The organism is Nocardiopsis sp. iso_237 (assembly GCF_056173345.1).
Genome location: NZ_CM149669.1, coordinates 5,773,674 through 5,831,344, shown reverse-complemented (window position 1 = coordinate 5,831,344; position 57,671 = coordinate 5,773,674). Strand labels below are relative to the sequence as shown.

The window sequence follows — 57,671 nt, the reverse complement described above, 5'->3', positions numbered from 1 at the left end:
CAGGGCCCGGCGCGGGTAGCCGAGCCGGTTCCACATGCGGACCGCCTCGCCGGACGGCTCCTTGGCCAGGTGGGCGGGGGTGGGCCAGCGCTCCATCCAGGCCTCCCAGGCGGGGAGCACCCGCACGACGGGGGTCTGCTGGAGCATGATCTCGCTGACCAGGATGGACCAGGCCGTGGCCTCGGGGCGGCGCCAGGGCAGGTCCCTCGCGTTGGTCTCGTACCACGCCAGAACGGCGGTGCTGTAAGGGTTATCGCTCATCTTTAACGGGAAATCGGCGGGTTGAGTAGGTGGGTGGCACGCAAAACCGCAATACTACGGCCCATGGCGTCAAGTACCGGACAACCAGCACCCGTCAGCCGTGAGACCTACTGGAAGCGACGCGCCTTCGTACTGGCCGGCGCGATGCTGGTGTTCGCCCTGGTCGCGCTCGCGTTCCGGAACACCTCCGACGAAGGCGAGCCAGCGGGCTCCCAGGCGGCGATCGAGGAGCCCGAGGCCTCCTCCAGTGTCCCAGCCGAGGAGCCCTCCGACGCCGAAACCGAGGAAGAGGACGCGGATCCGTCCGCCTCACCCTCCCCGTCGGCGTCCCCGTCCGCCTCGCCCTCCGAGGGCGAAGGGGGCAAGGAGGACTCCGAGGGCGGATCCGGTGACGGTTCGGCCGAGGCCGCGGCCCCGGAGCGCCCCGAGGACCACTGCCGCCCGCAGGACGTCGTGGTCACCTTCGACTTCGCGGAGAAGGAGCGGGAGGTGTTCGGCGGCGGCGCCAAGCCCGAGTTCAAGGTGACCGTGGTCAACGTGGCCGAGCAGACCTGCACCGTGGACGTGGGGCCGGAGGCGATCGAGCTCAGGCTGGACTCCGGCGAGGACCGGATCTACTCCTCCGCCGACTGCGTCGAGGGCAACGGCAAGGAGGAGCGCCAGCTCACCCAGGGCCGCCCGCACGAGTACACCCTCAGCTGGGACCTGGAGCGCTCCTTCACCGACTGCCGCGACGGCGGTGCCAAGGCGCAGCCGGGCTGGTACAAGGCCAACCTGCGCGGGGACCTCGTCGGCAGCGTCGACCAGCTCGTGTTCCAGCTCAAAGCCTGATTCAGCTCCCGGGTCGGGACGGGTTCACACAAAACACACAACTCATCGTCACCGTGTGGCTACTATTCGTGTCGAACCTTGTTGTCGTCCCGGGAGTTCCCAGTGAATCGCATCGCCACCGCCCTGACCTGTGCCGCCGCCGCTGTCGCCTTCGCCGTGACGGCGACCGCGCCCGCCGCCGCCGACGAAGAGCGCAGGAGCGTCTACACGCTCGAGGTCTTCGGCGCCGTCGAGAAGAGCGGTGACACCGCCACGAGCTGGGCCCGGCAGGCCAGCCTGGAGTGCGACCCGGCGGGCGGCGAGCACCCCCGGGCCGACGAGGCCTGCGACCTCATCTCCCGGCACGGCGACATCGCCAGTGTGCGGGCCACGCCCGAGGGCGCCTGCACCATGGAGTACCGTCCGGTCACCGTCCGGGTCAGCGGCGCCGAGGACTACGAGGAGACCTTCGGCAACGCGTGCGCGCTGGCCAACGCCAAGGGCGTGATCTTCGACTTCTAGGCCGTCACTCCTCGGAGGAGCCACGGGCGGCGCCCCGCCGCCGCCCCCGTCGCTCCACCCAGGAGAGGGCCTCGCTCAGCTCCTCCACCTCGTGCACGCGGATTCCCTGGACCGGGTCACCGAAGTGCTTGGGCACCACCGCCTGCGTGAAGCCCAGGCGCTGGGCCTCCGCGACCCGGCGGCGCACGCCGTTCACGCTGCGCACGTCACCGGCCAGCCCCACCTCACCGATCGCGATGAAGCCGCTCGGCAGGGCGACGTCGTTGTTGGAGCTGGCGGCGGCCAGGGCCAGGGCCAGGTCCACGGAGGGCTCGCCCAGCTTCACCCCGCCCACGGTCGAGGCGTACACGTCCATGTTGGCCAGCTTCATGCCGGTGCGCTTCTCCAGCACCGCGAGGATCATGTTCACCCGCGAGGTGTCCAGGCCCGAGGTCGCGCGGCGGGGAGCCGGGAGGGGGGTCGGCGCGACCAGCGCCTGCACCTCCGTGATCAGGGGTCGCCGTCCCTCCAGGGTGACGGTGACGCAGGTGCCCGGCACCGGGTCGGTCCGTTCGGTGAGGAAGAGCCCGCTGGGGTCGGGCAGACCGTAGATGCCCTTCTCGGTGAGCTCGAAGACGCCGATCTCGTCAGTGGGCCCGTAGCGGTTCTTGACCGCGCGGAGCAGGCGCAGCTGGGAGTGGCGCTCGCCCTCGAAGTGGAGGACGACGTCCACCAGGTGCTCCAGGAGGCGGGGACCGGCGATCGAGCCGTCCTTGGTGACGTGGCCGACCAGCACGGTGGCGATGCCGCGCTCCTTGGCGATCTGGATGAGCGCGCCGGTGACCTGCCGGATCTGGGTGACGCCGCCGGGGACGCCGGTGGCCTCGGGGGAGACCATGGTCTGCACCGAGTCGACGATCAGCAGCTGCGGCGCCACCGCGTCGACGTGGCTGGCCAGGGTGGCCACGGAGGTCTCGGCGGCGAGGAAGAGCTGGTCGGACAGGGCTCCGAGGCGTTCGGCGCGCAGCCGGACCTGCCCGGCCGACTCCTCACCGGTCACGTAGAGGACGGGGGCCTTGGCGGCGCGCATGGCCGCGACCTCCAGGAGGAGGGTCGACTTGCCCACCCCGGGCTCTCCCGCGAGGAGGGCGACGCCGCCGGGCACCGCGCCGCCGCCCAGGACGCGGTCGAGCTCGTCCACCCCGGTCGGCACCGCCTCGGCGCTCTCCACGCTGATCTCGGTGATGGGGCGGGCGCGGGAGGTCACCGGGGCGGCCGCGACCGCCATGGGAGCGGGGGCTCCGGCCTCCTCGACGGTGCCCCAGGCCTGGCACTCGCCGCAGCGTCCCACCCACTTGAGGGTGGTCCATCCGCACTCGGCGCACCGGAACGTCGTCTTCGCTGCTTTTGCCATGGTCGCCACGCTAACGGCTGTGGGGGACAGGCCCGGGGGGAACCGGGGCCCTCAGGGAACACAAGAAAGTTACCTACCGGTTAGGTCAAGGGTTTGGTAGGTCATGTTAGAGAATGTGTGGGGAGAGTCACCCTCGCCCCACGGCAGAACACTCCTGTGCCCCCGCTCCTTGGAGAGAGGAAACCCCTCGTGTTCCGTACGAACCGAACCCCCGCAATCCCCCGTTCCCCCGGAGGCGGTGGCCGCCCCGGCGGGCTGCGCCGCCTCGCGCGCCTCGCGGCCCCGCTGGCCATCGCGGCCATGGGGATCTCGCTGGCGACCGCGCCCGTCGCCGCGGAGGAGGCCGAGTCGGCCGCCTTCGAGCACTACGTGGCCATCGGTGACTCCTTCGTCGCCGGTCCGCTCGTCCAGGCCCAGGCCAACATGCCGCTCCTCGGCTGCATGCAGTCCTCGGTCAACTACCCCAAGCGCCTCGCTGAGGAGCTGGGGATCACCGACCTCACCGACGTCAGCTGTTCGGGCGCGGTCATGAGCCACCTCTACGAGGCCCAGTTCGACGACACCCCGCCCCAGCTGGACGCGCTGCGGCCCGAGACCGACCTGGTCACGGTGGGGATCGCGGGCAACGACTTCGGCTTCTCCCAGGTCCTCATGGAGTGCGCCAAGCGCAGTCTGACCAACCCGCTGGGCAGCCCCTGCGCCGACCACTACGGCGATGAGCTCGACCAGCGGATCGAGGGCCTGCGGGGCGAGGTCTCGGGGGTGTACGCGGACATCGCGGAGCGCAGCCCGAACGCCACGGTCCTCAGCGTCGGCTACCTCCAGATCCTCCCGGAGAGCGGGGGCTGCTGGCCGAGCACGCCCATCTCCCGGGGTGACGTCCCGTTCCTCGACGCCGCGCAGACCAAGCTCAACGCGATGCTCCAGGAGGAGGCCACGGCCCAGGGGGCGGTCTTCGTGGACACCTTCGAGCGCGGCCACGACGTCTGCCAGGGTTCGAGTACCCGCTGGGTGGAGGGGTTGATCCCGGAGGACGGTGCGCCGATCCACCCGAACAACCTCGGCATGGCGGCGACGACCGACTTCGTGCGGTCCGCCCTGAACGTCCCGCAGCCCTAAGGCCGTGGTCGGCGGACGGTAGCTGACCTCGGCGGGCAGGCGGTCGTTTGATGGTTCGATGACCGGTATGCCTGCCGAGGTCATGTGGTCTTTACCGTCTTTGGGGACGGATTGGACTACGGAGAGGGATTTTTCTTGGTGTCTGTGTGACGAATGGTGGTGTGTTGGCGGCAGAGAGACCCGCGTCACAGTGGTGCGGGCTGCCCCGACGGACCAGGAGCACCACGTCATGCGAAAACCTCGGCACCACGAGCCAGCGCGGGCCTGCCGTTCCACCACGAACACGGGGCGGCAGGCCGCATCCGCCCGGACGCGCCGCCGATCGCGGCGCGCACTCCTCGCCACCGCCCTCGCGGCCGCGACCCTCGCCGCCGGGGGAGCCCCCGCGCAGGCCGAGACCGACCGGCCGGGAGACGACGCCACGGCCGCCCCGTCACGGGGCCCCGCGCACTCCCAGGACCGCGAGCGCGTCCACCAGTCCCTGGCCTCCACCGACGTGGAGAAGGCCGTCACCGCCGCCGAGTCCCAGAAGGGCAAGCCCTACGCCTGGGGCGGGACCGGACCCCACTCCTTCGACTGCTCCGGACTGGTGCAGCACTCCTTCGAGCAGGCCGGTGTGAGCCTGCCCCGCGTGGCCCAGGACCAGGTCGGTTCCGGGACCCGGGTGAGCTACTCCAACGCGCGCCGCGGCGACGTCCTGTACTGGACCGACAGCGGGGGATACGCCTACCACGTCGCGATCTACCTCGGCGGGGACCGCATGATCGACGCCCCGAGCTCCGGCGGGAAGATCGCCGAGCGGGACGTGACCCGCCACGACCTCGCCGGTGCCGTGCGGCTCTGACCCGCCGCCCCCGGCGCCGCGTCGCGAGGCGCGCCGGTGTCGCTCCGACGGCCGTTCCCCGAGTGCCGGGGAACGGCCGTCCCTCCGGTCCCGCGCGTCCCGCCGGTTCCGTCCGGAGGGGCCCCGCCACGCCGTGTTCACACGCCCGCCCGCCCCGGATCGCCGTGGAGCGCATAGTCTGGGAGGCGTGAGCCCTATCCAGGTCCCAGACGCGCCCGTGGTCCTCTCGTCGGCGTCGGTCTACCCGGAGAAGACCCCGGCCGCGTTCGAGATCGCCGCGAAGCTGGGGTACGACGGCGTTGAGGTCCTCGTCTCCTCCGACCCGGCCAGCCAGGACATCGAACTCCTGCGGCGCCTCTCGGACTACCACCAGATGCCCGTGACCGCGGTCCACTCCCCGTGTCTCGTCCTCACCCAGCGCGTGTGGGGCCGTGAGCCCTGGGGCAAGCTCGTCCGGTCCAAGGAGATGGCCGAGGCACTGGGCGCCTCGACGATCGTGGTGCACCCGGCCTTCCGCTGGCAGCGCGAGTACGCCCGTGACTTCGAGAACGGCGTGGCCCGCATGCAGGAGGAGACCGACGTGGTCTTCGCCGTCGAGAACATGTACCCGGTCCGGGTGCGCGAGCGCGAGGTCGTCCCCTACGCGCCGAGCTGGAACCCGCTCGACCGGGACTACCCGGACGTCACCCTCGACCTCTCCCACACCGCCATGTCCGGGTCCGACGCGATGGACATGGCCAGGCGGCTGGGCGACCGGCTCTCCCACGTGCACGTGGCCGACGGCTTCGGCGGCCAGAACCTGGACGAGCACCTGATCCCCGGACGCGGCAGCCAGCCCGTGGCGGAGCTGCTCGAACACCTCGCGGGGACCGGCTACGAGGGGCAGCTGGTGCTGGAGGTGAGCACCCGCAAGGCGGTGGACCGGGAGGCGCGCCTGCGTGAGCTGGCCGAGGCGCTGGCCTTCACCCGGCTGCACTTCGCGCAGGGTCCGCCCGAGCCGGAGCCCACGCTGGGCCGACGCGAACGCATCGCGCTGCTGCGCGGGCGCCCCCAGTCCCCGCCCCGGCGCTTCTCGGTCGACCCCGGAGGAGCGGTGGACGACGAGGGCACGCCCGACCAGGGCTGACCGGCCGGGGCCGGGCCCCTCCCCGGGGTGTCCACTCCGTGGGACGCGAGGCGGCGCGGGAGCCTCCGGGCCGCTAGCGTGGAGGGAACGCGCAGAGAGGACCCCTAATGATCGCGATCATCGGCGCAGGAAAGATGGGCGAGGCGCTGCTCGCCGGGCTGCTGGCCCAGGGCCACGCCCCGGAGGACGTGCTCGTCACGGAGCCGCGCGAGGAGCACGCGGCGGAGCTGCGCGCCCGCCACGGGGTCGAGACGGTTCCGGCGGAGGACGCCGCCAAGCGGGCGGGCACCCTGCTGCTCGCCCTCAAACCCCAGGACATGCTGGCCCTGCTGGACGACCTCGCTCCGCACCTGTCCGGCGAGCACCTGGTCATCTCGGTGGCCGCCGGGCTGACCACCGCCGTGATGGAGAACCACCTGCCCTCGGGCGTGCCGGTGGTGCGCGCGATGCCGAACACCCCGGCGCTCATGGGCCGGGGCATGACGGCCGTCGCCGGAGGGGCCTACGCCGGGGGCGAGCACCTGGACCGCGCCGAGGAGCTGCTGGGCGCCGTCGGTGAGGTACTGCGCGTCGGTGAGCAGCACATGGACACGGTCACCGCCATCTCCGGCAGCGGACCGGCCTACTTCTACTTCATCGCGGAGACCATGATCGAGGCCGGTGTGGCCATGGGTATGCCCCGGGTCACAGCGGAGCGCCTCGTGGGGCAGACGATCACCGGCGCCGCGGCCATGCTCGACGGTTCGGGGGAGCACCCGGTGGTCCTGAGGGAGGCCGTCACGTCACCCGGAGGGACCACGGCGGCCGCTCTCCGTGAGCTGGAACGACACGGGGTGCGCACGGCCTTCACGGACGCGATCGAGGCGGCGCGGGACCGCAGCAGGGCGCTGTCGGAGAGCTAGACGCCTTGTTTGTGACGTAAATCACAGATGGATTTCCTGGCGGCTCTGGTCGCGGGGCGTCGGACATTGCGTCCTACCTGACGAATAAAGTCGGGATAAGAGGGCTCGTCCCCTCTTCCCTCCTCGACTCCGTACGTCTTCCCCTCACTGATTCCGGGGCCCCATGACAACTCCTCAACCCCCATCTGACCCGTCCAACTTCCCGGGCCAGCCCGGGTCCGCGACACCTCCCCCCGCTCCGAGCGGCCCGCAGAACCCGGTCGGCGGTCCCGCACCGGGAAGCGGTCCCGCCGCCCCGACCCCGTCCGGCGGCCAGCCGCCGCCCGTGGGCCGGCCTCCCGGAGGCCCGCCGCCCGGTGGGCCGCCCCCGATGGGGCAGGCCCCGAGCGGACCGCCCCCCGGCGGTCCCCACGGTCCCGGTGCTCCCGGCGGCCCCAATGGCCCCGGTGCTCCCGGTGCTCCCGGTGCTCCCGGCGGACCGAACGGTCCCGCCGGTCCGGGTGGGCCCCCTCCCGGACAGTTCGGCGGCCCGCCCCCGGTCGGCACCCCCTCCGGCGGCAACCCGCCCTTCGGCCCGCCCCCGGGAGGCCCGCCGCCCGGCGGCATGCCCCCCGGTGGGATGCCGCCCGGCGGTATGCCCCCCGGCCCGCCCGCCGGTCAGTTCGGCGGACCGCCGCCGCCCCTGCCCCCGCTCGGCCTCCTCAAGTCCAAGGCGGGGCTGCGCGCCGCGCTGCTCAACCTGTCCGGTGTCGGTGCGGGCTACTTCTACCTGCGCAGCTGGGTGTTCTTCGGGATCAACCTGGCCGTCACCGTCGGCCTGCTGGTCACGGCCGCCCTCATGGGCGCGGCCGACAACCTGCTCACCTGGGTTCCGGTCCTCCTGGGCTGGGTCCTGGTCACCGTCGTGCACGGCCTCCTCGCGGGCCGCAAGCACGACCGCCGCCTCATGGCGCGCGGAGAGGAGCCCCGGGCCACGGGCAAGCCGGTCGTCCTGGCCGCCTGCCTCGTCGTGGTCATGGCGCTCTCGCTGGTCGGCGTCTGGCAGACCGGCGAGTGGCGGCTCCGCGTCGCGGACGCCGCCCACGCCCAGGGCGACTGCGACAGCGCGATCGACACCTACGGACAGGTGGAGGGCGGCTTCCAGCTCTCCATGTCGCCGTCCCTGATGAGCCGGGCCCGCGCGGGCAGCGAGGCCTGCGAGATCCTCAGCCGGGCCCAGTCCGACGTCGCCAACGAGGCCTACGACCACGCGCTGGAGTCCTACACCGACTACTTCGCGCACGCCGGCGCCCGCTGGGAGGACACCGACGGCAGCATCGCGGAGATCCACTTCGACTACGCCGCCCAGCTCGCCGCCGACGCGGACGAGTCCTACAGCGGAACCGTGACCGACGAGGTCAGCGAGGCCTTCCGGAAGGCGCAGGAGACCTACGCCTTCGTCGCGGAGGACTTCTCCGACACCCCGTCCGCCGCCCAGGTGCCCGACGCCCTCGTCGAGCTGTACGACCTGGCCACCGGCGACTACCAGGCGGAGAACTGGTGTTCGGCCTTCGACCAGATCGGGATGTTCGACGACCTCACCTGGGACGCCGCGCCCGACATCGCGGAACGCATCGAGGAGGAGCGCCCCGACGCGGCCCTCAACTGCGGCTGGGCCCAGGTGGACTCCGGTGACCTCGACGACGCGGACGAGACCGTCGAGTTCCTGGAGGCCAACTACCCCGACCACGAGGCCGACGACGTCGAGAAGCTCACCAAGCACATCGGCGCCGGCCGCATCGAGCAGGAGATGGACCGCAGGACCATCTTCGGTGATTCCTCCATCGAGGACATGAGCCCGTACAGCACCGGCAACGGCGACAAGGTCGTCATCGAGTTCACCAACAACTCGCCGGAGGAGATGCACTTCATGTTCGTGGGCCCGGACGCGGTCCACGGCGAGGAGTTCACCGAGGCCTGTGAGGGCTGCGAGGTCTACTCCTCGCCGCCCACCGGCAACTCCTGCTTCGACGAGGGCGAGGTCATGAAGGTCGAGCTCGACCCGGGCGAGTACCGGCTGATGATCACCTCCACCGAGACCGGCCTCGGCAAGCCCCTCCACGGCACCAAGAAGCTCAAGGCGGGCGAGACCTACAAGTCCTGCTACTACAAGATGGAGAACAGCTAGGCACGCGCGGCGGCGGGACCGCCGCCATGGGCCCCGCGGCCCCGGAGGGACCCCCTCCGGGGCCGTTCCCGTCTCCTCGGGTGCGCGTCCCCGCCGGGAGCGCCCGGGAAACGAACCGGACCCGGGGTTCTGCCCGGGCCCGGCCTTGCGTACTGTGTGCTTCGGAGCACGCACACCTGAAACGGGGGTCACCACATGGGAGGGCGCACGTCCTGCTCGCTTCGGGTGGCATGGGACGACGGACTCACCGCCTACGACTTCGGGCCGCAGCACCCGATGGCGCCGATCCGGGTCGAGCTGACCATGGCGCTCAGCCGCGAGTTCGGCGTCTTCGACGGTGCCGGGGTCGACTTCCTGGACGTCGAACCGGCCTCCGACGAACTCCTCTCCCTGGTGCACGACCCCGCCTACGTCGAGGCGGTCAAGCGGGCCGGTCGGACCCTGGAGCCCGACGACACCCACATGCTCGGCACCACCGACAACCCCGTGTTCCCGCACATGCACGAGGCCTCCGCGCTGATCGCGGGCGCCTCGGTGGCCGCCGCGAGAGCCGTGTGGACCGGCGAGAGCGCGCACGCCGCCAACATCGCGGGCGGCCTCCACCACGCCATGCACGGCAACGCGTGGGGGTTCTGCGTCTACAACGACCCCGCGCTGGCCATCGCCTGGCTCCTGGAGCAGGGCGCCAAGCGCGTCGCCTACGTCGACGTGGACGTCCACCACGGGGACGGCGTCCAGAACGCCTTCTACGACGACCCCCGGGTCCTCACCATCAGCCTCCACGAGTCACCGGCGACCCTGTTCCCGGGCACCGGACACGCCTCGGAGGTCGGCGGCCCCAACGCCGAGGGCTACGCCGTCAACGTCCCCCTGCCCGCCGGGACCGGGGACACCGGCTGGCACCGCGCCTTCGACGCCGTGGTCCCGCCCCTGCTGCACGAGTTCCAGCCCGAGATCCTGGTGACCCAGCAGGGTTGCGACACCCACGCCCTCGACCCCCTCGCCAACCTCACGCTCAGCGTGGACGGCCAGCGCCGGGCCTACGAGGAGCTCCACAAGCTGGCGCGCAAGACGGCGGGCGGCCGCTGGCTGCTGTTCGGGGGCGGCGGCTACGGTCTCGTCCACGTCGTGCCCCGTGCCTGGACCCACCTCCTCGCGGAGGCGGCGGGATCGCCGATCGACCCGGACCGCGAGACCCCGCAGGGGTGGCGCGACTTCGTGCGCCAGCGCACCGGCGAGCTGGCCCCGCTCTACATGACCGACGGCCGGGGGGTCTCCTTCACCCCCTTCGAGCAGGGTTACGACCCGGGGGACCCCGTCGACCGGGCCATCCACGCGACCCGCACCGCCGTCTTCCCGAGTCACGGGATCGACCCCACCCTCTGACCGGTTTCCTCCGCCCCGCCTCCGGCGCCGCCGACGGGTCACGCCACGGTGAAATCTCCGGGATGGCGGCGTGGCGCGCGTTCAGCGGGTAGGAAGGTGATGAATACCGGGCGAACAGGAGCCGAAGCCGTGGTGGTCGCGCGGCGTGTCACCGGCTCGCCGCGCAGACGAGGAAGGGGAACGCAGGTGACGCCGCCGACACGCGCCGAACTCATCACCTATCTGGTTCGCACGGGGATCGCGGGGCACGTCGACACCCCACGGCAGAACAACCTGCGCCACTACCGGCGGCTCGTGCAGAAGGACCCGTACCACCAGTTCGGGCTGACCTTCTCGCACGACTGGACGTACGCCGAGGTCCTCGCCCTGATGAACAAGCGCTGCGGTGTGGTGGGGGACGCGGAGTACGTGTGGGGGATCGACACGATCGACCCCGACCTCACCATCGACGCGCTGGAGGCCCTCGCGGACCGGCTGGCGCTGGCGGCCACGCGTCAGGAGAGCGTCATGTTCGCCACCGGGCACCCGCGCAACCTGCGGGAGACCTACCAGGCGTGGAAGGACGCGCTCACCGCACACGGGTGCAAGGTCCTCACGGCGGCGGGCGGCTACTCCTACGAGGTGACCACCGAACGGCCTCCGAACCGGCGGATCGTGGTCTGGAGGGAGGACGTGGCCCTCGTGACGGACGGGAACCTGCCGCGGCACAGCCACCACCCCTTCGCGATGCGGGCGATCCTGGCCGAGCTGACGGACCGGGGCGAGCCATGGCCGCAGTTGGTCATCGCGGATCACGGTTTCGCGGGTGCGGCGGGGGAGGCGGGGGTGCCCACGATGGGCTTCGCGGACTGCAACGACCCCGCCCTGTTCCTCGCTGAGCACGAGGGAAAACTCCTGGTCACCGTGCCTCTGGACGACGGATACCTGCCCGAGGACTACGCTCCGCTGCGCGACTACGTGCTCGCCAGAGCGGGCCTTCTTTGAGCGTGGTCGGCCATTTATACCCACCGTTAAACCTCATCTGACCCGTGGTCACCGCACAACCACGAAGACCGCACGAACGACCTTCCGTAGAGGGGAACTCGGCTCTACTCTGAAAACGGACGTGTCAGTAGTGACAGCATGACACGCTGGCGTGTCGGTGGGGCGGGGACTGTTTCGCCGGAGTCCCCCGAGCACCGTGAGGCACGCCAGGGCTGAACGGTAGACAAATGCTCACGTCCGGGAATGAGGGCGTCGGAAGATGAACGGGAGCAAACCGCCTCTCGAAGAGGTCAGGTTCCTGACCGTGGCGGAGGTCGCCACGATCATGCGTGTGTCCAAGATGACCGTTTACCGAATGGTGCACTCGGGAGTTCTCCCCGCGATTCGTGTGGGGCGTTCCTACCGGGTCCCCGAACGAGCCGTGCACGACTACCTCCGCGAGGCTTTCGTCGAGGCTGGCTGACGAACCAGGCCGGACCCGGGGGCGGGGCCCTCTGACCCAGCACCCGATCCGCCGACCACTCAGGGGCGATGTTCCCCAGCATCGCCCCTGACGTGTGCCGTCCCCCGTCTCCGGCGCCGTCCCCACGGCGCCGGTACCGCTCCTCCCACCGGGCGCCGAACCCGCCGAAACCGGGCCGTACCTGGAGGAGGCTCCCTTGTGTCGGGTCGGCCGAGCGGGCCCCAGGGCATCTACTACACTTTGTCGTTGTTGTAGTCCGCCCTGATCACACCCGGTTCGCGAGGTCCCCTCGATGCCCAGTACCAGCACAGGTACGCGACGCCGTCGTGCCGTGCCGTTCCTTTCGGCCGCCGCGATGACGGCCGTCCTCGTCCTGTCCGGCTGCGCCGGTGGCACCGAGATCGAGACGGGGGGTGAGGAGGACCGGTTCATCTCGGGAGACGGCAGCGCGACGGAGTTCGAGGCCGGTGAGCGTGCCGCGGCCCCGGAGGTGACGGGGACGACGTTCGAGGGCGACGAGCTGTCGCTGTCGGAGTACGAGGGCCGGATCCTCGTCGTCAACGTGTGGGCGAGCTGGTGCGGGCCCTGCCGTGCCGAGCAGCCGGTCCTGGACGAGGTGCACGCCGAGTACGGGGATCTGGGTGTGGACTTCCTGGGTGTGAACATCAAGGACGACGAGACGGCGGCGGCGGCCTACACCGAGAACAAGGGCGTGGAGTACCCGAGCCTGTACGACCAGCCGGGGGAGATCCCGCAGGCCTTCCGGGAGACCGTGCCGCCCCGGGCGATCCCGAGCACGCTGGTGATCGACCCCGACGGGAACATCGCCGCGCGGGTGATCGGTCCGACCACGTACGGGCAGCTGACGGGTCTGCTGGATCCGTTGGTCGTGGAGTTCGACCTGGGTGACCCCGAGGAGCGGACCCGGATCTCCGAGCTGGAGGGCTACGGCGAGGGCGCCGACGACTCCGAATCCACAGACGAGGCGGAGCCCACAGGCGACGCCGAGGCCTCCGAGGAAGCGACCGACGAGGCCGCTCCGGCCGGGGACGGCGACTGATGGACGCGATCGGCACCACCGTCATGACCGGCTCCCTCCTCCTGGCCGCACCGCTGGCCCTGGCCGCCGGACTGGTCTCCTTCCTCTCCCCGTGCGTGCTGCCCCTGGTCCCCGGCTACCTGTCGTACGTGTCCGGGATGAGCGGCTCCCACGTGCGGGAACGCCAGGCGGGCGCCCCGGACGCCGCTGGCGGCGACGGCGGGACCGCCACCAGCACGATCGCCGACGTGGACGCCGAGCTGGCCCAGCGCCGTTGGACGATGGTCACCGGCAGCGTCCTGTTCATCGCCGGGTTCAGTCTCGTGTTCATCGCCGTGGGCGGGTTCATCGGCTGGCTCGGTGACCTCCTCATGGACTACACCGATCCGATCACCCGCGTGCTCGGCGCGCTCACGATCCTCCTCGGCCTGGCCTTCATGGGCGTGCTGCCCGGTCTGGGCCGCGAGTTCCGCTTCCACCGCCTGCCCCGCGCCGGACTCGCGGGGGCGCCGCTGCTCGGTGTCCTGTTCGGCCTGGGCTGGACCCCGTGCATCGGCCCGACCCTGGCGGCCGTCCAGACGCTGGCCTTCATCGAGGGCGGCGCCGGTCGCGGCATGCTCCTCTCCCTGGTCTACTGCGTCGGGCTGGGCCTGCCGTTCATCGTGGCGTCGCTGCTCTACCGCCGGGCGCTGAACGCGTTCGGCTGGCTGAAGCGCCACACCCGCACCGTCACCGTGGTCGGCGGTGTCATGCTCGTCCTGGTCGGCCTGGCCATGGTGACGGGTCTGTGGACCCAGATGACCATCGCCATGCAGGGCTGGGCCGCCAACTACCAGACGGTGATCTGACTTGAGTACGCGTACGTCCGAGAACTCCGGGAACGCCGACGCGGGCGCGTCCACGGCGGCCGAGCCGACCGGGACCGGCCCGAAGGGGCTCGGCCTGGCCGGGTGGGGCCGGTGGGTGTGGCGCACGCTCACCTCGATGCGCACGGCGCTGATCCTGCTGTTCATGCTGGCACTGGGCGCGATCCCGGGGTCGATCCTGCCGCAGAACGTGGTGAGCGTGGACGAGGTCGCCACCTACATGCGGGAGAACCCCGAGCTGTCGGTGTGGTTGGACCGCTTCTACCTGTTCGACGTGTTCTCCTCGCCCTGGTACGCGGCGATCTACCTGCTGCTGTTCGTCTCCCTGGCCGGGTGTGTGATCCCGCGCGCCCTGGTCCACGCCAAGGCGGTGCGGGCGCGGCCGGTGGCCACCCCGCGCAACCTGGGGCGGATGCCCTACGTGGCGCGGTTCGGCACCGGGGCCTCGCCCGAGACGGTGCTGGAACAGTCCCGCACTGTCCTGAAGGGGTACCGGGTCGAGCGGTACGGCGACTCGGTCTCCGCCGAGACGGGGTACCTGCGTGAGGCGGGCAACGTCCTGTTCCACTTCTCCCTGCTGGCGCTGCTGCTGGCTCTGGCGGCGGGGTCGTTCTTCGGTTACCGGGGCAACATGCTGCTGGTGGAGGGGGACGGGTTCGCGAACACGCTGCCCTCCTACGACGCCATCTACCCCGGGCACTGGACCGACACCGACGCCTTCGAGCCGTTCACGATCCACCTGGACAGCTTCGAGGCGTCCTTCATCGACGACGGGGACCTGCGGGGTCAGGCCGAGTCCTACGTGGCGGAGCTGAGCTACAAGGAGTCGCCCGAGTCGGAGGAGCAGCAGCACACCCTGGAGGTCAACCACCCGTTGAGCGTGGACGGGGTGCAGGTGTACCTGCTGGGCCACGGGTACGCGCCGCAGTTCGAGGTGCGCAACGCCGACGGCGACCTGGTCTTCGACCAGGCGGTGCCGTTCCTGCACCGCGAGACCATGACCTACACCTCGGACGGTGTCGTGAAGGTGCCCGACACCGGTGGAGAGGAGCTGGGTTTCGTCGGGGTGTTCCTGCCCACGGCGGCCGAGGACCCCGAAGGCGAGCTGGTCTCCACCTTCCCCGGGGCGGAGAACCCGATGGTGACCCTGGAGGCCTACCAGGGCGACATGGGGATGGTGGATCCGCAGTCGGTCTACCAGCTCCGGACCGAGGGGATGGAGTCCCTGGGCGAGTCACCCGTCATGGCGGTGGGCGACACCTGGGAGCTGCCCGACGAGGCCGGTTCGATCACCTTCACCGGATACAAGGAGTACGCCACGCTCCAGAGCAACCGGGACGGCGCCCGCCTTCCCGCTCTGGGTGCGGCCACGGCGGCCGTGGCGGGTCTGCTGCTGACCCTGTTCGTTCGCCCCCGCCGGGTGTGGGTGCGCGCGACCAGGGGCGAGGACGGCACCACCCGCGTGGAGCTGGCCGGGCTCGGCAAGACCGAGGTCGCCGGTGACAACGCCGAGTTCCACGAGATCACCAAACGACTTGCCGGACGGCTCAGGAGCGAGTCCGACGACAACCCCCACACGACATCCGACCCGCGAGAGTCGACGACAAGAGGGAGTGACCGGTGACGTACACACTCGCCGGACCGGTGGACGAGACGATGGCGTCGGCCAGTGACACGTTGATCATCGCGATGATCGTGACGTACGCTGCCGCGCTGTTCCTCTTCGCCATCGAGGCCGCCTACGGACGACGCACCAGGCTCAGGGCGGGACGCCTCATGCCCGTGGGCGCGGGCTCCGTCGAGGGCGCCGACGACGACATCGAGGTCAGCGTCCGCACGGACGAGGGTGAGGCCCAGGCCTCCCAGAGCGTGCTCGGCCGGATCGCGCTGGGCGTGACGGCGCTGGGCTTCGTGCTCGGCGCCGTCCAGATCGTGACCCGGGGGCTGGCGGCGGGACGCTGGCCCTGGGGCAACATGTTCGAGTTCGTGGTGGCGATGTGCCTGGTGGCCGTGGGCGCGCTGCTCTACGCCTCCTGGCGGTACCAGGCCCGCTTCCTCGGCGCGTTCGTGCTGGTCCCCGTCCTGCTCCTGCTGGGCATCGGGGTGCGGTGGCTGTACGTGGATCCGGGCCCGCTCATCCCGGCCCTCCAGTCCTACTGGGTGCCGATCCACGTCTCCGCGGTCATCATCGCGGGTGGGGCGTTCATGGTGTCCGGCGCGGCGGGCATCACCTACCTGGTGGCCCACCGGGCCGAGGCCAGGCGGGCACTCGGGGAGAAGGTGGTCGGGATCGCCGGGCGCCTGCCCAGTCCGGAGCTGCTCGACCGCATCTCGCACCGGTTCATCCTCTTCGCGTTCCCGCTGTGGACCTTCGGCGTCATCGCCGGTTCCGTGTGGGCCGACGAGGCCTGGGGCCGGTTCTGGGGGTGGGACCCCAAGGAGGTGTGGTCCTTCATCTCCTGGGTGATCTACGCGGCCTACCTGCACGCCCGTGCGACCGGCGGCTGGCGCGGACCCAAGGCGACCTGGATCAACGTGATCGGCTTCCTGACCGTCATGTTCAACTTCTTCGCCGTGAACTACATGTTCAGCGGGCTCCACTCCTACGCCTGACCCGGTCCGGGCGCGCCCCGGACGAAAGACGAAGGTGGGGCCGTACCCGTCCGGGTACGGCCCCACCTTCTCGTGTTCCGGGTGCCGCGGCTGCCGCGTGCGGTGGAGCGTGTGCCAGCGCCTGCGGAGACTCAGTCCTCCGGGTCGATTCGACGGTTGAGGTCCCTGAGGAACTCCGGATCGTCGTCCGGGCCGAGTGGGTGCGGGCTGTCCGAGGGCTTGGCGAAGTCTGACGGGTCAAGGTCGTCCACGGACCTGGCGGCCTCCTTGGGGGAGGACGCGTCGCCCAGGACGGTGACGGGCTTGGGCGGACGACCGAGGAAGAGCCACAGGATGGATCCCACGGGCATGAACAGCGCGATGACGACCAACCACAGGACCTTCGGGAGGTTGCGGACCTCCTGGGCAGGGGTGGTCAACGCGTCGAAGAACGCGTACACCCATAGAACGATCGACACGAGCGTGATCAGGCCACCGAGCCACACCATGGTTCCAGCCTACTCATGCTGTCGACCCCTCCCGGCCGGGGACACCGGCCCGGGTTGGGGGAAGACCGCTCGGGTCGTCGGGTCCGGGACCGTCGGGGGTGTGCCGGACGTCTTCAGGTGGTGCTCTCGCTCGGTTCCCCGAGCAGGAGGGCGCGTACCTCGGACTCCCGGAAACGGCGGTGGCCGCCGGGGGTCCGAATGCTGCTGATGCGCCCGGAGGCGGCCCAGCGAGTCACGGTCTTGGGATCAACCCGGAAGAGTGAGGCCACTTCCCCGGGGGTCAACAGGCGTTCGCTTGCTCGTTCCACCTTCACATTCCCCCAATCGTGCCCGCCTGGACTGAGGGGGCGGCGGGCGTTTGATCCCCTAGTGTGCACGAGTTGGTCCGTTTCCTCCCTAGTTTTCGGAGAAATTGCGGTGTTCGGGGGAGAAGCGGGGGATATGTGATCGGAACGTGATGTTCTGACCCGGCTGTCGGGATTGGAAACATCCCATGACTATCTGAATCCAGTGCTGACCGCCGTTCGGCCTGCGACGGGACACACCCCGCCCTGGTGCGCACCGGCGAAGGCACCCCCTTAACCTGGAGGTAAGGCTGCCTGATCCGGGACACCTCCCCTTCGACCGCGGTCGCCTGACCCGGCCGTCCGCGCACGTGATGCGCGTGGATGGGTGCGCTGCCCAATCTAGTGCAGGTAAACGTCTGTTGTGAGGCTTTTTGATGCGTAGCTGGCTGACCTATACCGCCGCCCGTCTGGCGCTGTTCGCGGGCGCCTTCGGCGTCGTCTACCTGTTCGGTGCGCGCTCCTGGATCGCGTTGGTTCTCGCGTGGGTGATCAGCGGTCTCGCCTCCTACGTTCTCCTTTCCAAGTGGCGCGACCAGATGTCGGCGTCGGTCGACGAGTGGTCGCGGAAGCGCCAGGAACAGGACAAGGCCGTGGGGGACCGCCTTCAGGGCGGCGCCGCCCGCGAGGACGAGATCCAGGACGAGCTCCTGCGCGCCCAGGAGGCGGAGGACACCCGGAAGTGACCGACGGGGCGGTGCTCCGAACGTTCGGACACCACCCCGCCGGGTGCTTCTCGTCAGGCGCTCACCCGCCGCCGGGCCTCACGCGGTCGGGAACATCCCCAACCGCGCGTGGTACTCGCCCGCCAGGCGGTCGGTGTCGCTGCCGACGTAGAGGCCGTCGGAGGTCGCGTGCAGCGCCTCCACGCCGTAACCGCGGGAACGGCCCGGGTTCCAGGACAGGGCCCGGCCCGTGGTGGGGTCCACCGCGGCGATGCCCTCGCGGGCGACCGCACCCGGCCCCGGGTTCTGGGAGCCCTTCTCGTTGTCCATCCAGCGCTGATGGCCGCCCACGTAGACGGCGGACGAGGTGACCTCGACCGAGTACAGGGTGTCCCCGCCGGTCATGTTGGACCAGGTGGCTTCGGAGCCCGCCGTGTCGGTGTTCTCGAACCGGGCCACGGCCTTGCACAGACCGGGCTTCACCTCGGGCCCGCCCCCCGTCGCCACGGCGAAGTAGGAGCCGTCCGGCGCGAAGTCCATCTGCCGCATGTAGGTGTGGATGCTCTCGTAGTCGCACTCCGCCTCGTAGGCCGAGGTCGACCAGTTGGTGGGCGCGCCCGTCGACGTGTCGATCATGGCGATCTGGTACCGGTCCAGGCCGTCGACCTTGGTGAACGTCCCGTTGATGGCGAGCCTGCGGCCGTCCGGGCTCAGGGCCAGCTCCTGCACGCGCAGGACGCCCCGGCGCTGCTCGGAGATGGTCGGGGTGAAGTCCGTGTCCACCGCGCCGGTCGCGGCGTCGAGCCGGGCCAGCCCGGTGCGCTTCTCCCCGCCCACACCGGTGAAGTTCCCGCCGACGTAGAGCCGGCCCCCGTGACCGGCGAGCCGGTACACGCTCCCGTCGTCCAGCGCCGTGCCGAACGCGGAGACGGCCCGGCCGGTCCTGGCGTCGACGCGGGCGAGCCCCCGGCTGGGCGAGCCGTCGACGCTCTGGAACTGGCCGCCGATGATCAGTGACCCGTTCGGGCCCTCGGCCACGGAGTTGACGGTGCCGTCCACCCGAGGGGTGAAGCCGGTCAGGAGCTCACCGCTGCCGTGCCGGAAGGCGAACAGGTTGCGCCGGTTGTGCGTCTTGCCCCCGTCGGCGTCGGACACGCGCTCGAACTGCCCGGCCACCACGACGGTGTCACCGATCCGGAGGATGTCCTTGACGGTTCCGTCCAGGACGTGCGGGGTCCACTGGACGGGCTGTTCGCTGACCACGCCCTCGTGGGGTGCCGCGAGGGCGGGCGCGGCGGTCGCGACCCCCAGGGGGAGCAGGAGCAGGGAGCTCATCGTCAGGGCGACGAACGATCGGGCCGGTTTCACGGGACTCCTCGGGCGCGCGAAGGGTGGTTTCGGTCCCCTCATCATTGCACGGAGTGGGGGTTTGATTACGTCAAGTAATCGCCCGCTCGCCTGGTCAGTACCGTCGCGGGCTCCCTTCCCACCCGGTCCGCTCCGCTGTCCGGCCACCCTTAGGCTGGTGCCATGACCCGCGCGAAGCTCGACAAGAAGCCCCAGGACGTCGCCGCGATGTTCGACGGCATCGCAGAGAACTACGACCTCGTCAACGACGTCATCTCGCTCGGCCAGGACCGCGTCTGGCGACGCGCCGTGGTCGACGCGGTCGACGCCCACAGCGGCGAACTGGTGCTGGACCTCGCCGCGGGTACCGGGACCTCCTCGGAGTCCTTCATCAAGAAGGGCGCCCGCGTGATCGCCTGCGACTTCTCGCTGGGCATGCTCCAGAACGGCGCCCGGCGCCGGGGCGGCGCCTCGCGCGGCGGGGTGACCTTCGTGGCCGGGGACGCGCTCTCGCTGCCCTTCGCCGACGAGACCTTCGACGCGGTGACGATCTCCTTCGGACTCCGCAACGTCGCGGACGTGGACCAGGCGCTGCGGGAGCTGCGCCGGGTGACCAGGGTCGGCGGGCGGCTGGTCATCTGCGAGTTCAGCCACATCCCGGTCGAGTTCGTGGACAGGCTGTACTCCACCTACCTGATGGCGGCGCTGCCGAAGATCGCCGGAGCCTTCTCCGGACGCAGCGAGGCCTACGACTACCTGTCGGAGTCGATCATGGCCTGGCCCGACCAGGCCGAGCTGTCGACGTACCTCCAGGGCGCCGGGTGGTCGCGGGTCGCGTGGCGCAACCTGACGCTGGGCACGGTGGCCCTGCACCGTGGTTTCCGAGAGAAGTAAAAACAGACATAGCGCCCATACGGCGAAAGTCTTCTCTTCTAACTAAAAAGCACGCAAACCCCAAGGAAAGATCTGTTCCTTGGGGTTTTTTCTGTTACCCATGGGTCACTTGTTGTGGATCAGGTATCGCTAGCTGCGTATTTGACTGTTTGTGGCTGCTTTGGTGGGTGTGTGGAGGCTTGTGGGTCCTATATCCGATTTTCCGAAGAATGCCCCCCGGGGGTCGCCTCCTGGCTCGCGAGGGTCTAGACTGCGGAAAAGTGGCTTGTGAAGTGCTTCACAAGGCCACGAGGCTTATGACACAAGACCCATGTCGGACATGTCGGAAGTCCCCCAACGTCCCATAGCACCCCCCGTGAGCGGGTCGAACCCGCACTGACCCGCCACGGTGTACCGCGCGAGTAGTCGAGGACACATCCGTGAGCGAGACAGCCACCTCCTCTCCCAGAGGCCGGGAACGGATCGAGTACGACGCCGACGTCATCGTCGTCGGCGCTGGCCCTTCTGGCTCCACCACCGCCTACTACCTGGCCCAGGCCGGGCTTGACGTCCTGCTCCTGGAGAAGACCGCCTTCCCCAGGGAGAAGGTCTGCGGCGACGGACTCACCCCGAGGGCGGTGAAACAGCTCACCGCCATGGGGATCACCTTCGAGGACGAGGGGTGGATCAGGAACCACGGCCTGCGCATCGTCGGCGCGGGCGTGCGCCTCGAACTGCCCTGGCCCGACCTCGCCGCGTACCCGGGTTTCGGCCTTGTGCGCACGCGCTTCGACTTTGACCAGATCCTGGTCAACCGGGCGGTCTCCGCCGGGGCCAAGCTCCTGGAGCGCACCAACGTCACCGGCCCCCTCATGGACGAGCGCAGCAACCGCATCGTCGGGGTCCACGCCAAGAACGCCGACCGCGAACCCGTGACCTTCCGGGCCCCGCTGGTCGTGGCCGCCGACGGCAACTCGTCGCGGCTCTCCGTCGCCATGGGCATCCGCAAGCGCGACGACCGGCCGCTCGGCGTGGCCGTGCGCACCTACTTCGAGAGCCCCCGCCACGAGGACGACTACCTGGAGTCGTGGCTGGAGCTGTGGGACCGCAGCGGAGACAAGGACGTCCTCCTGCCCGGGTACGGGTGGGTGTTCGGTGTCGGTGACGGCACCAGCAACGTCGGCCTCGGCATCCTCAACTCCACCACCGCCTTCCAGGACGTGGACTACCGCAAGCTCCTGCGCCGGTGGACCGAGTCCATGCCCGAGGAGTGGGGCTTCACCGAGGAGAACCAGAAGGGCAAGATCCTCGGCGCGGCGCTGCCGATGGGCTTCAACCGGGTCCCGCACTACGCGCGCGGCCTGCTGCTGGTCGGTGACGCGGGCGGCATGGTCAACCCCTTCAACGGTGAGGGCATCGCCTACGCCATGGAGGCCGGGCAGATCGCCGCCGACGTGATCGTGCAGGCGCACGGCCGTCCCACCCAGCAGACGCGCGAGCGCGCCCTGCTGCGGTACCCGGAGGTCCTCGCGGACACCTACGGCGGCTACTACACGCTGGGCCGCTACTTCGTGAAGGTCATCGGCCAGCCCGAGTTCATGAAGTACGCGACCAAGTACGGGCTGCGTCAGCGCACGCTCATGAAGTTCGTGCTGAAGATGCTCGCCAACCTCACCGAACCGAGCAAGGGCGACGCCATGGACCGGGTCATCAACGGCCTGTCCAAGATGGCGCCCGCCGCCTAGAGGGCGACGGCGGGATCGTACGGCCGGACCGCCGGTGTTCCGCGGTCCGGCCCCACCACACAGACATTTCGGGAAGAGCCGAGAGAAGCACGTGAAAACGTTCACAAGTCAGCCGGTCGCGCGCTCCGACCAGCCATTCAGTGGAGGAGGGTGAGCCGTGGAGCTGTACACACCGATATTCGTGCTCGGTGGGATCGGCGCCGCGTTCGTCGTCCTGTCGATGGTCGCCGGTGCGGTCATGGGACCCAAGCGGTACAACCGGGCCAAGATGCAGGCGTACGAGTGCGGGATCGAACCCACCCCGCAGCCCGCGGGCGGTGGCCGTTTCACCGTCAAGTACTACATGACGGCGATGATGTTCATCGTCTTCGACATCGAGATCATCTTCCTCATCCCGTGGGCCGTGCACTTCGACGCCCTCGGCTGGTTCGGCGTCATCGCGATCATCCTCTTCCTGGTGAACGTCTCCATCGCCTACGCCTACGAGTGGCGCCGCGGAGGCCTCGAATGGGACTGATCCCCCTGACCCCACACACCCCCGACCAGACCCAGCCGCCCACCCCCGAGGAGGTCCGCAGCTGATGGGTATCGAAGAGAAACTGCCGGCCGGAGTCGCGCTCACCACGGTCGAACAGGTCGTCGGCCTGGCCCGCAAGTCGTCCATGTGGCCCGCCACGTTCGGCCTGGCCTGCTGCGCCATCGAGATGATGGCGGTCGGCGGACCCCACTACGACCTCGCCCGGTTCGGCATGGAGAAGTTCGGCGCCACCCCGCGCCAGGCCGACCTCATGGTCGTGGCCGGGCGGGTCAGCCAGAAGATGGCCCCGGTCCTGCGCCAGATCTACGACCAGATGCCCGAGCCCAAGTGGGTCATCGCGATGGGCGTCTGCGCCTCCAGCGGCGGCATGTTCAACAACTACGCGATCGTCCAGGGCGTGGACCACATCGTCCCGGTCGACATCTACCTGCCGGGCTGCCCGCCCAGGCCGGAGATGTTCCTGGACGCCGTGCTCAAGCTCCACGACAAGGTGCAGAACACCAAGCTCGGTGCCCACCGCGAGCAGGAGATCGCCGAGACCGAGGAGCGCCTGCTCCGCCGTTCGCTGCCCCTGGTGACCAAGGACTGACATGAGCAACGAGAACGAGCGCGACGAGGCGGCGGAGAACCTCCCCGACCAGCTCGGGCGCGAGCGCTTGGCCGCACCGGTCAGGCGCACCGGCATGTTCGGCGCCCGGACCTCCGGCGACACCTCCGGTTTCGGCGGTCTACAGGTACGGGGGAGCGCTCCCGTCCAGAGCCAGCGCCCCTTCACCGACCCCGACGACCCGCGCACCGCCGACTTCGACCGGGTCGCGGACGACCTGGAGACGGCCCTCACGGCGATCGGCCGTGAGGCCGAGGTCGAGCGCGTGGAGGTCGACCGGGGCGAGATCACCTTCCACGTGCGCCGCGAGGCCCTGCTGGAACTGGTCCGCGTCCTGCGCGACGACCCCGCGCTCCGCTACGAGCTGTGCACGGGCGTGGTCGGGGTCCACTACCTGGAGGACATCGGACGCGAGCTGCACGCGGTCTACCACTTCCGGTCGATCACCCACAACAGCGAGATCCGCGTCGAGACCACCTGCCCCGACTCCGACCCCCGCGTCCCCTCGATCGTGTCGGCCTACCCGACCAACGACTGGCACGAGCGCGAGGCCTGGGACTTCTTCGGGATCGTCTTCGACGGGCACCCGGCGCTGACCCGCATCCAGATGCCCGACGACTGGCACGGCCACCCCCAGCGCAAGGACTACCCGCTGGGCGGCATCCCGGTCGAGTACCGGGGCGCCACGGTGCCCCCGCCGGACGAGCGGCGGTCCTACACGTGATCCGCGCGGCCACCACACCAGCCACACGAAGGCCCCTCCGGAAGGGAGGCACGGCATGACCGTCACCGAGGACTACATCGACGCCTCCGGTGGGGACTGGGACGACGTCATCGAGAAGGCCCAGGGCACCAGCGCCGAACGCCTGGTCGTCAACATGGGCCCCCAGCACCCGTCCACCCACGGCGTGCTCCGCCTGATCCTCACCCTCGACGGCGAGACCTGTACCGAGGCCCGCGTGGCCATCGGCTACCTGCACACCGGCATCGAGAAGAACATGGAGTACCGGACGTGGACGCAGGGCACCACGTTCGTGACCCGCATGGACTACCTCACGCCGCTCTTCAACGAGACGGCGTACTGCCTGGCGGTCGAGAAGCTGCTCGACATCACTGACCGGGTGCCCGAGCGCGCCAGCGTCATCCGCGTGCTGCTCATGGAGCTCAACCGGATGGCCTCGCACTTCGTGGCCATGGCGACGTTCGGCATGGAGCTGGGCGCCACCACGGTGATGACCAACGGCTTCCGCGAGCGCGAGATGATCCTGGACATCTTCGAGCTCGTCACGGGCCTGAGGATGAACCACGCCTACGTCCGGCCCGGCGGGGTGGCGCAGGACCTGCCGCCCGGAGCCGTGGGCAAGGTCCGGGAGCTCCTCAAGGAGATGCCCAAGCGCATCCAGACCATGCGCAAGCTCCTGGACGAGAACCCCGTCTACCTGGCACGGACCAAGGACGTCGCGTACCTGAACCTGCCCGGCTGCATGGCGCTCGGCGTCACCGGCCCGCTGGTGCGCGCCTCCGGCCTGGCCTGGGACCTGCGCAAGGCCAAGCCGTACTGCGGCTACGAGGACTACGAGTTCGACGTCCCGGTCTCCGACGGCGGCGACGTGTACGCCCGCTACCGGGTGCGCATCGCCGAGATGGAGGAGAGCCTCAAGATCGTCGAGCAGTGCCTGGACAAGCTCCAGCCCGGCCCGGTGATGATCGAGGACGCCAAGATCGGCTGGCCCGCGAAGCTGGCGCTCGGCCCGGACGGCATGGGCAACTCCCCGGACCACATCGCGCACATCATGACCGGCTCGATGGAGGCGCTGATCCACCACTTCAAGCTGGTCACCGAGGGCTTCCGGGTCCCCGCGGGCCAGACCTACGCGGCGGTGGAGAGCGCCAAGGGCGAGCTCGGCTGCTACGCGGTCAGCGACGGGGGCACCCGCCCCTACCGCGTGCACTTCCGCGACCCCTCGTTCACCCACCTCCAGGCCGTCGCCGCCATGTGCGAGGGCGGGACGGTGGCGGACGTCATCGCGGCCGTGGCCAGTATCGACCCGGTGATGGGAGGCGTGGACCGGTGAGCGAGTCCAACGAGAACAACCCCGTGGAGACCCCCGAGGTCTTCACCGACGAGGTCGTGGCGCGCCTGGAACAGGACGCCAAGGAGATCGTCAGCCGCTACCCGAAGCCGCGTTCGGCGCTGCTCCCCCTACTGCACCTGGTGCAGGCCGAGGAGGGGCACGTCAGCGCGGAGGGCATGCGGTTCTGCGCCGACCAGCTCGGCATCACGCTGGCCGAGGTCAAGGCGGTCGCCACGTTCTACACCATGTACCGCCGCGAACCCGGCGGCGACTACCAGGTGGGCGTGTGCACCAACACCCTGTGCGCGGTGATGGGCGGCGACGAGATCTTCTCCGCCCTCAAGGAGCACCTGGACGTGGCCAACGCGGAGACCACCGGCGACGGGAAGGTCACGCTGGAGCACGTCGAGTGCAACGCGGCCTGCGACTTCGCGCCGGTCGTGATGGTCAACTGGGAGTTCTTCGACAACCAGACCCCGGCCACCGCCAAGCAGCTGGTGGACGACCTGCGCCTCGGCCGGGACGTCGCCCCCACGCGCGGCCCCGCCAGCCTGTGCACCTGGAAGCAGGCCTCGCGCGTGCTGGCCGGGTTCGACGACGGCCGCGCGGGCGAGGGCGTCCAGGCGGCCGGTCCCTCGCTGGCCGGGCTCCGGATCGCGGACCGCCACGGCTGGACCGCGCCGGACCCGAACAACCTCCCCGTCCGTCCCGACCAGGGTGAGGAGGGCGCCAAGTGACCACCCTGACCCCGATCCTGTCCAGGAACTGGGACCGCCCCGACTCCTTCACGATCGACGGCTACCGGGCCACCGGCGGCTACGAGGCGCTGCGGAAGTCGCTCACCATGGAGCCCGACTCCATCGTGGACCTGGTCAAGCAGTCCGGCCTGCGCGGCCGCGGCGGCGCCGGCTTCCCCACCGGGATGAAGTGGGGGTTCCTGCCCAAGGACAACCCCAACCCGCGCTACCTCGTCGTCAACGCCGACGAGTCCGAGCCGGGTACCTGCAAGGACATCCCGCTCATGCTCGCCAACCCCCACGTGCTGGTGGAGGGGGTGGCGATCGCCTCGTACGCGATCAGGTCCCAGCAGGCCTTCATCTACGTGCGCGGCGAGGTCGTCCACGTGATCCGCCGCCTGCGCCAGGCGGTGGCCGACGCCTACGAGGCCGGACTGCTCGGCAAGGACATCCTCGGCAGCGGCTTCGACCTCGACGTCGTCGTGCACGCCGGGGCGGGCGCCTACATCTGCGGTGAGGAGACCGCCCTCCTGGACTCCCTGGAGGGCTACCGGGGCCAGCCCCGCCTCAAGCCGCCGTTCCCCGCCGTGGCCGGGCTCTACGCCTCGCCCACCGTGGTGAACAACGTCGAGTCCATCGCCAGCGTCCCCGGGATCGTCGCCAACGGCGCCGAGTGGTTCACGTCCATGGGCACCGAGAAGTCCGCCGGGTTCGGCTTCTTCTCCCTGTCCGGGCACGTCACCAACCCCGGCCAGTACGAGGCGCCGCTCGGGATCACCCTGCGCGAGCTCCTGGACATGGCGGGCGGGATCCGCGAGGGGCACCGGCTCAAGTTCTGGACCCCGGGCGGCTCCTCCACGCCCATCTTCACCGAGGAGCACCTGGACACCCCGCTCGACTTCGAGTCGGTGGGCGCCGCCGGGTCCATGCTCGGCACCCGCGCCCTCCAGATCTTCGACGAGACCACCTGCGTGGTCCGCGCCGTCGGCCGCTGGATCGCCTTCTACGCCCACGAGTCCTGCGGCAAGTGCACGCCCTGCCGCGAGGGCAACTTCTGGATGGTCCAGGTCCTGGACCGCCTGGAGCGCGGCGAGGGCACCGAGGCCGACATCGACAAGCTCCTCCAGATCTGCGACAACCTGCTCGGCCGCTCCTTCTGCGCGCTGGGCGACGGTGCCACCAGCCCCGTCATGTCGTCGATCAAGCACTTCCGCCAGGAGTACGTCGACCACTTCGAGAAGGGCGGCTGCCCCTTCGACCACTCCAGGTCCACCCTCTGGGCGGACCGGCCGACCACGGAAGAGGGAGGGAACCGGTGACCGTCACCTCCAACACCTCGGGCGGGTCCTCGCCCGCCCCGCCCCCGGAGGACCTGATCACCGTCACCATCGACGGTTTCCAGATCCGCGTCCCCAAGGGCACCCTGCTGATCCGGGCCGCCGAGCTGCTCGGCATCCAGATCCCCCGGTTCTGCGACCACCCGCTGCTCGACCCGGTGGGGGCCTGCCGCCAGTGCCTGGTGGAGATCCCCGACATGGGCAACGGGCGCGGGATGCCCAAACCGCAGGCCTCCTGCACCATCACCGTCATGGAGGGGATGGTGGTCAACACCCACCTCACCTCCGAGGTGGCGGAGAGGGCGCAGCGCGGGATCATGGAGTTCCTCCTGATCAACCACCCGCTGGACTGCCCGGTCTGTGACAAGGGCGGCGAGTGCCCCCTCCAGAACCAGGCCATGTCCACGGGCCAGGGGGAGACCGAGTTCGTCGACGTCAAGCGGACCTTCCCCAAGCCGATCGCGCTCTCGACCGGGGTGCTGCTGGACCGCGAACGCTGCATCCAGTGCGCCCGCTGCACCCGCTTCGCGGCGCAGATCGCGGGCGACCCGCTCATCGAGCTGATGGAGCGCGGCGCCCAGGAGCAGGTCGGTGTCGCGGAGGGGGAGGCGTTCGACTCCTACTTCTCCGGCAACACCGTGCAGATCTGCCCGGTGGGCGCGCTCACCGGATCGGCCTACCGGTTCCGGTCGCGCCCCTTCGACCTGGTCTCCACCCCGAGCGTGTGCGAGCACTGCGCGGGCGGCTGCGCCCAGCGCACCGACCACCGCCGGGGCAAGGTCACCCGCCGTCTGGCCGGGGACGACCCGCAGGTCAACGAGGAGTGGAACTGCGACAAGGGCCGGTGGGCGTTCACCTACGCCACCCGGTCCGACCGCCTCTCCCGCCCCCTGGTCCGCGACGACGAGTCCCAGGCCCTGGAGTTCGCCTCCTGGCCCGAGGCGACCAGCCTCGCCGCCCAGAGGCTCAGCGCGGCTCGGGGGAAGGTGGGTGTGCTGGTCGGCGGACGCCTGACCTACGAGGACGCCTACGCCTACGCCAAGTTCGCCCGCGTGGCACTGGGCACCAACGACGTGGACGCCCGTGCCCGCGAGCACTCCGCCGAGGAGGCCGACTTCCTCGCCGCCCACGTGGCGGGGACCCCGGTGGGCGTGGACTTCACCGCCCTGGAGAAGGCGCCCGCCGTCCTGCTGGCCGGGTTCGAGCCCGAGGACGAGTCGCCCTCCACCTTCCTGCGCCTGCGCAAGGGATCGCGCAAGCGGGGCCTGAAGGTCTACTCGATCGCCTCGCACGCCAGCCTGGGCCTCACCAAGACCTCGGGCACCCTGGTCCGGACCGTCCCCGGCGACGAGGCACGCGCCCTCAACGCCCTGGACACCGAACACCCCGAGGTGGTCGAGGCGATCGGCCGGGAGGGCGCCGTCATCCTGGCCGGGGAGCGGCTCGCCGCCGTCCCCGGAGCCCTCACCGCCGTCGCCGCGCTGGCCGAGCGCACCGGAGCCCGGCTGGCCTGGGTTCCGCGCCGCGCCGGTGAGCGGGGCGCGATCGACGCCGGGGCCCTGCCGGGCCTGCTGCCCGGGGGGCGCCCCGTCTCCGACGACTCGGCCCGCGCCGAGGTGGCCCGCGTCTGGAACGTCGGCTCGCTGCCGGACACCCCCGGCCGCGACACCGACGCGATCATCGCGGCGGCCGCCGCCGGTGAGCTGGACGCCCTGGTGGTCGCCGGGGTCGAGCTGGACGACCTGCCCGACCCGGACGCCGCCCGCGAGGCCCTGGCGAGGGTGCCGTTCGTGGTCAGCCTCGAACTGCGCGCCAGCGACGTCACGGACCGCGCCCACGTGGTGCTGCCGGTGGCCGCCGTCGCGGAGAAGTCCGGCACCTTCGTCAACTGGGAGGGCCGCCACCGGCCCTTCGGTGACGCGCTCAAGGTGCCCGGAGCCCTCTCCGACCTGCGGGCGCTGTCCGCGATCGCCAACGCGATGGACGTCCACCTGGGCCTGCCGGACGCCGCCAGCGCCTACGACGAGCTCCTGGAGCTGGGCGTGTGGGTGGGGGACCGGCCCGCCGGGCCCTCCGCCCGACCGGCCGAGCCCGTCTCACCCGCCCCGGGTCAGGCCCTGCTGTCCACGTGGCGGCAGCTCCTGGGGACCGGCCGGATGGAGGACGGCGAGCCCTACCTCGCCGGAACCGCCCGCCAGCCGCGCGCCTACCTGTCCAAGGCCACGGCCGACGAGGTCGGGGTCCCCGATGGCGGTTCGCTCCGCGTCACGGGGGAGCGGGGTTCGGTGACCGTCCCCGTGGTCGTCACCGACATCGCGGACCGGGTCGTCTGGCTCCCGGCCAACGCCCACGGCTGCGACATCCGCCGTGACCTGGGCGGCACCGCCGGGCAGACGGTCATCCTGGCCGCGCCCACCACCAACGGGAGGCAGCAGTGACCCCCGCCGCTCTCGATCCGCGCGCGGCCGTACTGGCCTCGGAGAGCACCCTGAGCGCCTTCGGGAACGACCCGTGGTGGATCACCACCATCAAGGCGCTCGCGATCTTCGTCTTCCTGATGATCTGCGTGCTCATGATGATCATGGCCGACCGCAAGGTCATGGGCCGGATGCAGCAGCGCCACGGACCCAACCGGATGGGCCCCTTCGGCCTCCTCCAGTCCCTGTTCGACGGCATCAAGCTCTCCCTCAAGGAGGACCTGATCCCGCGCGGGGTGGACCGGTTCGTGTACATCGCGGCACCGATGATCGCGGCCGTGCCCGCGTTCATCGCCTTCTCGGTCATCCCGATCGGGCCCGAGGTGAACATGTTCGGGGTCATGACCCCGCTCCAGCTCACCGACCTGCCGATCGCCGCGCTGCTGGTCCTGGCCACCGCCGCGCTCGGCGTCTACGGGTTCGTGCTCGGCGGCTGGGCCTCCCAGTCGCCGTACGCCCTGCTCGGCGGCCTGCGCGCCTCCGCGCAGGTGATCAGCTACGAGATCGCGATGGGCCTGTCCTTCGTCGCGGTCTTCATCATGGCGGGCACGCTCACCACCTCCGGCATCGTCGCTGCCCAGGAGAACCTGTGGTTCGCGGTGCTGCTCCTGCCCTCCTTCCTCATCTACATCGTCACGATGGTCGGTGAGACCAACCGTCTCCCGTTCGACCTGGCGGAGGGCGAGGGCGAGATCGTCGGCGGCTTCATGACCGAGTACGGGTCCATGAAGTTCACGATGTTCTTCCTCGCGGAGTACGTGAACATGTGCACCGTCGCGGCCGTGTCCGTGACGCTCTTCCTCGGCGGTTGGTACGCCCCGCCCGGGGTCACCGCGATCCTCCCGGGAGCCAACGAGGGCTGGTGGCCCGCCCTGTGGTGGCTGCTCAAGTTCGTCGCCGTCATGTTCCTGTTCATCTGGGCCCGCGGCAGCCTCCCGCGCGTCCGGTACGACCAGCTCATGAAGCTCGGCTGGAAGGTCCTCATCCCGATCCAGCTCGTGTGGATCACCGGTGTGGCCGTCGTCCGCATGCTCGTCCTCGACGGCGCGCACCCGATGGTCATCGCCGCCGTGGTCGCGGGCTTCACCGTCGCCACCGTCGCGGCCATCGCCGCCTGGGTCCGCTTCGTGCGCCGCGAGCGCGCGGAGGAGGCCCGCCAGCGCGCCGAGAACGCGCGCCGCGCCCACAAGGAACCCTCCTTCGGCGGGTTCCCGGTGCCCCCGAGCACCGCCGCCCACTACGGCAGCAGCGTGCTCGCCGAACCGTCGCGGACGGCCACGGCCGCCACCGCCGAACGCAACCAGAAGAAGGGGGAGGTTACCGGTGCTTGAGTGGCTCAACCCCGTCAAGGGTTTCGGTGTCACCTTCCACACGATGTTCAAGAAGGTGCCCACCGTCGAGTACCCGGAGGTCAAGCGCCCCACGGCGCCGCGCTTCCACGGACGGCACCAGCTGAACCGGTGGGCCGACGGCCTGGAGAAGTGCATCGGGTGCGAACTCTGCGCCTGGGCCTGCCCGGCCGACGCCATCTACGTGGAGGCGGGAGACAACACCGAGGACGACCGGTACTCGCCCGGTGAGCGGTACGGGCGCGTCTACCAGATCAACTACCTGCGGTGCATCCTGTGCGGTCTGTGCGTCGAGGCCTGCCCGACCCGGGCCCTCACCATGACCAACGAGTACGAGCTGGCCGACGACAACAGGCAGAGCCTGATCTGGACCAAGGAGCAGCTGCTCGCCCCGCTGCGCGAGGGCATGGAGCAGCCGCCCCACCCGATGCGCCTCGGCGACAGCGACCTCGACTACTACGCCACCGGGCGCGGTGAGCACGGGACCCAGGACCGGCCGGAGAACACGGGGGCGGTCCGTTGAACCCGCTCACCCCCGACTCCCCCGCGCAGCACCTCGCCGCGTCGGCGCCCATCGGCTCCGGTGAGGCCGCGGTCTTCTGGGTCCTGGGCACGGTCGTCGTGCTCGGGGCCCTGGGCGTGGTCTTCTCCCGCAAGGCCGTGCACTCGGCCATGTCGATGGCGCTGGCCATGGTCGGCCTGGCGATCTTCTACGGCATCAACGAGGCGCCGTTCCTGATGGTCGTCCAGATCGTCGTCTACACCGGCGCCGTGCTGATGCTGTTCCTGTTCGTCCTGATGCTCGTGGGCGTCAGCTCCGCCGACTCCCTCGTGGAGACCCTGCGCGGACAGCGGCTCATGACCGCGATCGTGGCGATCTGCTTCGTCGGCGCCCTGACCACCGGGATCACCCGGATCGCCGTGGGCGACCCGGCCGGGATCGCGGCCGCCGCCACCCCGGTCGGCGGCACCATCCCGTGGATCGCCAGCGAACTCCTGCTGCGCTACGTGGTGGCCTTCGAGGCCACCGCCGCGCTGCTCGTGACCTCGGTGCTCGGCGCCATGGTGCTCGCGCACACCGCCCGCACGGGCAGGCGCCGCACCCAGCGCGAGATCTCCGAGGACCGCATCAGGGGCGACCACCCCACCCCGCTGCCCGGACCCGGCACCTACGCCCGGCACAACGCGATCGACATGCCCGCGCTGCTGCCCGACGGCACGGTCTCGAAGCTCTCGCTCAACCCGGTCCTGGCCGCCCGCGACCCCGAGCACCGGTCGGGCGTCCCGATGGACGTCCAGACCGGGCGGGCCGCGCTCCCCGGCGGGGCGTCGGACTCGGCCGACTCCAAGGAGAGCGGGATCACCGCCGACCAGGGGGACGGACCCGCCGAGCACGGTGAGGACGGCCCGGCCGCCACCACCGACGGCGAAGAGAACGGCAACGGCAACGGACAGGAGGTCGAGTCCTCGTGGACCCGATGAACTACATCGTCCTCGCGGCGCTTCTGTTCACCATCGGCGCGGTCGGCGTCCTCGTCCGACGCAACGCGATCATCGTCTTCATGTGCGTGGAGCTCATGCTCAACGCCTGCAACCTGGCGTTCGTCGCGTTCGCCCGGATGCACGGGGACATCGAGGGGCAGGTCGTCGCCTTCTTCGTGATGGTCGTGGCCGCCGCCGAGGTGGTCGTGGGCCTCGCGATCATCATGCAGATCTTCCGAACCCGCAGGTCGGCGTCGCTCGATGACGCGAACCTGCTCAAGCACTAGAAGGCGACGTGGCAGTGACACAACATCACGCGTACCTCGCCGCCGATCCCGTGGTGGCGACCACGGCCGACAGCGCGGTGCTGTCGAACGCCTGGCTGCTGATCGCCCTGCCACTCGTGGGCGCGGCGATCCTGCTGCTGGGCGGGCGGCGCACCAACGGGTGGGGGCCGCTGCTGGCCACCGCCCTGCCGATCGGCTCCTTCGTCTGGGCGGTCCTCGCCCTGTTCGACCTCCTCGGCCGGAACGCGGCCGAGCGGTCCGTCTCCGTGCCGGTCTACGAGTGGTTCGCGGCGGGTGACTTCTCCGCCCGGATCAACCTCCTGGTGGACCCGCTCTCGATCAGCTTCGTCCTGCTGATCACCTTCGTGGGCTCGCTCATCCACGTCTACTCGCTCGGCTACATGGCCGACGACCCGGCCCGGCGGCGGTTCTTCGCCTACCTCAACCTGTTCGTCGCGGCCATGCTCGTGCTGGTCCTCGCGGACAACTTCGTGCTGCTCTTCCTCGGCTGGGAGGGTGTGGGCCTCGCGTCCTACCTGCTCATCGGGTTCTGGCAGTACAAGCCCACGGCCGCCACCGCGGCCAAGAAGGCGTTCTTGATCAACCGGGTCGGTGACGTCGGCCTGCTCGTGGCGATCATGGTGATGTTCACCGTGCTCGGCGCGGTGAGCTTCAGCGACGTCTTCGCGGCCGTCCCCGGCGCCAGCGACGGCGTCCTCCTCGCCATCGGCCTGCTCCTGCTCCTGGGCGCCTGCGGCAAGTCCGCGCAGCTCCCGCTCCAGGCGTGGTTGCTGGACGCCATGGAGGGCCCGACCCCGGTGTCGGCGCTCATCCACGCCGCCACCATGGTCACCGCGGGCGTGTACCTGATCGTGCGCGCCGGACCGATCTTCGAGGGCGCCCCGGTGGCGCAGACGGTCGTCATGACGGTCGGCGCCGCCACCATGATCGCGGGCGGCCTGATCGCCTCGGCCAAGGACGACATCAAGAAGTCCCTGGCCGGTTCCACCATGAGCCAGATCGGCATGATGGTGCTGGCCGCCGGGCTCGGCCCGGTCGGCTACGTCGCCGCCATCGCCCACCTGATCACGCACGGCTTCTTCAAGGCCGGGCTGTTCCTGGGCGCCGGTTCGGTCATGCACGGCATGAACGACGGCGTCGACATGCGCCGGTACGGCGGCCTGGCGTCGAAGATGCCGATCACCTTCGCCACCTTCGGCCTCGGCTACCTCGCCATCATCGGCGTCCCGTTCCTGTCCGGCTGGTGGACCAAGGAGAGCATCATCTCCGCCGCCTTCGGCATCGGCGGGACCGCCGGGGCGGTCTTCGGCACCGCGATCATCGCGGGCGCCGCGCTCACCGCCTTCTACATGTCGCGGATGGTCTTCATGACCTTCTTCGGTGAGAAGCGCTGGGACGAGGGCGTGCACCCGCACGAGTCGCCGGTGAGCATGACCGCCCCCATGGTGGTGCTGTCGATCGGGTCGGTCGCCCTCGGCGCCTTCCTGGTCTTCGGCGACCGGTTCGCGGGCTTCCTCGCCCCGGCCATCGGCGCCGAGCCGCACCACTTCACCGTGGGCCACGCCTTCACCGCGCCCTACGGCATCGCCGCCCTGGTCGTGCTGGTCCTGGGCGTCGCCCTGGCCTGGTTCATGTACCTGCGCAGGCCCGTGGCGCGCACCGCGCCCAAGGGCAACCTCGTCACCGACACGGCCCGCAACGAGCTGTACGGCAACGAGATCAACGAGGGCCTGTTCATGCGCCCCGGCCAGGTGCTCACCAGGGCCCTGGTCGTCATCGAGGACAAGGTCATCGACGGCGCGGTCAACGGGATCGGTGCCGGGGTCGGAGACTCCTCCACCGGACTCGGCAGGACACAGACCGGGTTCGCCCGCACCTACGCGCTCACCATGCTCCTCGGCGCCGTGATCGTCGCCGCGACGCTGGTTGTGAGGTTCTAAATGTTCCCCTGGCTCACTCTTGCGATCGCGCTCCCAGCGATCGGCGCGGCCGTCATCTGGGCGCTGCCGCGCGTCAAGGCCCCGGCGGCGTCGGGCGGTGCCACGGCCTCGGTCGGCGCCGAGTCCGGCTCCGGCACGGCCACGGCCACCAAGGCCCGTCCCGCCACGGGCGGGGCGGCCTCGGCCGAGCCCGCCAAGCGCCTGGCCCTGGGCTTCTCCGTCGCGACCCTCCTGCTGGTCGTGGCCATGGCCCTGAACTTCGACACCTCCGGGGCGGGGGGCCTCCAGTTCGAGGAGGTCTACCCGTGGATCCCCTACTTCGGGATCCACTTCGCGGTCGGCGTCGACGGCATCGCCCTCGCGCTGATCCTGATGTCCGTGGTCCTCGTGCCGCTCGTGGTGCTGGCGGCCTGGCGGGAACACGACGACCGGGACGACGGCGGACGCGGCTACTTCGCGCTCATCCTCGCCCTCGAGGCGATGATGATCGGTGTCTTCGCCGCCACCGACGTCTTCCTGTTCTACGTGTTCTTCGAGGTCATGCTCATCCCGGTCTACTTCATGATCGGGCGCTACGGACGCGGCGCCGACCGCGCCAAGGCGGCCATGAAGTTCCTGCTGTACAGCCTCGCCGGCGGCCTCATCATGCTGGTCGCGGTGATCGGCGTGTACGTCATCGGCGGGACCTTCCTGTGGACCGAGCTCACCGACCCGGGCGGCGCCCTCGCGGCCGTCGACCCGGCCACCGCCCGCTGGCTCTTCCTCGGGTTCTTCATCGCCTTCGCGATCAAGGCCCCGATGTGGCCCGTGCACACCTGGCTGCCCGGCGCCGCCGGGTCGTCCAGCCCCGGCACCGCCGTTCTGCTGGTCGGCGTGCTGGACAAGGTCGGCACCTACGGGATGCTCCGGTACTGCCTGGAGATGTTCCCGGCGGCCGTGTCGTGGTTCGTGTGGCCCGTGGTGGCGCTCAGCCTGGTGAGCATCTTCTACGGCGCGATCCTCGCGATCGGCCAGAGCGACATGATGCGCCTGGTCGCCTACACGTCGGTGTCCCACTTCGGCTTCATCACCCTGGGCATCTTCGCCCTGACCGAACAGGCCCAGGCCGGGGCCGCCCTCTACATGGTCAACCACGGGTTCGCCACCGGCGCGCTCTTCCTGATCGTGGGCTTCCTCGTCGCCCGCCGGGGCAGCGCGCGGATCGAGGACTACGGGGGCGTCCAGAAGGTCGCGCCCAAGCTGGCCGGGGTCTTCCTGATCGCGGGTCTGGCCGGTCTGGCGCTGCCGGGCCTGGCGCCCTTCGTCAGCGAGTTCCTGGTGTTCGTCGGCGTGTACGCCTTCAGCCCGGTACCGGCGGTCATCGCCGCGCTCGGCGTGGTCCTCGCGGCGCTCTACATCCTGTGGATGTACCAGCGCACGATGACCGGTCCCACCCCGGAGAAGCTGTCCGCCCTGCCGGACCTGTCCGGGCGTGAGACCTGGGCGGTCGCCCCGCTGATCGCCCTGATCATCGCGTTCGGCGTCTACCCGCAGCCCCTGCTCAACGTGATCAACCCCGCCGTCGAACGCACCGTGGAGGCCCCGGCCGACACCGAGGTGGCGGTCGCGGACGGCGACGCGGAAGGAGACGAGGAGTGATCCCCCTCAATCTCGCGGACGGGGCGCCCCCGGCGCTCCACGGAGTCACCGAGGCTCCGCCGGTCCTGGACTGGTGGCTGCTCGCACCGTTCCTGGTGCTGTTCGGCGCCGGTGTGCTGGGCGTGCTCCTGGAGGCCTTCTGGCCCAAGGGGTCCCGCCGCACCGCGCAGATCGCCCTGGCGGCGGTCGCCCTGCTGGGCGCGTTCGTCCTGCTGGTCCTCCAGGTGGAGGCGGTCGGTGACGGCACGACCATCGCCAACGGCGTGCTGGCCGTGGACCGGACGGTGCTCTTCTTCCAGGGCACCATCACCGTGCTGGCCCTGATCAGCCTCATGCTGATCGCCGAGCGGCGGGACGGCCGGGACGCGTTCTCGGCCCAGGCCGCCACGGTCCCGGGCAGCGAGGAGGAGCGGACGCACATCCTCGCGGGCTCGCAGCACACCGAGGTGTACCCGCTGGTGCTGTTCGCGGTGCTGGGCATGCTCATGTTCCCGGCCTCGAACGACTTCCTGGTCATGTTCATCGCGCTGGAGGTCATGAGCCTCCCGCTGTACCTGCTCTGCGGGCTGGCCCGCAGGCGGCGCCTGTTCTCGCAGGAGGCCGCGGTCAAGTACTTCCTGCTGGGCGCGTTCTCCTCGGCGTTCTTCCTGTTCGGCATCGCCATGGTCTACGGCTACGCGGGTTCGGTGAACTTCGGCGTGATCCGCCAGGCCGTGGAGTCCGGCGGGGCCGAGATCTTCCAGGACGGCAACGGTGAGCCGCTGCTCCTCATGGGCGTGGGCCTGGTCGCGATCGGCCTGCTGTTCAAGGTCGGTGCCGTGCCCTTCCACAACTGGAAGCCGGACGTCTACCAGGGCGCCCCGACCCCGATCACGGCGCTGATGGCCTCCTGCACCCTGGTCGCCGCCTTCGGCGCCCTGCTGCGGGTGTTCTTCGTGCCGTTCGGCACCTCGGTGGCGATCTGGGAGCCGATGCTGTGGACGGTGGCCATCCTGACGATGGTCGTCGCCGCGATCGTGGCCGTCACCCAGCGCGACGTGAAGCGGCTGCTGGCCTACTCCTCGGTGGTGCACGCCGGGTTCATCCTCACCGCCGTGGTCGCGGGCAGCGTCGAGGGCCTCGCGGGCGCCATGTTCTACCTGGCCGCCTACGGGTTCACCACGCTGGGCGCGTTCGCCGTCGTCACCCTGGTGCGTACCAGGGACGGCGGGCAGGAGCTCGGGGACCTCGACCGGTGGGCGGGGCTCGGACGCCGTTCCCCCGGGCTGGCCCTGGCCCTGTCGCTGTTCCTGCTGGCCTTCGCCGGTATCCCGCTGACCAGCGGTTTCATCGGCAAGTTCGCGGTGTTCGAGGCGGCCGTGGCGGCCGGAGCGACTCCGCTGGTCGTCATCGGTGTGCTCAGCAGCGCCGTCACCGCGTACTTCTACGTGCGGATCATCGTTGTGATGTTCTTCCGGGATTCCGAGGGCGAGGGTCCCACGGTGGCCCGTGCCGGAGTGCTCACCGGCGGCGTGATCACTGTGGGTGTGGCGGCGACCCTGGCGCTCGGGATCTTCCCGGGGCCCGTCCTGGACACCCTTCTGCCGTCCGGCGAGCCGGGTCAGGAACCGGCCGCGGTGATGGTCGACCAGGTCACGGAGGTATCCGCCGACGAGTGAGCGCCGACCCGGGTGTGGCTTTGGACCTTCATTCCGGGTCGGATACCGTGGCAAGTCGGATCATGTTCATGTGCTGAGCGTGTGGTGGCCCCCTCCCGAGGGGGCCACCAGCACGCCCGTTCAACAGGTGGAGCTTTACGGTGAGCGGTGCTGTCCCGAGCGGTTTTCTCGCTCTGCCGAGAGTCGACCCGACCCTCGCCCGGGAGGTCCAGGACGACCTGGAGAAGGTCGAGGAGCTGCTGAGGGAGTCGGTGCGGTCCAGCGACCCCATGCTGACCGAGGCCGCCTCCCACCTGCTGGCCGCCGGAGGCAAGCGCTTCCGCGCCATGTTGGTGCTGCTCGCGGCGCACTTCGGTGACCCCCGGGTCCCCGACCTCATCCCGGCGGCGGCCGTGGTCGAGCTGACCCACGTGGCCACCCTGTACCACGACGACGTGATGGACGAGGCGGAGCTGCGCCGGGGCGAGCCCAGCGCGAACCAGCGCTGGGGCAACACCATCGCGATCCTCACCGGCGACTACGTGTTCGCCAAAGCTTCGACCATGCTCGCGGACCTGGGCACCGAGGCGGTCCGCCTCCAGGCCGAGACCTTCGCGCGCCTGGTCCAGGGGCAGATCCTGGAGACCTCCGGGCCGCGTGACGGGATCGACCCGCTCGACCACTACCTCAACGTCATCGACGACAAGACGGCGTCGCTGATCGCCTCGTCGGCCGAGTTCGGCGGCATGTTCGGCAAGGTCGACCCGGAGACGGTGAGCACCCTGACCCGCGCCTGCGACGCGCTGGGCATGGCGTTCCAGCTGGCCGACGACATCCTGGACGTGGCCAGCGAGAGCGCCGACTCGGGCAAGGTCCCCGGCACGGACCTGCGCGAGGGCGTGCTGACGCTGCCGATGTTCTACGCGATGCGCTCCCAGGACCCGGCCGACGAGCGGCTGAAGTCGCTGCTGGGCCGCCCGCTGGTCGACGCCGAGGCCGAGGAGGCCCTGGGCCTGCTGCGTCCGCACCCGGCCATGGCCGAGGCCGACGCCACCCTGCGCGGCTGGTCCGAGAAGGCCCGTGCGGAACTGTCCACCCTGCCGGACATCCCGGCGCGGGACGCCTTCCTGGCCCTGTGCGACTACGTGGTGGAGCGCTCCGGCTGATCCGCCCCCAGACACGTCGCGGGCCCCGCCCGGAACCACGGTTCCCGGCGGGGCCCGCGTGCGTGCGGGGGAGGACCGGGGCGCGCACCCTGGCCGGGGCGCGGGGGCTCAGACGGCGGGCAGCGGGACGCCCAGCCTCTTCCGGGTCCGCGCGTACTCGGCCGCCGGACTCCGGGACATGTACCCCCACAGGTTGCCCTGGCCGAAGGGGACGACGGTCCCGGCCCGTTCGAGGGCGGCCGCCGCGCGCTCGTCCTCGAAGCACAGGGTGAGCGCGGAGCCGAAGGCGTGCGCGTCGCGGGCCACCAGGGGGTAGTCCGGGTCGCCCTCCAGCCAGCGGTCGGCGGCTTCGACGATCTCCGCCGTCACCGCCGTCTCCGTGTAGTGGATCGTGAGCAGGTCGCGCGTCTCGCTGACGGTCTCGGCCTCCTGCTCCCTGATCCAGTAGATGGCCTTCTCGTAGTGCGCCTGGGGGACCAGGACCAGGGAGCGGTCCCCGGCCGGGGCCTCCCGGGCCACCTCCCGCGCGAAGGCGAACATCTGCTCCTCCGAGCCCGACCACTTCCGGCACAGCACCTGGAGCCGGGACTCCAGGGAGGCGTGGTGGCGCGGGTCGAGTTCGACGATCCGCTCCCACATGTGGTCCAGCTCCTCGCGCGGCAGGCCGGACCCGAGCCCGAACCACTGGAGCTGGTCGAGGGCCGTGGGGGTCAGGCTCATCCGGGCCGCGTACGCGAGCGGCTCGAAGGCCGAGGCCAGCGTCTCCCGGAAGCGCTCGAAGCGGTCGTGCCCGACGTCCTTGGCCCATCGGCCCGAGCGGATCTCCCAGGCGGCCTTGATCCGGGTGACGCCCGCCCACATGAGCAGGTCCGGCTCCGGGTCCGGCTGGTCCATCCCGGCCTCCATCGCGTCCAGGAGCGCGGTGCCCTCCTTGGAGAGCACGTGCAGGCGCAGCGCGCGCAGCTGGGGGTCATCCACGGCCAGGAGGGCCAGCCCCGCGGTGAGGTCGCCGTCGAGGACGGCGGGCAGGGCCGCGGTGAGCTCCGGGTCGTGCCAGGCGTCGCCGTGGGTGAGGCCGTGTCTGCGCACGACCTGATCATCGCTCCGGCCGAGGAGCTTGTTGAGAACCATGTCCTGATTCTTGTGCCCCGTGAAGAGGACGAACGCGACTTACGGGATCGAAACGGCAACGGTTCGAGGATCGGGTGAGGGCCGCAACCGCCAGCGCCCTTCCGACGTCTCATCCGGTGACGTCCCCTCGGTCCCCGACGGAAGGGCGGACCCATGCCGCACCGCTGGTTCACCGGCCCCGAGCCCCTCGCCGCGGGCGACCCCGAGCGGGTGGGCGGGCACACGCTGGCCGGACGGCTGGGGGAGGGGCGGTCGGGCACCGTCTACGCGGCGCTGGGGCACGACTCCCAGCCCTTCGCGCTGCGCGTCTTCCACTCGGGGTTCGCGGAGGACCCCGGTTTCCGGGCGCGGCTCCGCAGAGAGGTCGACCTGGTCCGTGGGATCTCGGGACCGTTCGTCGCCCGCCTCCTCACCGCAGACCCGGACGCGCCGCGTCCGTGGCTGGCGACGGAGCTGGTCCCCGGGCCCGCTCTGGACCGGTGGGTCCGGCACGGGGGGCCGCTGCGCGGCGGCGCCCTGCTGGGTGTCGCGGTGGGGACGCTGGACGCCCTGCGGACGCTGCACAGCCGGGGCGCGGTCCACCGGGACCTGCGGCCGGGCAACGTGCTCCTCACGTCCGGGGGCCCGAGGGTGCTCGACGCCGGGATCGCCCGAGCCCTGGACGCGACCGTGCTCAGCCGCACCGGCGGACCGTGCGGGGACTCGGGCTGGATCGCGCCCGAGAGGTACCGGGAGGGGGTCTCCGCGCCGGGCGGGGACGTGTTCGCCTGGGGCGCGCTGACGGCGCTGGCCGCGACGGGCCGGGAGCCCTTCGGAACGGGGACGCCGCAGGAGGTGGCGGGGCGGGTGCTCTGGGAGGAGCCCGACCTGGAGGGGGTCCCCGCCGATCTGCTCTCCCCGGTGGCGGCGGCGCTGGACAAGGACCCGGACCGGCGGCCGGGGGTCGGGGACCTGCTCCGGGAGCTGACCGGGCAGGCCGAGCCGTCCGAGGAGGTCGTGGCCGCAGCGGGGCGCGACTGGCCGGGGAGCGCGCGGCCCCCGGAGCGCCGGGGGCGGTGGTCCTGGCGGTGGCCGGGGCCCCTCACCCTGCTCCGGCCGCAGGGGCACTGACCCTCCGGGGCTGAGTCGGGGCTGAGTCGGGGGTGTCCCCGGGGCGGGGGCGTTGACGAGGATTTGAACGTACGTACAATCAAATCACTGCGCTCGTTACCGGGAGGCCGACATGACCCCAGCACGCGTCCTCATCTCCGGCGGAGGGATCGCCGGTCCCGCCCTGGCCCACTGGCTGCGCCGCCACGGCATGCGTCCGACCGTCGTGGAACGGGCTCCGGCGGTGCGGGGCGGCGGCCACCGCCTCCAGATCGACGGCGCCGGTGTCGACGCCCTGCGCCGCATGGGCCTCCTGGCGGAGCTCCGCGGGCTGGGCGTCCCCTCACCGGACGGGATCCACCTCGACTACGGAGGGAGCCGGGAGGTGGTCATCCCCGGTGTGCCCGCCCTCGTCTCCGGCGAGCCGGGGCTCGTGCTCCGCAGGGGAGACCTGTGCGAGGTGCTCCACCGGCACGTCCGCGACGGCGTCGAGTACCTGTTCGACGACTCTGTGACCGCGCTCCACGAGTCCGAGGACGCGGTCACCGTGAACTTCCGCAACCGGGAACCGCGCTCCTTCGACCTCGTCGTCGGCGCGGACGGCATGCACTCCCGCCTCCGCTCACTGGTCTTCGGCCCGGAGGACGCCTTCCGGCGGTACCTGGGCACCAACCTCGTCCTCTTCGACCTCGACCGCCACCGCGCCCCCACCGGCCACGTGGTCGGACGCATCAGACCCCGGCGCGGCGTGCTGCTCGCCCCCCTGCCTGATCCCGCGCGACTGGAGTGCACGATCCTCACGCGGGACCGGGACCCCGTGACCGACCCCGAGGCGCACCTGGTGGCGGTGCGGGAACGCTTCGCGGGCGACGGCGAGGGGACCGCCCGGGTCCTCGCCGCCATGGAGGACGCACCGGCGGTGCACGTGGCACCCAGCGCGCAGATCCGCATGGACACCTGGACCCGGGGCCGGGTGACCCTGCTCGGGGACGCCGGCTACTGCCCCGACCCGATGACCGGCCAGGGCAGCACCCTCGCCCTGGTGGGGGCGTGCGTCCTCGGCGGCGCGATCGTCCGGGCGGGCGGCGACCACCGGGCCGCCCTCCCCGCCTATGAGCGGGCGATGCGCGCGTTCGTCGACGCCAACCTGGCCATGGGCGGCACGAACACCGCGGTGGCCGCCCCGGACACCGGCCCGGCCGGGCTGAGGGCGCGCGCGTGGGCCCTGCGCGGCCTCACCCGGCTCTCCTCCCTCGTCGGGACGACACCCGCGCTACGGCGGGCCTACGAGTTCCCGCTCGCGGAGCACGTCCCGCAGTGAGCGGACACGACGGCGGCGCCGCCCCGGTGTGTGGGGCGGCGCCGCGATGACGGTACGGGGAGGACTACCTGACGAGGGGGAGCGCCTCGGAACCCGGCAGGTCCATGAAGGTGGGGTGCTGGACCATGCCCTCGGGGGTCTCCTGCTCGGCGGTGCCGCCCTCGATCGAGACGAGGTCGCTGGTGTCCAGGTCGTTGAGCAGGTCCGTGCCCCGGCTCAGGCCGTGGACCAGGTCCTCGGCGGTGGTGGTGTCGATGCCCTCGGCGACCTGCGGCAGCTGCGCGTCGGCCAGCGGACCCTGGAGGGAGACCGGCTCCGCGGAGCCGAGGTCGGACGCGCCGGTCATCAGGGCGTCGGTCAGGTCGGTGACGCGGGGCGCCTCCGGGGCCTCCGCGAGGGTCGCGGGGGCCGCGGGGGAGCTCTGCGGAACGGTGGTGAGGTCGCGGTCCTCCCAGGCGCGGTTGCCCACCATGCCCAGGACCTCCTCCTCACCGAGGTTCACGTAGTTGTCGGCGGTCAGCTCGGTGGCCTCGACGACGTCCTGGAGCTGGTCGGGGGTCTCCAGGCCGAAGGCGGCGGCCAGGTCCCACATGTTGGGCGCGGTGAGGTCGGCGCCCTCGGGCGGGACGGCGGCGCTCGTGTGGACGGGCGTGGGACGGGGCTCGGACAGGGCGCTGACCGGGTTGAGCTCGTTCAGCACCAGGGCGTTGTCACCGGTGAGGTCGGTGACGTTGCCCGCGACGTCGTTCAGGGAGGGCGCCTCGCTCAGCTCGGGCAGGCGGCGCTCCTCCAGGCTCGGCAGCCGGGTGGTGTCCAACTCGGGCAGGACCAGCATCTCGTCACGCAGGTCGGCGGCGGCCTGGACCGTGTGGGGCAGCACCTCTGTGGCGGTGGACTCCGTGGTCGTGCCCGCCTGACGGGCGGTGTCCTCCACGGCGGTCCCGGCGTCCTGGGCCGTGGACTCCAGGTGCCGTCCCACCGTGTGGCCGACGGTGTCGTGCGGGTCGCCGTCCAGGCCGGTGGCGTCCTGCGTCTTGGTGACGGTCTCGGAGAGCGGGGAGTCCGGGAGGACGGCGCCCAGGTCGGGGGCGGGCTTCTCGGCCTTGGCGGTCTCCTGGAGCTCGGCCAGCGCGCGGTCGGCGATCGGGGTGACGCCTTCGGGGGCGAGCGTGTTCACGGCCGGGGCCACGCCCTCGACGAGCGCGCGCTCGACGACGGGCGCGAGCTCCTGGGCCGGGGTGGCCAGGCCCTCGGCTCCGGCGACACCGGCGCCGAGGGCCACGAAGCCCGCGGTACCCGTGACGAGGAGTACGGCTCGGGCGGAGAAGCGCTTGGTGTGCGTCATGGTTTTCCTTCCCTGGTGAAGCTCTGGATGAACGGGACGGCCGGGCGGCCGTGCGGAGCCGGGGCGGACCACCGGCTGACGTGAATCACGTGAACGAGGGCACGGGACTCAGGTCAGCTCCCAGGAGGAACGTGCTGGGAACGGTCCGGGGGCGCCTCAGGCGCCCGGGGCGGGACCGTTCGCTAGTCCGGCGAGACCGTCAGGTCGTCGGCCGGGTCGGCGGGCACGGTGTGCAGCCGGTGCGCGGCCAGGCGCACGGCGTCGGCGGTGGGCGCGGGAAGCGGCGCCGCCGAGAGGTAACCGGCGACGGAGGGCACGGGGGCCGGTCCGTTGGCGGTGGGCGCGGGAGACCCGGTGGCGGGCTGTACGCGCTGGTGGTCGGGGGCGCCGTCGGCGTCCTCGCGCTCGGAGTCGTCCGTCCCGGAGCTCGGTGTCGCGGCGGCCTGGTGCGAGGTGGTCGCGGGCGGCACGGGGACGCCGTGGCCCTCGGGCCGCTCGGCGCGCTCGGGGTCCGCGTCCTCTTCGGAGACCCGGTCCTCCCCGGTCTCCTCCGGGGCGTCCGTCTCACGGGGCGCACCGGGCTCGGACAGCGGCAGGCCCTGGACCAGGCCGTGCTCGGCCGTGTCCCCGCGGCGGTCGATCTCCGCGACGAACCCGCGCACCTCGGCCACGGCGGGCTCGGGCAGGCTGACGGCGGCCTCTGCGGTGTCGGCGGTGCCCTTCTCCAGGCGCTGGTGCACGGTGCCGAGGGTGGTGGCCACCGGCGCGGTGACCTCCTCGGGCACGAGGCCCAACCTCGGCGCCTCGCCCAGCCCGAGGGCCTCGCCCGTGGCGGAGGCGGTCTCGGAGACCGGGGTCCCGAGGGCACCCGAGCCCAGGGCCGCGGTGTCCGCCTGCGCCGGTGCGGCACCGAAGAGCCACAGCACGGCGAGGAGGGCGCCCAACACCAGGGGCAGGACGATCGCGGAGGGCACCACCGCGCACGCGGCCGAGGCGGCACGGAGCGTGCCGGTTCGGCTGGTGCGAGGAATCAAGGGGGCCCTCCGGGACGTGTGACCAGGTCGGGGCGGGGCAGAGCCCGGCGCCCACGACCTGACGTTAGCACAGTGTCACGGAGGGTAGTTTTGTTTGACCGAAACTGTCGGGGTCAGGGTCTGACGGCCTCACGACGGGCCGCCGCCCGGGCCCGCGAGCTGCGCACCTGGTCGAAGACGAAGACGCACACGGCCAACCAGACGAAGACGAACCCGATCCACCGGCTCAGCGGCATCTCCTCGCCCTGGACCAGCCAGCCGATCAGGAAGATCATGGTCGGCGCGATGAACTGGAGCATGCCGATCACGCTGAGCGGCACCTTGCGGGCGGCCACACCGAACAGCAGCAGCGGAAGCGCGGTGACGAACCCGCCGCCCACCAACAGCGCGGTGTGCCCGGGCGAGACCGACAGGGCGGTGCCCGCCCCGGTGGCCTCCAGGTAGACGACGAACCCCAGCGCGGGCAGGAACATCACCAGGGTCTCGACCGTCAGGCTCTGCATGCCGTCGAGGCTCACGTACTTCTTCACCGCGCCGTAGGCGGCGAACGAGGTGGCCATCAGCAGCGAGAGCCACGGGGTGGAGCCGTAGGCGACGGTCATCACCCCGACCGCGACCACGCCGAGCCCCACCGCGACCCACTGGGCGGTGCGCAGGCGTTCGGAGAAGAGGACCACGCCGAGGCAGACCGTCATCAGGGGGTTGATGAAGTAGGCCAGCGAGGCCTGGAGGGTCTGGGCGGTGGAGACCGAGTAGATGAACCCCCACCAGTTCAGCGAGATGAGCACCGCGGCCGCCCCGACCGGCAACAGCTGCCGGGGGTTGCGCAGCACCTGGGGCAGCCAGGACCAGCCGCGCCGGGCCAGCAGGAGGAACACGCACATGGCGAGGAGCGCCCACACCATGCGGTGGGCGAGGACCTCGGCGGGTTCCGAATCGGAGAGGAAGGGCCAGTAGAGGGCGGCGAAGCCCCACATGAGGAAGGCGGTCGCCCCGAGGGCGACACCGCGGTTGGAGTCCGACACAACGGCAATGGTAGGACGAATCCCCCCGCCTGTCTCCTGTCCGTCCCAGCCTGTGGACAACCTCCGGGGAAGCCCTGGACGCGCCGGATAGCCTGGAGACATGTTCGGCAGAAGAACCACCATGGTCGACCCCGCCCAGGCCCTTCCCGGCCGGGACACCGCGATGCCGGTGCCCTTCGGCCACACGGTGCTGGGCACCCGGCTCACCCCGCCCTACCCGGAGGGCAGCGAGATCGCGGACGTCGCGATGGGCTGCTTCTGGGGCGCGGAGCGCATCTTCTGGAGGCTCGGAGCGGAGCGCGGGATCATCACCACCGCCGTGGGCTACGCCGGCGGCTACACGCCCAACCCCACCTACGAGGAGGTGTGCTCGGGCCTGACCGGCCACACCGAGATGGTCCGGGTCGTCTTCGACCCGTCGCTGATCACCTACACGGAGATCCTCAAGGTGTTCTGGGAGGGCCACGACCCCACCCAGGGGCTGCGGCAGGGCAACGACGTCGGCTCGCAGTACCGGTCGGCGATCTACCACCACTCGGAGGCCCAGCGCGAGGCGGCCGAGGCCACCCGCGACGCCTTCCAGCCGGTCCTGACCCGTGCGGGCCACGGCCCGATCACCACCGAGATCGCACCGCTGAGGGCCTTCTACTTCGCCGAGGACTACCACCAGCAGTACCTGTCCGACGCGAAGAACCCCAACGGCTACTGCGGCATCGGCGGCACCGGCGCCAGCTGCCCCATCGGCGTGGCCTCCAGCGACGACTGACCCGTGGCCCTGGCCGCACCCGGCCAGGGCCCAGGTCAGGGCACTCCAGAAGCGTGATCGAAGGGCCTTCGGACACCGGAGTCCGGCCACGTACCGTCGCCCCCTGGTAGAGATGGGCAGTGCCTCCCCCTGCTCTTGGTGATGGCCGCCCATCCCCCGCGTGCCTCCTGGAGACCCATGTCCGACGAAGCCGGTGTCAACCCCTTCGCATCCCTGTCCAAGGCCGAGCTCGCCGAGGAGATGTCCGAGGCGATGGTCTATCTCGGTGTCGACTTCGAGACCGCCGTCGATGACCTGCGCGGTGTGGTTTCCCGGCACGTCACGGCAGGGCTGGGTGACTTCGAGACGGACGCCTTCCAGCACATTCGGTCCGTGGCCGACCATGGCATCGGGCTGGCCATGAACGTCCAGGGAGCCACGATCGAGATCGTCGACACCGACCACGAGAACGCTGAGGCCTACCAGGAGGGGCTGGAGGCGCTGGACCTCCAGATCAACTTCCCCTGACCAGCTCCCTCCGGCAGGAACGGATATCCCCCATGTCTATCCCCGCCATGTCTTTGGGCCTTCCCCCGGACATCGACGCCGAGCCCTCGGCCATCGAGAGCGGCGCGGAGACCCTCGACGGAATCTGTCAGACGATGTACGGGCGAGCCGAAGGCCTGGATGGTCAGTTCAACAGCGCGGCCGTCGAGTTCACCGACCTCGTCTCCTGGGACATCAGTTCCGCTTCGGCCAAGGATCTGGAGTCCTGGCGTGACGCCGGGTCCGCTCTGACGAACGGTGCGGCCGTCCTTCGGCTCTGGGCTGAGGACATCCGGGCCTACCGCCTCATCCGTGCCGAACTCCAGCAGATGAGGAAAATGTCCACATCATCCAGGGCGATGACGACGACATCGAGACTGCGCGGGAGCTGTCCGGTATGGCGAGCGATGGTTTCGGAACGGCGTTGCATACGGAGGAGTTCTATGCAGACCCGGAGAACCCTGGTGAGACTCTGGGCAACCGGCTCGACCCAGAGGAAGACACTGGTCACAGCGGTTACTTCGAGGACGAGGAGAGCCTTGGTTACTTGGGAGATGTTCTCACCGGGGGGCGTCCCTGATGGCTGGCTCCCCCTCCGGCGACCCATTGGAGACAGGGGCTGACCAAGACCCCGGATCATGCCAGCCCTCGGGCCGGGAAGCCCCACCTCAGGTGTGGCCTGGGATCCGTCATCGGTGGCTCCTCCTGACGCTCGCTCTGGGGGCGGGATTCGTCTGCGGATCACTTGCGGCGTTCGTCAACGGGTTACATCCCGAGGACGGCGGGTTCCTGGAACTGTCAGTCGGCCTCTATGTCGTGCCTCCCGTCCTGCTCGGCTTGTTGGCGGCGAGGCCCTGGCTCGCGACGGTCACCGGCCTGTCCGTCTACTTGGCAGCGGTCCTGGGACATCTGATGGTCTCGGTGACGCTCGTGGACGACGTCAACGTGTTGGAGTACCGGGCGTGGGTCTCGGTGGGCCTCGTTGTAGGGCCCCTGCTGGGATTTCTCGGGGACCGGCTCCGCTCGGGGTCCACGTTCGCCCGGGGGTTCGCGGGCGGTCTCCCCCTGGGGCTGGTGGCAGTTTTCGCGTGCCTGTCCTTCCAGGTCTCCTCGGTGTCCGGGAGGGTCGGCGTTCACCCGGTCCCGGTGCTTGTGGAGGCGTTCCTGACCCTGCTGCTGCTTGCGCTCTGCCGAGGTTGGAAGACCCGGAGCACGGCAGTACTGTGCGCGGCGGCGCTCGTCCTGCCGCTGGCCTTCGGAGTGGCCGCCCTTTTCATGCTCGTGTGGGTCGCGAGCGGGGACTACTGACCACATCGACTCCCGATTCCACGGGGTCACCGCGCCATCGGCTCCGGCTGTCGGGTTCGGAGGGTGAGGGCCTCACCGACGTGCCCCCGGATTCCCGGGCTCGCCCGAGGTGGAAGGATTCGATGCGCGAGACCGCAACCGCTGCTTCGAGCCTCGTGCGCCTTCTGGGGCTGGAGGAGCGCCCCGAACCTCCGCTGTCCGCGCTTCGTGCGTTCTGGGACCGACACCTGTGGGCTCTGCTGCTCGCGACCGCTCCGCTGGGCGCGGCGGGTGGTGTGTTATCGGCGTTGTACGTGCTCAAGGTGAACGAGTACCCGAGCGTCTCGTTCGGTCTGTTCGTCCTCCCCACGGTGCTGGCGGGCTGGGCGGCGTCGCGCCCGGGACACGCCACGCTGGCTGGGACGACCACACTGCTGTTCGGGGTCCTCGGGCACTTCGTCGGCTCCCGGTTCGTCGAGTACGCCCAGAACGACCTCGAATACCGGGGGTGGCTCGTCATCGGCCTCGTCTTCGGGGCGCTACTGGGCCATTTCGGCTTCCGGCTCCGTTCTGAGCGGACCATGCGGCGGCTGATGGCCGCCGCGGTGATCATCGGACTCTTGCTCGCTCCCTTGTACGTCTGGCAGGATTCTCCGACCTACCCGCTGAGGTCGGTCGATCCGCGCCTGTACCTCTTCGACCTCTGCGGGGCGGTCCTGGTCCTCCTGGCGTGTCGGGGGCTGGCACCCAAGGTGTTCGCTCTGGTCGTCAGCGCGCCGTTCGCGGTGATCTTCGGCGTCCTGTCGGTGTTCTCCTCCATTTTCCTGTGGGCCTCCGGAGGGGGTCGCTGACCACGGAAGAGACCCGATCACTGACCCCGGGTAACGAAATCCTGACTTGCGTTTCAGGTAACGAACAGATATCGGTGAAGGTGTGCGAGTCGATGAAGCCCCCCAAAACGCCGTAGCCCCGCCTCCCGCCGCCCCGACGGTCTCGAAGACCGCGTGGATGGGTTTCGCGCGGGTGGCCGCCATGGCCGCCGTCGTGCTGGTGCACGCCTATTCGCCGTTCGTGAGCACGACCTACACCGACCTGGGCGGCCCCACCTGGTGGGGGGCGCACGTGGTGGACGCCGCGCTGCGCTGGTGCGTGCCGGTGTTCGTCATGATCAGCGGTGCGCTCCTGCTGCGCCCGCGCGACGAGGACGTCCGGGGGTTCTACCGGAAGCGGTGGGCCCGGATCGGCGTGCCGCTGCTCGTGTGGACCGCCGCCTACCTGCTGTGGCAGTTCTGGCGCGACGGCCTCGGGTTCCCCGACTCCCTGGCCCAGGCGGCCTCGGGATCGCCCTCGATCCACCTGTACTTCCTGTACGTCATCGCCGGGCTCTACGTGTTCACGCCCTTCCTGCGCACGGTGGTGGCGCACACCTCGCGCACGGGCCTGTGGTGGTTCGCTGGCGCGGCTCTGTCGGTGGGCATGGTCGACCAGTTGTCCGCCCTCGTCGACGGGGTCGGCGGGGTCACCGCCGCCACCAGGTTCCTGCCGTTCCTCGGCTACTACCTGCTGGGCTGGCTCCTGGCGGAACGGGAGCAGGGGCCGCGCGACGCCCTCCACGGTTCGGTGGCCCTGGTCCTGGGCACCACCGGGACCGTCCTGGGCGCCTGGGGCGCCGCCGCCACGGCGGGCGAGTGGGGGACCGGTGCCGCGTACGTCTACGACTTCCTGTCCCCGACCGTGATCGTCGCGTCGGTCGGCGCCTTCCTCCTGCTGCGCGCCTGGGGCACCCAGGTGGCGGGGCTGGGCCCGGAGAGCCGGGTGAACCGGTCGATCGCGGTGCTGTCTGGGCTGAGCTTCGGGGTCTACCTCGTGCACGTCATGGTCCTGTACACGCTGCGGGACCTCGGCGGGACCCCCGACGGGCTGGTGGGCCTGACCATCGCCGCCGGGTACGCCGTCGCCACGACACTGATCAGCCTCGTCCTGGTGGCCGTCGCCCAGCGGATCCCCCTCCTGCGCGTCACCGTCTAGGGGTCGAGGGCCCGCGCGGGAGGCGGCCCGGGGCGACCTGGCCACCGGGACACCCGGTTCGCGCCGGACCCCGGAAGAACTTTGGTAACCCCTTGTGTCACACCGGTAACGGGCTCGGCCGGGTGACCAGCGCTTCGTCGCTCGGGGGCCTTTCCCGCCCACTGAGGGCTCCTTTCCCGGGGGAGGGACGCTGCATAGTCTCGGGATCCCGTGGCGCCTCCAGCGCGCGGATCACCGACTTCCAGGGGAGAGTCCATGACGGCCCTGCACGGGTTGACGGTCGACCACCTCAGAATCCACACGGCGGACGCCGAGAAGGCCGCCCTGCGCATGCGCGACGGGTACGGGTTGGGCACCCTGGCCGAGAGCGTCCAGAACGACACCGAGCGGTCCACCATGGTGGGCGCCGGCGACATCAGAATGGTGTTCACCCAGGCGCTCACCGACGACCACCCGGTGGCCGACTACGTCCGCGCGCACGGCGACGGGGTCGCGGACATCGCCCTCACCGCCGGGGACGCCCGGGCCGCCCACGACCTCGCGGTCTCCCGGGGCGCGGAGTCGGTGGCCGCGCCCACCGAACGCGACGGGGTGGTCACCGCCACCGTCGGCGGGTTCGGGGACGTCACGCACACCTTCGTCGAACGCCCTCCCGGCACCGACGTGCGCCGCCTGCCCGGTCTCTCCCCGGTGGCCGGGGGAGGGACGACCGACCTCGGGCTGCTCACCGTCGACCACCTCGCGGTCTGCCTGGCACCGGGGCGGCTCGATCCCACGGTCGAGTACTACCGGAGCGTCCTGGGCTTCGAGGTGATCTTCGAGGAGCGCATCGTCGTCGGTTCGCAGGCGATGGTCTCGCGCATCGTCCGCTCCGCCGGGGGCGACGTCACCCTCACCCTCATCGAACCGGACCAGGACCTCGACCCCGGACACATCGACGACTTCGTGCGCGACCACGGCGGCCCCGGGGTCCAGCACATCGCTTTGAGCACCGCCGACGCGGTGAGCACGGTGCGGGCGCTGCGGCGGCGCGGGGTCGCCTTCCTGTCCACCCCCGGCGCCTACTACAGGCTGCTGGCTGAGCGCCTGGACCTGCGTAGACACACGGTGGACGAGCTCCGGGAGCTGGACATCCTCGTGGACGAGGACCACGACGGCCAGCTCTTCCAGATCTTCGCCCGCTCCACCCACCCGAGGAACACCGTGTTCTTCGAGGTGATCGAACGCCTGGGCGCCACCACCTTCGGCAGCGGCAACATCCGGGCCCTGTACGAGGCGGTGGAGCAGGGGCGCGAGGACTGACACACGGGAGCGGCCCCCGGGGAACGGTACCCGGGGGCCGCTGGGGGGACGGGAGGGTCAGACCCGCTCGGTGGTCCTCTCGACCCTGCGGGCCGCGGCGCGGCGACGCAGCAGGGAGATCACCGGAACCAGGGCCGCCACCAGGACCAGGGCGTACAGCCCGATCGAGATGCCGCTGCCCACCAGGATCGACGGGTCGCCCGACGAGGCGGCCAGCGCACGGCGGAACTCGGTCTCCGCGATCGGCCCGAGCACCACACCGATCAGCGCGGGGGCGACCGGGACCCCGAAGGTCCGCATCGCCAGGCCCAACAGGGCGATGGCCAGCAACATCACCAGGTGCGTGATCGAGGTGTTGATGGCGTACACCGCCAGCACCGAGAACAGCGTGATGCCCGCGTACAGGTACGGCTTGGGCAGCTTCAGCAGCTTGGCCCACAGCGGCGCGAACGGCAGGTTGATCACCAGCAGCAGGACGCTGCCGATCAGGAGCGAGGCCAGCAGGGTCCACACCAGGTCGGCGTTGCGCTCGAACAGCACCGGCCCCGGCTGGAGCCCGTACTGCTGGAAGGCGGCGAGCATGATCGCGGCCGTGGCGGAGGTCGGCAGGCCCAGTCCCAGCAGCGGGACCATCGTGCCCGCCGCGCTGGAGTTGTTGGCCGACTCCGGACCGGCCACACCCTCGATCGCGCCCTGGCCGAACTCGCTCTTCTCCCCGGTCCGGCGCTCACGGCGCTCAGCGAGCTTGCGCTCCAGGCCCAGGGACAGGAAGGTCGGGACCTCGGCGCCGCTGCCGGGGATCGGCCCGAAGGCGCTGCCCAGAGCGGTGCCGCGCAGCCACGGCTTCCAGGAGCGGCGCAGGTCCTTGCGGCCCAGCCACGGGCGGCCGGTGCGGATCGACGCGAAGTTCGGCGCCGACTTGCCCCGGGCCGCGATGTACAGCACCTCACCGAGGGCGAGCAGGCCCACGGTGACGATCACGATGTCGATCCCGTCCAGCAGGCTGGAGGAACCGAAGTCGAACCGGGCGGCACCGCTCTGCCCGTCGATCCCGACCATGCCGATGGCCAGACCGATGAGCAGCGACGCGATGCCGCGCACCACCGAGCCGGACACGACCGCGGCCACGGCCACGAACGAGAACACCGTCAGCGCGAAGTACTCGCCGGGGCCGAAGTTGAGCGCGAACGCCACCATCACCGGGGCGAACAGAGCCACGACCAGCGTGCCGATGACGCTCGCCACGAACGAACCGATCACCGCCGTGCCCAGCGCCTGGGCGGCCCGGCCCTTGAGCGCCATCTTGTGGCCCTCATAGGTGGTGGCGATCGACGACGCCTGCCCGGGGGTGTTGAGCAGGATCGAGGTGGTGGCGCCACCGAACATGCCGCCGTAGTACACACCGGCGAACAGGATGAGCGCGCTGGTGGGGTCGAGACGGAAGGTGACGGGCAGCAGCAGGGCCACCGCCATGGCCGAGCCCATGCCCGGCAGGACGCCCACGGCGGTGCCGAGCAGCACGCCGAGGAAGGCCCACATGAGGTTCTGCGGGGTCAGCGCCGAGGCCAACCCGTCCGCGAGGCTGATCAGAGTGTCCATCAGAGCACCATCTCCAGGAAGCCGCCCGGCAGGCTGAGTCCGAGGCCGAGCGAGAAGCCGACCTGGACCGCCGCGGACATCGACAGCGCCACGATCGCGTCACGCAGGTGGGCGCGGGCGCCGAAGGCGTAGGCCACGACCCAGAACAGCAGAGCGCCAGCGAACAGCCAGCCCAGGATCTCCAGCAGGGCCACGTGCACCACCAGCCCGGCCAGCACCAGCAGCACCGGGCGGCCCTCGAACCAGTCCAGGGTGGAGGAGCCGTCGCCGGTGTTCCGGTTGCGCAGGTTGACCACGGTCATGCACACGGCGACGACCAGCAGCAGCACGCCCACGGCGCCGGGGAAGGCGCCCGGGCCGGGCCGGGTGGCGTTGGGCGGCGCCTCGATGGTGAGGCCGCCCCAGAGGGCGACGGCCCCCAGCGCCGCCACCAGCGCGGGGATGACCCACGCGGTGGGGCCGCGCCAGACGGTGGTCTCGGGGTCGAGCGTCTCGGCCCCGGTGGTCTCGGGGGACGCGGCCTCGACAGCCTCGGCCGCGGGGGCGTCGGTCTCGGGGGCCTCGGCCTCCGGGGTGTCCGTCGACCCGGTCACGCGGGTCTCGTCGGGCGTCACAGTCCCAGCTCCTTCACGGTCTCCTGGGTCAGGGCGACCTCCTCGTCGAGGAACTCCTCGAACTCCGCGCGGCCCTGGTAGGTGTCGGTCCACCGGTTGCGCTCCAGCGTGTCCGCCCAGGAGTCGGTGGCCAGGAGCTCGCGCACCAGCGCCTCCAGCTCGTCGGCCTCCTCCTCGGAGAGGCCGGGAGGGGCGATCACCCCGCGCCAGTTCGACATCTCCAGGTCGTAGCCGAGCTCGACCATGGTCGGGATGTCCACGCCGTCCAGGCGTTCGGGGGAGGAGACCGCGAGCGCGCGCAGCGGGCCGTCCTCCTCGATCTGGTCGCTGAAGTCGCCCAGGGTGCCGAAGCCGACCGCCGACGTCCCGGAGAGCAGCGAGGTCAGGGTCTCGCCGCCGCCCGAGTACGGGAGGTAGTTGATGTCGCCGGGCGAGATCCCCATGGACTGGGCGACCTGCGCGGCGAAGATCTGGTCGACGCCGCCCATGGAACCGCCCGCCACGGGGAGGGTCCCGGACTTCTCGTTCCAGTCCTCGGCGAGGTCGTCGATGGTCTCGTACGGCGAGTCCTTGGGGACGACGATCGCGAGGTACTCCGACGCCAGCTGTGCGATGGGGGTCGCGTCCTCCATCGTGTAGAGCGACCCGGTGGTCTCCACCGCGCCCACCATGCCCAGTCCGGTCATGGTCAGCACGTTGTCCTGGCCGTCGCGGCCCACGGTCTGGGCCAGCCCGATGGTGCCGCCCGCGCCCTCGGCGTTGCGGACCTCGACGTTGTACCGCAGGTCCTCCTCACGCAGGCCGTTCTGCATCTCCCGGGCCAGGGTGTCCCATCCGCCGCCGGGGCCGGCGGGTGCGATGAGCAGCACCTTCTCCTGGGCCCCGTCGCCGGAGGCGGCGCTCTGACGTACGTCGTACAGTGCCGTCCCGACGAGGAGGAGGGCACAGAGCCCTCCCGCCACGCGGAGCGGCACGCCACGATCGCGCATCGTCCTCTCCTTCCTGAATGTCCGTGCACGTCTCCCAGTGCGCGGACGCAGGGGAGATCCAGACCACAGTGTGACCGTGGGCACGCCACTGTGAGGTCTTTGTTAAAACTGGAGTCATATTGGTCGTATTGTTCGTGAAGCTTGCTAGCGAAGCCGTCCCCGCGACGCCGACCTGCGCGTTCACCGGCCGGGAGATCCCACCCCGGCCACTGGAGTGCTCATGAACCCTCATCCCGCATCCGGCCGCCTCACGCTCACCGGGTCCCTTTTCATTGGATATGTCTGTCTTCTGGCGGTGGCGCTCACCGTCATCGGCTCCCTCTGGGCGATCCACGTCGACCGCGAGACCGACCGCCAGTACGCCGAACGCGTGCTCACCGTGGCCCGGTCGGTCGCGGTCCTGCCCGAGGTCGTCGAGGGCCTCCAGGCACCCGACCCGTCCGAGGACCTCGATCCCCTGGCCGACCGCATCTCCGCCGCCACCGGCGCCGACTACCTCGTCATCGCCTCGCCCGACGGGACCCGGCACACGCACCCGGACAAGGACCGGATAGGGGAGACCGTGTCCACCCCGCCCGGCCCCGTCGTGGACGGCGCCGAGTGGACGGGCGTGCAGGACGGAACCCAGGGCCGCACGGTGCGCGCCAAGATCCCCGTGTTCTCCGGCGGGGGTTCGCTGAACGGCGGCGACGCCCACGGGGAGGTCGTGGGATACGTGTCCCTGGGCATCCTGGACTCCAGCGCCACCACCGACGCGCGCGCCTCGATCCCGGTGATCCTGGCCGCCACCGCGCTCGTGCTCGTCCTGGGCGTGGGCGGTTCCTGGGTGCTCTCCCGGCAGGTCCGCACCAAGACGCACGGCCTGGAACCGGCCGACATCACCACGCTCCTGGAGAGCCGGGAGGCCCTGTTATACGCGGTGCGCGAGGGCGTGCTCGCGGTGGACCGCGACGACCGGGTCCTGCTGGTCAACCAGCCCGCCCGCACCATGCTGGGCCTGTCCAAGGGGGTGGAGGGCCGCCGCCTGGACGACCTCGGCCTCTCCGAACGGGCCCGCGACATCGTGTCCGGAGCCGACCCCGGGGACGACCTCATCCTGCTCTCCGGCGACCGCGTCCTGGTCGCCAACCGGATGCCCGTGCGCATCCGGGGCGAGGAGGCCGGGGCCGTGGTCACCCTCCGGGACCGCACCGAGGTGGACCGGCTCACCGGTGAACTGGACGGGGCGCGGACCGTCACCCGGGGACTGCGCGCCCAGACCCACGAGTTCGCCAACCGGGTGCACACCGTCGCCGGGATGCTCGAACTCGGTGCCCACGACGAGGCCCGCGCCTACCTGGCCGACCTCGCCGCCACGCACACCCGCACCTCCAGCGGCGTGGCGGAGCACGTCCGCGACCCCGCGCTCGCGGCGCTCACCCTGGCCAAGTCCGCCCAGGCCTCCGAGCTCGGCGTGGACCTTCGGCTCTCCCCGATGACCAGCGTTCCCGCGTCCCTCAAGGGCGATCTGCGCTCGGACGCGCTCCTGACCCTGGGCAACCTGGTGGACAATGCCCTGGACGCGGTCACCCCGAACGGGTGGGTGGAGCTGATGGTGCGCCTGCACACCGCCGCCGACACGGGACTGCCGCACGACCTCCTGGAGATCCGGGTGACCGACTCCGGGCAGGGGGTGTCCGACGAGTTGGCGGAGGAGATCTTCCGCTACGGGTTCACCACCAAGGCCTCCCGCGACGGAGGCACCCGTGGCCTGGGGTTGGCGCTGGTCAAACAGGTCTGTGAGAGCAGAGGGGGAAGCATCGAGATGGAGGCACCCGACGCCGAGGAGGGCGCGGTGTTCACCGCCTGCCTGCCGGTCGTCACGGCGGCGGTGACCCGGTGATCCGCGTGCTGGTCGTCGACGACGACGTCCGGGTGGCCCGCAACCACCAGGAGCTGGTGGAGTCGGTGCCCGAGTTCACCGTGGTCGGGGTGGCGCACACGGCGGCCGCGGCCCTGGCACAGGTACGCGGTCACCGCCCCGACCTGGTTCTGCTCGACCTCCACCTGCCGGACGCCTCGGGCACCTCGGTGATGCACACCCTGCGCTCGGCCACCTCCCAGAGCGCCCCCCAACCCGACTTCCTGATGATCACCGCCGTCCGCGACATCGCCCAGGTCCGCGCCGCCCTGCACGGCGGGGCCGTCCACTACCTGCTCAAGCCGTTCCCGCTCAGCGCCCTGCGCGACCAGCTCGAACGCTACGCGGTGGCGCGTCGGCAGATGGAGGGGGAACGGCAGGCCACGCAGCAGGACGTGGACCGGCTGTTCGGGCTGCTGCGCCCGCCCGCCGCCCGCTCCCTGCCCAAGGGGCTTACCTCCGCCACCG

55 protein-coding genes (2 of these 55 cut by a window edge) are annotated in these 57,671 nt (G+C 70.9%); 43 read left to right on the top strand and 12 right to left on the bottom strand.

The features are described from left to right. Window positions 1-261 carry the start of an HhH-GPD family protein gene (locus AC0VYM_RS26220; protein WP_475456493.1) on the bottom strand. Its footprint begins 615 nt before the window's first position, so the window shows 261 of its 876 coding nt (coding positions 1-261); its start codon is at window positions 259-261; its stop codon lies beyond the left edge, outside the window. A gap of 144 nt (window positions 262-405) precedes the next feature. On the opposite strand from AC0VYM_RS26220, the gene AC0VYM_RS26215 reads away from it, so the two are divergent. Next, entirely contained in the window at window positions 406-1,092 is a 687-nt protein-coding gene (locus AC0VYM_RS26215; protein ID WP_475463252.1) for a hypothetical protein, read from the top strand. A gap of 102 nt (window positions 1,093-1,194) precedes the next feature. Then, window positions 1,195-1,593: an SSI family serine proteinase inhibitor gene (locus AC0VYM_RS26210; protein WP_475456491.1), complete on the top strand. Its 399-nt coding sequence runs from the start codon at window positions 1,195-1,197 to the stop codon at window positions 1,591-1,593. A gap of 4 nt (window positions 1,594-1,597) precedes the next feature. Here AC0VYM_RS26210 and radA read toward each other — a convergent pair whose 3' ends face one another. Further along, window positions 1,598-2,986 (bottom strand): DNA repair protein RadA, encoded by a 1,389-nt coding sequence (radA, locus tag AC0VYM_RS26205; protein ID WP_475456489.1) that lies wholly within the window; start codon window positions 2,984-2,986, stop codon window positions 1,598-1,600. Between the two features lie 189 nt (window positions 2,987-3,175). On the opposite strand from radA, the gene AC0VYM_RS26200 reads away from it, so the two are divergent. The 12 genes from AC0VYM_RS26200 (at window position 3,176) to ccsB (ending at window position 16,495) form a co-directional block, all read left to right on the top strand. Continuing rightward, the gene (locus AC0VYM_RS26200) at window positions 3,176-4,105 is read left to right on the top strand and encodes an SGNH/GDSL hydrolase family protein (protein WP_475456487.1); all 930 of its coding nucleotides are present in this window, start codon (window positions 3,176-3,178) and stop codon (window positions 4,103-4,105) included. 229 nt (window positions 4,106-4,334) lie between these two features. Then, entirely contained in the window at window positions 4,335-4,949 is a 615-nt protein-coding gene (locus AC0VYM_RS26195) for a C40 family peptidase (RefSeq protein WP_475456485.1), read from the top strand. 187 nt (window positions 4,950-5,136) lie between these two features. Continuing rightward, window positions 5,137-6,075 (top strand): sugar phosphate isomerase/epimerase family protein, encoded by a 939-nt coding sequence (locus AC0VYM_RS26190; protein WP_378738719.1) that lies wholly within the window; start codon window positions 5,137-5,139, stop codon window positions 6,073-6,075. Window positions 6,076-6,182: 107 nt separating this feature from the next. After that, a complete protein-coding gene (proC, locus tag AC0VYM_RS26185; RefSeq protein ID WP_475456483.1) occupies window positions 6,183-6,977 on the top strand; it encodes a pyrroline-5-carboxylate reductase in 795 nt (264 codons plus the stop codon). 619 nt (window positions 6,978-7,596) lie between these two features. Further along, window positions 7,597-9,144 carry a tetratricopeptide repeat protein gene (locus tag AC0VYM_RS26180; protein ID WP_475463250.1) on the top strand — a complete coding sequence of 516 codons (1,548 nt, stop codon included), beginning with the start codon at window positions 7,597-7,599 and terminating at the stop codon, window positions 9,142-9,144. A gap of 225 nt (window positions 9,145-9,369) precedes the next feature. Continuing rightward, window positions 9,370-10,530 (top strand): acetoin utilization protein AcuC, encoded by a 1,161-nt coding sequence (locus tag AC0VYM_RS26175; RefSeq protein ID WP_475456481.1) that lies wholly within the window; start codon window positions 9,370-9,372, stop codon window positions 10,528-10,530. A gap of 186 nt (window positions 10,531-10,716) precedes the next feature. Further along, a complete protein-coding gene (locus tag AC0VYM_RS26170; RefSeq protein WP_475456479.1) occupies window positions 10,717-11,514 on the top strand; it encodes a phosphatase in 798 nt (265 codons plus the stop codon). A 259-nt stretch (window positions 11,515-11,773) separates the two neighbouring features. After that, complete coding sequence (locus AC0VYM_RS26165) at window positions 11,774-11,977, top strand: helix-turn-helix domain-containing protein (RefSeq protein ID WP_013155995.1); 204 nt, start codon at window positions 11,774-11,776, stop codon at window positions 11,975-11,977. Between the two features lie 292 nt (window positions 11,978-12,269). Then, entirely contained in the window at window positions 12,270-13,037 is a 768-nt protein-coding gene (locus AC0VYM_RS26160; protein ID WP_475456478.1) for a TlpA family protein disulfide reductase, read from the top strand. Beyond that, entirely contained in the window at window positions 13,037-13,864 is an 828-nt protein-coding gene (locus AC0VYM_RS26155) for a cytochrome c biogenesis CcdA family protein (RefSeq protein ID WP_475456476.1), read from the top strand. Before AC0VYM_RS26160 ends, AC0VYM_RS26155 begins: the two co-directional genes overlap by 1 nt. 1 nt (window position 13,865) lies before the next feature. Further along, window positions 13,866-15,506: a cytochrome c biogenesis protein ResB gene (resB, locus tag AC0VYM_RS26150; RefSeq protein ID WP_475456474.1), complete on the top strand. Its 1,641-nt coding sequence runs from the start codon at window positions 13,866-13,868 to the stop codon at window positions 15,504-15,506. Beyond that, on the top strand, window positions 15,503-16,495 hold the full coding sequence (ccsB, locus tag AC0VYM_RS26145; RefSeq protein WP_475456472.1) for a c-type cytochrome biogenesis protein CcsB: 993 nt from the start codon (window positions 15,503-15,505) through the stop codon (window positions 16,493-16,495). Before resB ends, ccsB begins: the two co-directional genes overlap by 4 nt. A gap of 131 nt (window positions 16,496-16,626) precedes the next feature. On the opposite strand, the gene AC0VYM_RS26140 is transcribed toward ccsB, so the two are convergent. After that, complete coding sequence (locus AC0VYM_RS26140; protein ID WP_475456470.1) at window positions 16,627-16,983, bottom strand: PLD nuclease N-terminal domain-containing protein; 357 nt, start codon at window positions 16,981-16,983, stop codon at window positions 16,627-16,629. A gap of 113 nt (window positions 16,984-17,096) precedes the next feature. Next, window positions 17,097-17,297 (bottom strand): BldC family transcriptional regulator, encoded by a 201-nt coding sequence (locus AC0VYM_RS26135; protein WP_026116196.1) that lies wholly within the window; start codon window positions 17,295-17,297, stop codon window positions 17,097-17,099. Window positions 17,298-17,704: 407 nt separating this feature from the next. Here AC0VYM_RS26135 and AC0VYM_RS26130 point away from each other — a divergent pair, with 407 nt between their 5' ends. After that, window positions 17,705-18,013 carry a DUF4229 domain-containing protein gene (locus AC0VYM_RS26130; RefSeq protein ID WP_475456467.1) on the top strand — a complete coding sequence of 103 codons (309 nt, stop codon included), beginning with the start codon at window positions 17,705-17,707 and terminating at the stop codon, window positions 18,011-18,013. 78 nt (window positions 18,014-18,091) lie between these two features. Here AC0VYM_RS26130 and AC0VYM_RS26125 read toward each other — a convergent pair whose 3' ends face one another. After that, window positions 18,092-19,360, bottom strand: a complete 1,269-nt coding sequence (locus AC0VYM_RS26125; RefSeq protein WP_475456465.1) for a delta-60 repeat domain-containing protein — start codon at window positions 19,358-19,360, stop codon at window positions 18,092-18,094. Between the two features lie 162 nt (window positions 19,361-19,522). Here AC0VYM_RS26125 and AC0VYM_RS26120 point away from each other — a divergent pair, with 162 nt between their 5' ends. The 17 genes from AC0VYM_RS26120 to AC0VYM_RS26040 all read left to right on the top strand — a co-directional run bounded on the left by AC0VYM_RS26120 (window position 19,523) and on the right by AC0VYM_RS26040 (window position 39,248). Then, entirely contained in the window at window positions 19,523-20,233 is a 711-nt protein-coding gene (locus tag AC0VYM_RS26120) for a demethylmenaquinone methyltransferase (RefSeq protein ID WP_475456464.1), read from the top strand. A gap of 419 nt (window positions 20,234-20,652) precedes the next feature. Continuing rightward, window positions 20,653-21,957 (top strand): geranylgeranyl reductase family protein, encoded by a 1,305-nt coding sequence (locus tag AC0VYM_RS26115; RefSeq protein WP_378738690.1) that lies wholly within the window; start codon window positions 20,653-20,655, stop codon window positions 21,955-21,957. A 157-nt stretch (window positions 21,958-22,114) separates the two neighbouring features. Continuing rightward, the gene (locus tag AC0VYM_RS26110) at window positions 22,115-22,474 is read left to right on the top strand and encodes an NADH-quinone oxidoreductase subunit A (RefSeq protein WP_017543079.1); all 360 of its coding nucleotides are present in this window, start codon (window positions 22,115-22,117) and stop codon (window positions 22,472-22,474) included. Between the two features lie 64 nt (window positions 22,475-22,538). Continuing rightward, a complete protein-coding gene (locus tag AC0VYM_RS26105; protein ID WP_475456461.1) occupies window positions 22,539-23,084 on the top strand; it encodes a NuoB/complex I 20 kDa subunit family protein in 546 nt (181 codons plus the stop codon). A 1-nt stretch (window position 23,085) separates the two neighbouring features. Beyond that, window positions 23,086-23,826 carry an NADH-quinone oxidoreductase subunit C gene (locus AC0VYM_RS26100; RefSeq protein ID WP_475456459.1) on the top strand — a complete coding sequence of 247 codons (741 nt, stop codon included), beginning with the start codon at window positions 23,086-23,088 and terminating at the stop codon, window positions 23,824-23,826. A gap of 55 nt (window positions 23,827-23,881) precedes the next feature. Continuing rightward, window positions 23,882-25,177, top strand: coding sequence for an NADH-quinone oxidoreductase subunit D (locus AC0VYM_RS26095; protein WP_475456458.1), 1,296 nt, complete (start codon window positions 23,882-23,884; stop codon window positions 25,175-25,177). Then, the gene (gene nuoE / locus AC0VYM_RS26090) at window positions 25,174-25,914 is read left to right on the top strand and encodes an NADH-quinone oxidoreductase subunit NuoE (protein WP_475456457.1); all 741 of its coding nucleotides are present in this window, start codon (window positions 25,174-25,176) and stop codon (window positions 25,912-25,914) included. Before AC0VYM_RS26095 ends, nuoE begins: the two co-directional genes overlap by 4 nt. Continuing rightward, window positions 25,911-27,233, top strand: coding sequence for an NADH-quinone oxidoreductase subunit NuoF (gene nuoF / locus AC0VYM_RS26085; RefSeq protein WP_475456455.1), 1,323 nt, complete (start codon window positions 25,911-25,913; stop codon window positions 27,231-27,233). Before nuoE ends, nuoF begins: the two co-directional genes overlap by 4 nt. Then, window positions 27,230-29,689: an NADH-quinone oxidoreductase subunit G gene (locus tag AC0VYM_RS26080; protein WP_475456453.1), complete on the top strand. Its 2,460-nt coding sequence runs from the start codon at window positions 27,230-27,232 to the stop codon at window positions 29,687-29,689. Before nuoF ends, AC0VYM_RS26080 begins: the two co-directional genes overlap by 4 nt. Then, window positions 29,686-31,059, top strand: coding sequence for an NADH-quinone oxidoreductase subunit NuoH (gene nuoH, locus AC0VYM_RS26075; RefSeq protein WP_475456451.1), 1,374 nt, complete (start codon window positions 29,686-29,688; stop codon window positions 31,057-31,059). Before AC0VYM_RS26080 ends, nuoH begins: the two co-directional genes overlap by 4 nt. Continuing rightward, window positions 31,052-31,600, top strand: a complete 549-nt coding sequence (gene nuoI / locus AC0VYM_RS26070; RefSeq protein ID WP_475456449.1) for an NADH-quinone oxidoreductase subunit NuoI — start codon at window positions 31,052-31,054, stop codon at window positions 31,598-31,600. Before nuoH ends, nuoI begins: the two co-directional genes overlap by 8 nt. After that, window positions 31,597-32,559 (top strand): NADH-quinone oxidoreductase subunit J, encoded by a 963-nt coding sequence (locus AC0VYM_RS26065; RefSeq protein WP_475456447.1) that lies wholly within the window; start codon window positions 31,597-31,599, stop codon window positions 32,557-32,559. Before nuoI ends, AC0VYM_RS26065 begins: the two co-directional genes overlap by 4 nt. Further along, on the top strand, window positions 32,547-32,846 hold the full coding sequence (gene nuoK / locus AC0VYM_RS26060; protein WP_017543069.1) for an NADH-quinone oxidoreductase subunit NuoK: 300 nt from the start codon (window positions 32,547-32,549) through the stop codon (window positions 32,844-32,846). The genes AC0VYM_RS26065 and nuoK overlap by 13 nt, the downstream gene beginning before the upstream one ends. Before the next feature lie 14 nt (window positions 32,847-32,860). Beyond that, window positions 32,861-34,807, top strand: a complete 1,947-nt coding sequence (gene nuoL, locus AC0VYM_RS26055; RefSeq protein WP_475463248.1) for an NADH-quinone oxidoreductase subunit L — start codon at window positions 32,861-32,863, stop codon at window positions 34,805-34,807. Next, entirely contained in the window at window positions 34,808-36,445 is a 1,638-nt protein-coding gene (locus tag AC0VYM_RS26050) for an NADH-quinone oxidoreductase subunit M (protein ID WP_475456445.1), read from the top strand. Beyond that, complete coding sequence (gene nuoN / locus AC0VYM_RS26045) at window positions 36,442-38,103, top strand: NADH-quinone oxidoreductase subunit NuoN (RefSeq protein ID WP_475456443.1); 1,662 nt, start codon at window positions 36,442-36,444, stop codon at window positions 38,101-38,103. Before AC0VYM_RS26050 ends, nuoN begins: the two co-directional genes overlap by 4 nt. 140 nt (window positions 38,104-38,243) lie before the next feature. Further along, a complete protein-coding gene (locus tag AC0VYM_RS26040; RefSeq protein WP_475456441.1) occupies window positions 38,244-39,248 on the top strand; it encodes a polyprenyl synthetase family protein in 1,005 nt (334 codons plus the stop codon). A 108-nt stretch (window positions 39,249-39,356) separates the two neighbouring features. Here the strand turns inward: AC0VYM_RS26040 and AC0VYM_RS26035 are convergent, their stop codons facing one another. After that, a complete protein-coding gene (locus AC0VYM_RS26035) occupies window positions 39,357-40,379 on the bottom strand; it encodes a hypothetical protein (protein WP_475456439.1) in 1,023 nt (340 codons plus the stop codon). Between the two features lie 153 nt (window positions 40,380-40,532). Here AC0VYM_RS26035 and AC0VYM_RS26030 point away from each other — a divergent pair, with 153 nt between their 5' ends. Continuing rightward, entirely contained in the window at window positions 40,533-41,489 is a 957-nt protein-coding gene (locus AC0VYM_RS26030) for a serine/threonine-protein kinase (protein WP_475456437.1), read from the top strand. Window positions 41,490-41,601: 112 nt separating this feature from the next. Then, on the top strand, window positions 41,602-42,789 hold the full coding sequence (locus tag AC0VYM_RS26025; RefSeq protein ID WP_475456435.1) for an FAD-dependent monooxygenase: 1,188 nt from the start codon (window positions 41,602-41,604) through the stop codon (window positions 42,787-42,789). A gap of 64 nt (window positions 42,790-42,853) precedes the next feature. Here AC0VYM_RS26025 and AC0VYM_RS26020 read toward each other — a convergent pair whose 3' ends face one another. The 3 genes from AC0VYM_RS26020 to rarD all read right to left on the bottom strand — a co-directional run bounded on the left by AC0VYM_RS26020 (window position 42,854) and on the right by rarD (window position 46,193). After that, entirely contained in the window at window positions 42,854-44,134 is a 1,281-nt protein-coding gene (locus tag AC0VYM_RS26020; protein ID WP_475456433.1) for a hypothetical protein, read from the bottom strand. 182 nt (window positions 44,135-44,316) lie between these two features. Further along, window positions 44,317-45,168 carry a hypothetical protein gene (locus AC0VYM_RS26015; protein WP_475456431.1) on the bottom strand — a complete coding sequence of 284 codons (852 nt, stop codon included), beginning with the start codon at window positions 45,166-45,168 and terminating at the stop codon, window positions 44,317-44,319. Window positions 45,169-45,281: 113 nt separating this feature from the next. Further along, window positions 45,282-46,193, bottom strand: a complete 912-nt coding sequence (gene rarD, locus AC0VYM_RS26010; protein ID WP_475456429.1) for an EamA family transporter RarD — start codon at window positions 46,191-46,193, stop codon at window positions 45,282-45,284. Window positions 46,194-46,293: 100 nt separating this feature from the next. On the opposite strand from rarD, the gene msrA reads away from it, so the two are divergent. The 7 genes from msrA to hppD all read left to right on the top strand — a co-directional run bounded on the left by msrA (window position 46,294) and on the right by hppD (window position 52,101). Beyond that, on the top strand, window positions 46,294-46,959 hold the full coding sequence (gene msrA / locus AC0VYM_RS26005; protein ID WP_475456427.1) for a peptide-methionine (S)-S-oxide reductase MsrA: 666 nt from the start codon (window positions 46,294-46,296) through the stop codon (window positions 46,957-46,959). 177 nt (window positions 46,960-47,136) lie between these two features. Further along, the gene (locus tag AC0VYM_RS26000; RefSeq protein ID WP_475456425.1) at window positions 47,137-47,466 is read left to right on the top strand and encodes a hypothetical protein; all 330 of its coding nucleotides are present in this window, start codon (window positions 47,137-47,139) and stop codon (window positions 47,464-47,466) included. Between the two features lie 32 nt (window positions 47,467-47,498). Continuing rightward, window positions 47,499-48,107 (top strand): hypothetical protein, encoded by a 609-nt coding sequence (locus AC0VYM_RS25995; RefSeq protein ID WP_475456423.1) that lies wholly within the window; start codon window positions 47,499-47,501, stop codon window positions 48,105-48,107. A 49-nt stretch (window positions 48,108-48,156) separates the two neighbouring features. Beyond that, complete coding sequence (locus AC0VYM_RS25990) at window positions 48,157-48,792, top strand: DUF6518 family protein (protein WP_475456421.1); 636 nt, start codon at window positions 48,157-48,159, stop codon at window positions 48,790-48,792. Between the two features lie 122 nt (window positions 48,793-48,914). After that, window positions 48,915-49,622 (top strand): DUF6518 family protein, encoded by a 708-nt coding sequence (locus AC0VYM_RS25985; protein ID WP_475456420.1) that lies wholly within the window; start codon window positions 48,915-48,917, stop codon window positions 49,620-49,622. Window positions 49,623-49,779: 157 nt separating this feature from the next. Further along, window positions 49,780-50,799 carry an acyltransferase gene (locus AC0VYM_RS25980; RefSeq protein WP_475456418.1) on the top strand — a complete coding sequence of 340 codons (1,020 nt, stop codon included), beginning with the start codon at window positions 49,780-49,782 and terminating at the stop codon, window positions 50,797-50,799. Between the two features lie 255 nt (window positions 50,800-51,054). Continuing rightward, complete coding sequence (gene hppD / locus AC0VYM_RS25975; RefSeq protein WP_475456417.1) at window positions 51,055-52,101, top strand: 4-hydroxyphenylpyruvate dioxygenase; 1,047 nt, start codon at window positions 51,055-51,057, stop codon at window positions 52,099-52,101. Between the two features lie 57 nt (window positions 52,102-52,158). Here hppD and AC0VYM_RS25970 read toward each other — a convergent pair whose 3' ends face one another. Genes AC0VYM_RS25970 through AC0VYM_RS25960 form a run of 3 tightly spaced genes read right to left on the bottom strand, consistent with a single transcriptional unit; the run spans window position 52,159 to window position 55,303 of the window. Next, window positions 52,159-53,700, bottom strand: a complete 1,542-nt coding sequence (locus AC0VYM_RS25970; protein ID WP_475456415.1) for a tripartite tricarboxylate transporter permease — start codon at window positions 53,698-53,700, stop codon at window positions 52,159-52,161. Continuing rightward, window positions 53,700-54,314 (bottom strand): tripartite tricarboxylate transporter TctB family protein, encoded by a 615-nt coding sequence (locus tag AC0VYM_RS25965; protein ID WP_475456413.1) that lies wholly within the window; start codon window positions 54,312-54,314, stop codon window positions 53,700-53,702. The genes AC0VYM_RS25970 and AC0VYM_RS25965 overlap by 1 nt, the downstream gene beginning before the upstream one ends. Beyond that, on the bottom strand, window positions 54,311-55,303 hold the full coding sequence (locus AC0VYM_RS25960) for a Bug family tripartite tricarboxylate transporter substrate binding protein (RefSeq protein ID WP_475456411.1): 993 nt from the start codon (window positions 55,301-55,303) through the stop codon (window positions 54,311-54,313). Before AC0VYM_RS25960 ends, AC0VYM_RS25965 begins: the two co-directional genes overlap by 4 nt. 220 nt (window positions 55,304-55,523) lie before the next feature. On the opposite strand from AC0VYM_RS25960, the gene AC0VYM_RS25955 reads away from it, so the two are divergent. Further along, window positions 55,524-57,185 carry an ATP-binding protein gene (locus AC0VYM_RS25955; protein WP_475456409.1) on the top strand — a complete coding sequence of 554 codons (1,662 nt, stop codon included), beginning with the start codon at window positions 55,524-55,526 and terminating at the stop codon, window positions 57,183-57,185. Next, window positions 57,182-57,671, top strand: the 5' portion of a protein-coding gene (locus AC0VYM_RS25950; RefSeq protein ID WP_475456407.1) for a response regulator. It continues 194 nt past the right edge of the window; 490 of the gene's 684 nt are visible here — the first part of the coding sequence; it begins with the start codon at window positions 57,182-57,184; its stop codon lies off the right edge, out of view. Before AC0VYM_RS25955 ends, AC0VYM_RS25950 begins: the two co-directional genes overlap by 4 nt.

Coding starts and splice junctions, on each gene's coding strand:
- AC0VYM_RS26215 (WP_475463252.1), top strand. CDS start 406: ATGCTGGTGTTCGCCCTGGTCGCGCTCGCGTTCCGGAACACCTCCGAC.
- radA (WP_475456489.1), bottom strand. CDS start 2,986: ATGGCAAAAGCAGCGAAGACGACGTTCCGGTGCGCCGAGTGCGGATGG.
- AC0VYM_RS26195 (WP_475456485.1), top strand. CDS start 4,335: ATGCGAAAACCTCGGCACCACGAGCCAGCGCGGGCCTGCCGTTCCACC.
- proC (WP_475456483.1), top strand. CDS start 6,183: ATGATCGCGATCATCGGCGCAGGAAAGATGGGCGAGGCGCTGCTCGCC.
- AC0VYM_RS26180 (WP_475463250.1), top strand. CDS start 7,597: ATGCCGCCCGGCGGTATGCCCCCCGGCCCGCCCGCCGGTCAGTTCGGC.
- AC0VYM_RS26165 (WP_013155995.1), top strand. CDS start 11,774: ATGAACGGGAGCAAACCGCCTCTCGAAGAGGTCAGGTTCCTGACCGTG.
- AC0VYM_RS26160 (WP_475456478.1), top strand. CDS start 12,270: ATGCCCAGTACCAGCACAGGTACGCGACGCCGTCGTGCCGTGCCGTTC.
- AC0VYM_RS26155 (WP_475456476.1), top strand. CDS start 13,037: ATGGACGCGATCGGCACCACCGTCATGACCGGCTCCCTCCTCCTGGCC.
- AC0VYM_RS26140 (WP_475456470.1), bottom strand. CDS start 16,983: ATGGTGTGGCTCGGTGGCCTGATCACGCTCGTGTCGATCGTTCTATGG.
- AC0VYM_RS26130 (WP_475456467.1), top strand. CDS start 17,705: ATGCGTAGCTGGCTGACCTATACCGCCGCCCGTCTGGCGCTGTTCGCG.
- AC0VYM_RS26120 (WP_475456464.1), top strand. CDS start 19,523: ATGACCCGCGCGAAGCTCGACAAGAAGCCCCAGGACGTCGCCGCGATG.
- AC0VYM_RS26105 (WP_475456461.1), top strand. CDS start 22,539: ATGGGTATCGAAGAGAAACTGCCGGCCGGAGTCGCGCTCACCACGGTC.
- AC0VYM_RS26100 (WP_475456459.1), top strand. CDS start 23,086: ATGAGCAACGAGAACGAGCGCGACGAGGCGGCGGAGAACCTCCCCGAC.
- AC0VYM_RS26095 (WP_475456458.1), top strand. CDS start 23,882: ATGACCGTCACCGAGGACTACATCGACGCCTCCGGTGGGGACTGGGAC.
- AC0VYM_RS26050 (WP_475456445.1), top strand. CDS start 34,808: ATGTTCCCCTGGCTCACTCTTGCGATCGCGCTCCCAGCGATCGGCGCG.
- AC0VYM_RS26035 (WP_475456439.1), bottom strand. CDS start 40,379: ATGGTTCTCAACAAGCTCCTCGGCCGGAGCGATGATCAGGTCGTGCGC.
- AC0VYM_RS26030 (WP_475456437.1), top strand. CDS start 40,533: ATGCCGCACCGCTGGTTCACCGGCCCCGAGCCCCTCGCCGCGGGCGAC.
- AC0VYM_RS26025 (WP_475456435.1), top strand. CDS start 41,602: ATGACCCCAGCACGCGTCCTCATCTCCGGCGGAGGGATCGCCGGTCCC.
- AC0VYM_RS26020 (WP_475456433.1), bottom strand. CDS start 44,134: ATGACGCACACCAAGCGCTTCTCCGCCCGAGCCGTACTCCTCGTCACG.
- msrA (WP_475456427.1), top strand. CDS start 46,294: ATGTTCGGCAGAAGAACCACCATGGTCGACCCCGCCCAGGCCCTTCCC.
- AC0VYM_RS26000 (WP_475456425.1), top strand. CDS start 47,137: ATGTCCGACGAAGCCGGTGTCAACCCCTTCGCATCCCTGTCCAAGGCC.
- AC0VYM_RS25995 (WP_475456423.1), top strand. CDS start 47,499: ATGTCTATCCCCGCCATGTCTTTGGGCCTTCCCCCGGACATCGACGCC.
- AC0VYM_RS25985 (WP_475456420.1), top strand. CDS start 48,915: ATGCGCGAGACCGCAACCGCTGCTTCGAGCCTCGTGCGCCTTCTGGGG.
- AC0VYM_RS25980 (WP_475456418.1), top strand. CDS start 49,780: ATGGGTTTCGCGCGGGTGGCCGCCATGGCCGCCGTCGTGCTGGTGCAC.
- hppD (WP_475456417.1), top strand. CDS start 51,055: ATGACGGCCCTGCACGGGTTGACGGTCGACCACCTCAGAATCCACACG.
- AC0VYM_RS25970 (WP_475456415.1), bottom strand. CDS start 53,700: ATGGACACTCTGATCAGCCTCGCGGACGGGTTGGCCTCGGCGCTGACC.
- AC0VYM_RS25960 (WP_475456411.1), bottom strand. CDS start 55,303: ATGCGCGATCGTGGCGTGCCGCTCCGCGTGGCGGGAGGGCTCTGTGCC.
- AC0VYM_RS25955 (WP_475456409.1), top strand. CDS start 55,524: ATGAACCCTCATCCCGCATCCGGCCGCCTCACGCTCACCGGGTCCCTT.